Below are 56,413 nucleotides of genomic sequence, written 5' to 3'. Positions count from 1 at the left end.
GCTGAAGCTTGAGGAAACCAAGTTCCGCACGACGTTGAAGCGCGGCCTGTCGCTGCTCTCCGACGCCACGACGACGCTCGGCAAGGGCGACATGCTCGACGGCGAGACCGCGTTCAAGCTCTATGACACATACGGCTTCCCGCTCGACCTGACGCAGGACGCGCTGCGTGCCCGCGAAATCAACGTCGATCTCGCCGGCTTCACCGACGCCATGGAGCGCCAGAAGGCCGAAGCCCGTTCGCACTGGGCCGGCTCCGGCGACAAGGCCACGGAAACTATCTGGTTTGAGCTACGCGACAAGCACGGGGCCACCGAATTCCTCGGCTATGACACCGAGACGGCCGAAGGCGTGGTGCAGGCGATCGTCAAGGACGGCGTTGCCATTGGCGAAGCCGCCAAGGGCGACAAGGTGCAGATCGTCGTCAACCAGACGCCGTTCTATGGAGAGTCCGGCGGCCAGATGGGCGACGCTGGCGTCATTTCGTCCGATAATGCGAAGATCGAGATCATCGATACGCAGAAACGCGGCGAAGGCTTGTTCGTTCACACGGGCACTGTCGTCGAAGGCATGCTGAAGGCTGGTGATGCCGTTGCGCTGACCGTCGATCACGCGCGGCGTTCGCATATCCGCGCCAACCACTCGGCGACCCACCTGCTGCATGAGGCGCTGCGGGAGGTGCTCGGCACCCACGTTGCCCAGAAGGGCTCGCTGGTTACACCGGATCGCCTGCGCTTCGACGTTTCGCATCCAAAGCCGATGACGACGGAAGAGCTGAAGCTGGTCGAGGACATGGCCAACGAGATCATTCTGCAGAATTCGCCAGTCACGACCCGCCTGATGAGCGTCGACGACGCCCGCGCCGAGGGCGCGATGGCGCTGTTCGGCGAGAAATACGGTGATGAGGTTCGCGTGGTGTCCATGGGCCAGGGGCTGCATGGGGCGAAAACAGGCAAGCCTTACTCGATCGAACTCTGCGGCGGCACGCACGTGTCGGCCACCGGCGACATCGGTCTCGTGCGCATTCTCGGCGACAGTGCCGTCAGCTCCGGCGTTCGCCGTCTCGAAGCGGTGACCGGTGAAGCGGCGCGTGCCTATCTTGCCGAGCAGGACGAGCGCGTGAAGGCAATTGCCGGCGCGCTCAAGGTGCAGCCGGGCGAGGTTCTGTCGCGCGTCGAGGCGTTGATGGACGAGCGCCGTAAGCTCGAGAAGGAACTGGCCGACGCAAAGCGCAAGCTTGCGATGGGTGGCGGGCAGGGCGGCTCGGCGGACGCCGTTCGTGATGTCGCCGGTGTGAAGTTCCTTGGCAAGGCGATCTCGGGTGTCGATCCGAAGGACCTCAAGGGCCTCGCCGATGATGGCAAGGCAAGCCTTGGCTCCGGCATCGTGGCTTTGATCGGCGTTGGCGAAGATGGCAAGGCGAGTGCTGTGGTGGCCGTCACGCCTGACCTGACCGGCCGGTTCAGCGCCGTGGATCTCGTGCGCGTTGCCTCGGCTGCCCTTGGCGGCAAGGGTGGCGGCGGGCGTCCCGACATGGCGCAGGCCGGCGGCCCCGATGGCTCGAAGGCCGACGACGCGATCGAAGCCGTGGCACTTGCTCTGGCGAGCTAAGCTGCTGTCGAAGACGCGTTTGGAGGGGCGGGGGCTGGTCTCCCGCCACTGAATTAAAGGTGGATGCGCTAGAATTTTGGGGCGCGAAGCCTCGGCGACTTTGACCCATCGAGGACTTGGTCGCCAGGAGCTGGAACGCTGTAGCGCTGCAAGTGGGCTAGCTTCGATGGTTCCCCGGCTGGGGATTATAGAGAATCCAGGCGGCTCACATGCCGCCTGGGATAAAAATAGAAACAGGCGCTATTCCACCGTAAACGTTCCGGCCCCCTTGGAGTATTTCTTGGCTCCAAGCGAATTGATCGTTGCGCATTTTTCCTTGTCGAACTTCTCGCAAATCTTGTTGCCCTTGATGCTCCAAGTGCCCTTGTAGGTGGCCTTGTCGCCGTCGACAGTCGCTTCAATGGTTCCGTCTGGCTTGTAGGTTGTGACGCCGGATTGTGTCTTTGACTTCCAGTGGATTGGGTGGCCTACCAACTCGCTTTTCAGCTGCTCCCCCGTCAAGGTCGCGGCATACGCACCAGATGCGAAGGCTAGTATAATGAGGCCAGAAACCGTGATCGCTTTCATCGTTCACTCCCTCCATCTTAAGCCGCATCTGCCGTCTATCTATACTCCGTGACGGTCGCTCTCACTAGCGATCCAAGGCCCGTCGATCATCTCCCAAAGGCGTAGTGCGGCCTTGTCTGGCGTTCCAGAACCAGATGGGCTCGTGCAGATCACTTCAGACCGCTAGACCAATCCCGCCTTTTTCTTTTCGGGCCTGGCCGAGGTCCGCAGGATTTGTCAAATCGAGGTATGGTTGTCTGTAGCCGATCGATTTGCACGGGGTTCCAACATGAATGGCGAAACGGCATGGGCACTTTATGAAAACCGCCTGCGGCGGGTTTCTGCCTATATCCATGATCATCTCGATGAAGAGCTCGACATGGAAAAGCTTGCCGAGATCGCCTGCATGTCGAGCTATCATTGGCACAGGATCTATCGCGCGATCTATGGCGAGACGCTGGCGGCCACCGTCAAGCGGCTGCGTCGGCATCGCGCGGCGGGCGATATCGTCGGCACGGACCTTCGCGTCAGTGAGATTGCAAAGCGATCCGGCTATCCCAACCTCCAATCCTTCAATCGGATCTTCAAGTCGGTCTACGGCATGCCGCCGGCCCGTTACCGGAAGGAGGGAAGCCACGCAGCTTTCGCACCCTCACCTAACGGAAGGATACAAGCCATGTTCGACATCACCTTACGTAAGATTGCGCCGATCACTCTCGTCGGCGTGGCTCATACCGGTTCCTATATGCAGATCGGCAGATCGTTCGAGACGCTGTTCGGCACGCTCTATGCGCGCGGGCTGGCACAGCCCGAGATGCGCATGATCGGCGTATATCTCGATGATCCCGATATCGTGCCAGCGGACGAGCTGCGCTCGATCGCCTGTGTGACTGCCGATGATATCGCTGTATCCGAGCCGCCTTTGCAGCAGACGTCGGTGGAAGGCGGAGAATATGCGGTGCTCCGGCACAAGGGACCCTATGCGGACATGCACAAGGCCTACCAGTGGCTCTATGCCGAATGGCTTCCAAAATCCGGCCGGCAACTGCGCGATAGCGTGATGTTCGAGGAGTATCTCAACAATCCGCGCGAGGTGCCGCCGACCGAACTCCTGACGGAGATCTATATGCCGCTTGCCTGAGCTCAGGCGCTCTTCTGCATGGCCTGCATCGCTTCCTCGTCGATGGCGTGGGCACGCTTGTAGGCGGGGCGGTCGGTGACGCGGCCGACATAGTCGGCAAAGGCCTGGCGCTTCTCGATCGTACCGAATCCCAGGCCCCAGGCGACATGGGAGCCGACATAAACGTCGGCGGCCGTGAAGCGATTGCCGGCGATATAGGGCGAGGCGCTGACAGCCTTTTCCAACGTGTCCATGACGTCGGCATAGCTGCCGTACCCTGCCATGCGGCTCTTGTCCGGTGGTATGTGATAGCCGAGGGCATGGTTGGTCACCGCAGCCTCCAGCGGGCCGGCGGCGAAGAACATCCAGCGGTAATAATTGCCGCGCTCTTCGGGCCGCGGGGCAAGCCCTGTGTCCGCAAAGGTATCAGCGAGATAGGCGCAGATGGCGGCACATTCGGTGACGACGGTCTTGCCGTGCAGGATCGCCGGCACCTTTCCCATGGGGTTCACGGCCAGATATTCCGGTGCCTTGATGCTGCCGCCGAAGGTGAGCAGTTCCGTCGTGTAGGGAACGCCCGTTTCCTCGAGCATCCAGCGGGCAATGCGCCCGCGCGACATCGGGTTCGTGTAGAAAACCAATTCGTCTGCCATGCTGTCCTCCTCGTTGTTCCGGCACGCGATCGGTGCCGGCACTGGTAAACATAAGACGGGTCGGCGGGCTGGAAAGATGTCGGTCTACAAGGCCTTGCGATATTGGATGAAGCCGGAGCGTTCGGCGATGTGATCGTAAAGGCGTCGCGCGGTCGCGTTGGTCTCGTGTGTCATCCAGTAGAGGCGGCCGGCGCCGTTCTTCCTGGCGAGGTCGGCAACGGCCTCGATCAGCGCCGCGCCGGTCCCGAGACCGCGCTGCGTATCGTCGACATAGAGATCCTGCAGGTAGCAGGTCCACTTCGGCAGCCAGGTGGAGCGGTGGAAGATGGCGTGGACGATGCCGACCAGACGGTTGCCGTCGTCAAAAGCGCCGAGCGCATACATTTCCTCGACCGGGTCGTGGAAGCGGCCCCATGTCAGATCTGTGGTATCGGACGGAATGGCGACTTCATAGAAGCGCTGGTAACCGGCCCAGAGCGGCTCCCAGGCGGCTCGATCGGACGGCCGCAGCGGACGGATTTCAACGGTCATTTTATTGTTCCCCCTTGGTTGTCGTAGAAATGAAAACGGCGGGGAAGACCCCGCCGTATCGTTCGCATATCGCTGATGGCTTATGCCATCGCCTTCTGCAGGTTCTCGTCGATCTTGTCGAGGAAGGCGGTGGTGGAGAGCCACGGCTGATCGGGACCGATCAGGAGAGCCAGATCCTTGGTCATGAAGCCGGCTTCGACGGTGTCGACGCAGACCTTCTCAAGCGTCGCTGCGAACTTGGCCAGTTCCGCATTGTCGTCCAGCTTGGCGCGGTGTGCGAGGCCGCGGGTCCAGGCGAAGATCGAAGCGATCGAGTTCGTGGAGGTTTCCTGGCCCTTCTGGTGCTGGCGGTAGTGACGGGTAACCGTGCCGTGCGCGGCTTCGGCTTCGACTGTCTTGCCATCCGGCGTGAGCAGAACGGAAGTCATCAGGCCGAGCGAGCCGAAGCCCTGGGCAACGGTGTCGGACTGGACGTCGCCGTCGTAGTTCTTGCAGGCCCAGACATAACCGCCGGACCACTTCAGAGCGGATGCGACCATGTCGTCGATCAGGCGGTGCTCGTAGGTGATGCCGATTTCCTTGAACTGATCCTGGAATTCAGCCTCATAGACTTCCTGGAAGATGTCCTTGAAGCGGCCGTCATAGGCCTTGAGGATGGTGTTCTTGGTCGACAGGTAGACCGGCCACTTGCGCATCAGGCCGTACATCATCGAGGCGCGGGCGAATTCGCGGATCGACTCGTCGAGGTTGTACATGGCCATGGCCACGCCGGCGCCGGGAGCGTCGAAGACTTCCTTTTCGATGACCTGGCCGTCTTCACCGACGAACTTGATGGTCAGCTTGCCCTTGCCCGGGAATTTGAAGTCGGTGGCGCGGTACTGGTCGCCGAAAGCGTGACGGCCGACAACGATCGGCTTCGTCCAGCCCGGAACAAGGCGCGGAACGTTCTGGCAGATGATCGGCTCGCGGAAGATGACGCCGCCGAGGATGTTGCGGATCGTGCCGTTCGGGCTCTTCCACATCTGCTTGAGGTTGAATTCCTTGACGCGATCTTCGTCCGGCGTGATCGTCGCGCACTTGATGCCAACGCCGTGCTTCTTGATGGCGTTGGCGGCGTCGATCGTTACCTGGTCGTTGGTGGCGTCGCGGTTTTCGACGGAAAGGTCGAAATAGTCGATGTCGAGGTCGAGATACGGATGGATCAGCTTATCCTTGATGAGCTGCCAAATGATGCGAGTCATTTCATCGCCGTCGAGATCGGCGACGGGATTGGCGACCTTGATCTTCTTCATGTATCTGCCTCGTTAAAGCTTAGAAGGGACGGGCGTCCCGGGTGGGTGATATCAAATCCCGAGCGCTATAGCACTGTGAGCCCGGAGTGCAAAGCCGCAAGCGCTCAGGACCGGTGTGTTTTTGCGGGCATTGCCAAGCCAGTGAAAATGGCTAGTCTCCGCGCGAAACCATTGCCCCGGACATTTCATCATGAAGAAGATCTCGCTCCCGCTCGCCTTTCTCCTCGGCCTGTCCGCGCCTGCCTTTGCGGGCGACGCCACCGCGCCCGTCAAGGAAATCATGGATGCCACCATGAAGAACTGGTCGGGCACCGACGCCGACTGGATCGACATTTTCGACGACAGCCGTTTGACGCGGCTCTACAGCAAGGACTTCGTGACGAAGTACCAGGCCGCGGTGCAGAATCCGGCCGCCGACGAGGACGGCATTTCGCCGTTCGACTACGACGTGATCGTCAACGGCCAGGATGCCTGCCCGCTGCAGGATCTTGCTTACGCGCCCAAGCCGGCGGCGAACGGGACGACGGAAGTGGTCGTTACCTTCAAGAAGGCCACCTGCATGGACGACGGGTCGGACAAGCAGGCCGTCACCACGGTGCGGTTCGAGGTGATCGACGAGGCCGGCAAGCCAGTGATCGACGACGTAATCACGGCAGGGGATCCGGGTCAGCCGGATAACTCGCTCAAGAATACCATGGTGCAGATCGCCAAGGGCGAGTGACGGCCCGACTTGATTTGATTTCCTGACCGGTCAAGTTATCCAGTCAGGTTGGGACGCATATTCCTCTGCTTTTAGGGGCCTTGGCGCTTGCTTTCGGGTTTTGACTTCCGCGATTGGCTGCTTGCAAACGATCCGGCACTGTCGCGCTTGCGCGTCGCGTCGCGCGTCACGTTGACGATTGCGATGTCTTTTGGCGCGTTGCTGGCCATCAATTACCTGCTGGTTCCGCTTCCCACAGCGTCGTACGGGCTGGGGATCGTGCTCTCGATCGAAGGCGGCGTCGCCGTGCGCGACAAGGGCGGCACGCCACAGCTGATCACCCGCTTGCTGGGGTGCCTTGCGAGCATTGTCGTGGTGGGGATTGCCGCGAGCCTGGAGGCCTACCGTTACCTTTCCGACTGTGTCTTCCTGCTTGTGATCTTTCTTGCCGCGTCGGCGCGGGTGTTCGGTGCGCGGGGACATGCCGTCGGGATGTTCGCCTTCACCTCCTACTTCATGGGCGCCTATTTTCGGCCGCCGCTCGCCGAACTTCCATTGGTGGCGATCGGTCCCGTCGTTTCAGCCCTGATTGGGCATCTGGTGCGTTCAGTCGTGCTGGCGGACGATTGGCGACGCGACCTGCTGCGGTCGCTCGAAAGTGTGCGAGGGCGGATCAATCAGATCCTGTTCAAGATCGCTGCATTGTCGGCACATGGGCGGTTTCTGGAAACGGACCGGCAGGAACTGAACCAGCTTGAGGAGCGACTGAAGGAAGTCGTGATGATGGCGGAGAGTTTCATTCCGCGACCACCGAGCGGCGTCTTGGAAGCGGCGACCGAACCGGCGGGCGAACTTGCGATCCGTCTTTTCGACGCCCATCTCGCGGCAGAGACTGCGATCGTGCTCAGCGCCCAGAGCCTGCCGTCGTTCGAAATGGTTCATGCGATCATCGAAGGCGACGTGATACAGGCGCCAAAGGTTGCCGACGGTGCTCAAGCGGAAACCATTCAAGCGCTTGCACGCCTTGGTGAGGCACGTAGTGACCTCAACAGGACGATCGAGCTCGGATATGCCACCGGCTTTGCGGAGATCGCGGCGGTGACCGAGGCTGCCGCATCGTCGGAGAAGCCCGACTTTTCCCTGAGCAATCCCCTGATCCGTTCGGCGTTGCAGATTACCTTGGCGTCGGCGATTGCCATGACGCTTGGGCTGGCGCTTTCGCGCGAACGCTGGTTCTGGGCAGTGCTGGCCTCCTTTCTTGTGTTCACCAACACCAATTCACGCGGCGACACCGCGATGAAGGCGTTGCAGCGGTCGGTGGGCACGCTGTTCGGAATCTCGATCGGGTTGGGGCTTGCGACATTGCTCAACGAGCAGATGGCTGCTGCCCTCGTGGTCACCGGCATCTCGATCTTCCTGGCGTTCTACTTCCTGCAGACCTCCTACGCGACGATGACATTTTTCGTTTCGATCGCGCTCTGCCTGGTCTACGGGATGATCGGCTCCCTGACGGTCGATCTGCTCTTGTTGCGCATCGAAGAAACCGCTCTTGGTGCTGCAGCCGGAACCCTGGTGGCATTCCTGGTCTTTCCAGCGCGCACCCGCGGCGCGCTGGATGTGGTACTCGCCAAGTGGTATGCGGCGCTTCAGGAGATGCTCGCCGCAGCCTCGGCGGGTGAACCGTCAAACGCCCTGATCGTCCGGTCGCAGAAGCTCGACGCAGCCTACCGTGATCTGACGGCTGCCGCTCGGCCCCTGGGATCTACGTGGTCCATTGTCACCAAGCCGGGACATATCCGCCAAACGCTGGCAATTTTCCTGGCGGCAACCTACTGGGCAAGGATCATGGCGAAGAACCATGATGCGGCGGCTGCCGGGGCGGATGGTCAGGCGTTGATCGACGCCGATCTGGCCCGGATAACGACTGTCGCCAAGCGCGGGTCCGAATGCTTCTTCGTCGACAGCAGGAACCATAGCGGTGGGCGGCATTTGCCGCTGTCAAATGCGGGTGCGCGGCTCGGGGCCGAAATGATCGGGGTGACGCTCGATCGACTTTATCCCGACGCTTAAGTCTTGCCGTTTGGGGTGGTCTTGGCTATTCCCGCGCATAGCAAAAGGATCGAGACTTCATGGCAGGCACGAATAGCGAGCGGCAACTTCTGACGGAAGGTCCCGTCATCATTCTGGTCGAACCGCAGATGGGCGAGAACATCGGGATGGTGGCGCGCGCCATGGCGAATTTCGGGCTCTCCGAACTGAGGCTCGTCAACCCGCGCGACGGGTGGCCGAACGAGAAGGCGCAGGCCGCCGCCTCGAAGGCCGACCATGTGATCGAGGGCACGAAGGTCTTCGACACACTCGAGGAGGCGATCGCCGACCTGAACTTCGTCTACGCGACGACGGCGCGCGAGCGCGACGGCTTCAAGCCCGTGCGCTCGCCGGTCGTTGCTGCGCAAACGCTGCGGGCGCGTTTTGCAGCGGGTGAGGGCACCGGTATTCTCTTTGGGCGCGAGCGCTGGGGTCTCTCCAACGAGGAGGTGGCGCTGGCAGACGAGATCGTGACCTTCCCGGTCAATCCTGCCTTTGCCTCGCTCAACATCGCCCAGGCAGTGCTCCTGATGTCCTATGAGTGGATGAAATCGGGCATGGAGGATCTCGGCAGCGTTCCCTTCCAGGCGATGTCGCAGACACAATCCACGAAGGAACAGTTGCACGGGCTCTACGATCAGTTGGAAGAAGCCCTGGAAGCGCGCAATTATTTCCATCCGCCCGCGAAAAAGCCGAAAATGATCGACAATCTCCGCGCAGTCCTTTCCCGCCGCGCCTTCACGGAGCAGGAAATCAGCGTGATGCGCGGCGTTATTTCCTCCCTCGACCGTTTCTCGCGGCAATATCCGCGCGGGAGCCGGGCGCCCGCAGATGTCAAGGAACGCCAGAGCGATGACAACAGCGACGAATGAGCTGAAACCCGTTCTGGTTTTCGATTCAGGGATCGGCGGGCTGACGGTGCTGCGCGAGGCGCGGGTACTGATGCCTGAGCGCGGTTTCATCTATGTTGCCGACGACGCCGGGTTTCCCTATGGCGGCTGGGAAGAGCAGGCGCTGAAAGAGCGCGTCATCGAACTCTTCGCACGGCTGCTCAAGGAGCATGATCCGGAGGTCTGCATCATCGCCTGCAATACGGCGTTCACGCTGGTTGGCGCCGACCTGAGGGCAGCCTTCCCACAGATGACCTTTGTCGGCACGGTGCCTGCGATCAAGCCTGCGGCCGAACGGACGCGTACGGGTCTGGTTTCGGTGCTGGCGACGCCGGGAACGGTCAAGCGCGCCTATACGCGTGATCTGATCCAGTCTTTTGCCCAGCAGTGCCACGTGCGTCTTGTCGGGTCGGAAAATCTGGCACGCATGGCGGAGGCCTATATCCGCGGCGAAACGGTTTCGGACGAAGCTGTGCTTACGGAGATCGACGCCTGCTTCGTGGAGCAGGATAGCCGGAAGACCGATATCGTCGTGCTCGCCTGCACGCACTATCCCTTCATGGCAAATGTCTTCCGGCGTCTTGCGCCTTGGCCTGTCGACTGGCTCGACCCGGCGGAGGCGATTGCCCGGCGTGCGCGGAGCCTCGTGCCGCAGGTTGCCGACGCCGTTCATCCGGACAATTTCGACTATGCCGTCTTCACGTCAGGAAACCCGGATTTTCCAACGAAGCGGCTGATGCAGGGGTTCGGCCTGAGCACCCGCTGACGGGGCGATTTGCGCTTTCTTTCGACGGACTGATCACGCAAGCTTGCCGACGGGGAATCGCCTGCCGTTGTCACTGGTGGGCGAACAAAGGGATGCGTGATGCCGCTTCAAAGACTTGTGATGTTGATCTTCTTCCTGCAGCCGATCGCGTTCGGCAGCTGGTTGCCACGCATCCCCGATATTCAGACGAGGCTTGGTCTCGGACCGGCCGATCTCGCCATCGCTTTGCTCGGCATGCCGGTCGGCATCCTCCTGACGCTGCCCTTCGCCGGCCGGTTCGTATCCCGGATCGGCGGGCGCGCCACGGTCATCTATGGCTTTGCGGTGTTTCTGGCCGTCGTTGCCCTTCCGGCCTTTGCGGACAGCATCGTGACGTTGTTCGCGGCCCTGGCTGTCGTCGGTGTCGCGCTCTCGACGCTTGAACTCGGCCTCAATGTGGAGGCCGATCGCGCCGAGAAGATCACCGGCCTGGTGATCATGAGCCGATGCCATGGTTTCTGGAGCCTCGGCATCATGGCGGGCAGCCTGATTGGCGCTGGCGCGGTGGCTCTCCAATTGCCGGCACAATGGTCCATCGCGGTCGTTGCATTGCTGGTGCTGCCGGTGGCGCTTGCCGCAAGCGTTCGCCTGCCGGCGGATGCTACGGCCCCGGCTGCAGTCTCCGAGGGGGCTCGCGCGCCGTTCAAGCTGCCGAGCGTTGCGCTTCTCGGAATCTGCGCCTTCACCTTCGGGATCACGATGACGGAAGGGGCGATCGCCGACTGGTCGGCGGTCTACCTGAAAGAGGTTCTGTTGGCCGGCGGAGCCGTGACGGGTCTCGGCTATTCCATCTTTGCCTGCCTTGTCGCCGCAGGGCGGTTCGGTGGCGACCATATGAAAGCGCGGTTCGGCGCGGTTGCCATCGCCCGGGTTTGCGGTTGCGCAGCGTTGCTTGGCTTGCTGATCGTCCTGCTCGCTCCAAACACGTTGACGGCGCTCGTAGGTTTTGCGGCGATAGGCTTTGGGGTGTCGGTGGGCTTCCCGCTGGCGGTCACCGCAGCGGCAAGCCTGACGGACCGGCCTGCGGCGGCCAGCGTCGCTATTCTGTCGTTCATGGCGCTTCTCGGCTTCCTGATCGGTCCGCCGCTGATCGGCTTTGCCGGTGAGCTCTGGGGATTGAGGGTTGGCTTGGCGGTTCTTCTTGTGCCGCTGGCTGTGAGCCTCGCATTTACCCGGATGCTTGCTCCGAGCGCGGAAAAAGGGCAGGCGGATATTCTTGCGGATAAAGCGGCGTAAGCGCTTGCTGATTGGCTGTGGGTTTTGTCGAAGAGCGGGAGCATCATTCGGCGAATCTGTTAGAGAGTGATGTTGCTATCGTAAGGGGAATTGGACTTGCAGGTTGGTATCGATATGGGAACGGCGTCCGGCGGAAATCCGGCCACGCTCGATATCGAGGAGCTTCTGGCGACCCGTCTGCTCGTACAGGGCAACTCCGGCTCCGGAAAATCGCACCTTCTGCGCCGTCTGCTTGAGCAATCCGCTCAGTGGGTGCAACAGATCATCATCGACCCCGAGGGCGATTTCGTCACGCTGAGCGACAAGTTCGGGCACGTCGTCATCGATGGTGAGCGGACCGAGGCCGAGCTTGCCGGCATTGCCAACCGCATTCGCCAGCATCGTGTTTCCTGCGTGTTGACGCTGGAAGGCCTCGACATCGAGCAGCAGATGCGCGCGGCGGCGGCCTTCCTCAACGGCATGTTCGATGCCGATCGTGAGTACTGGTATCCTGTACTCGTCGTTGTCGACGAGGCGCAGATGTTTGCGCCGTCCGTCGGTGGCGATGTGTCCGAGGACGCCCGCAAGATGTCGCTTGGCGCGATGACCAACCTGATGTGCCGTGGGCGTAAGCGCGGACTGGCAGGCGTCATCGCTACGCAGCGGCTTGCCAAGCTCGCCAAGAACGTTGCGGCGGAAGCCTCCAACTTCCTGATGGGGCGTACCTTCCTCGATATCGACATGGCCCGCGCCGCCGACCTTCTCGGTATGGACCGACGCCAGGCCGAAATGTTCCGCGATCTCAAGCGCGGCAATTTCGTCGCCCTTGGACCGGCTCTTTCACGCCGCCCGTTGCCGATCCAGATCGGCATGGTCGAGACGTCGGCGCGCTCGTCGAGCCCGAAGCTCATGCCGTTGCCGGATGCGCCGCACGACGTCGAAGACCTGATTTTCACGCCCGATCCGGAAGAGTTCCAGCGCCCGCTCGTGCGGCGCGCGGCGCCTGCGCCTCGACCGACCACCGATATTCTGGCGGAGCTGTCACGGTCCGCGCCCGCTGCGGTGTCCCAGCCTTCAGAGCCACGTGTGAGCCAACCGGAGTTTTCCGCCGAAGAGCGCGAGGAGCGGCTTGCGGCTGTTCTCAACGAAATCCTTGATGACCCGGGTTCGGCTTTCCGTACGGATTCCGTGCTTTATCAGGAGTTTCTCGTGCGCGTGCGCATGCGCCGCGTTCCCGGCCCGCCGATGTCGATGGCGGAGTTCCGGCGTCGCGTCGCGATCTCCCGGTCGGGTGTCGATGCCGCCACGGCGGAGACCGAAGCCTGGGCGACGGCGCTTTCCCTGTCCTCAGGCGTGACCGATGACCTGCAGGGCGTCTTCCTGATGCTGGCAAAGGCTGCTGTCTGCGGCGAGCCGTGCCCTTCGGACGCGCGGATTGCCCGTGCCTACGGCACGCACTCGGCGCGTCGCGCGAGGCGTCTGCTGGGTTATTTCGAGGAGCAGGGCACGGTCGTCGTCCATACGGATTTTTCCGGCAAGCGGATCGTCGCGTTCCCAGACATGAACTGCCAGACCGCGCCGGGCGATGCGAATGCCCCTGATAGCGACGACCTGCGTCCCGCCGCTGAATAGTATCTTCCAGACCGCTATATCTGAGGTGAGGGGTGTGGACGACACCTCCCCGATGCGGGTCACTCGCGTTACGCGCGAAAAAAGCTGACTTTGTCATATGTGCTTCATGCCGGCGGGGGATAAGGCGCGCGCACCCTCCGGGGTGGTGCGTATTGTCAAAGGAGATTTAGCCATGCAGACCAAACTTCGTTATCACTTGCCGCAGGTCATTGCCGCCGTCTTGCTTGCAACCGTCGCGATCCAGCCGAGCCGCGCTGACGATGCTGCCGGCAAGCTTCTCGAGCGCGCCGCAAGCGGCGAGTTGAGCGCACCTGCAGGCGCACGCCGCCTCTCCGGCGACATTACCGAAGCGTTCCGCGGCGCGATCGTCGATGGTCGTCCGAAGAATGTGATCCTGCTCATCGGCGACGGCATGGGCGATTCCGAGATCACCATCGCGCGCAACTATGCCGTTGGCGCCGGCCAGTATTTCAAGGGTATCGACGCCCTGCCGATCACCGGCCAGTACACGCATTACTCGCTCGACAAGAAGACCGGCAAGCCGACCTACGTCACGGACTCGGCTGCCTCAGGCACGGCTTGGGCAACAGGCGTGAAGAGCTATAATGGCGCGATCGGCGTCGATATTCATGAGGCAGCGCACGAGACGCTGCTGGAGAAGGCAAAGGCTGCCGGCCTCGGGACCGGGAACGTCTCGACGGCGGAATTGCAGGATGCAACGCCAGCCGTGCAGATCGCTCACGTGACGCAGCGCAAGTGCTACGGCCCGGAAGCCACTTCCGAGAAGTGCGCCAGCAATGCGCTTGAAAACGGCGGCAAGGGCTCGATCACCGAGCAGCTGCTGAATGCGCGTGCCGACGTAACGCTCGGTGGCGGCGCCAAGAGCTTCGGCGAAACCGCGAAGGCGGGCGAATGGAAGAGCAAGACCCTGCGCCAGCAGGCCGAAGAGCGTGGCTACAAGCTCGTCTCCAATCTGGACGAACTGCAGGCTGTGAAGCAGGCCAACAACGATGCGCCGGTGCTCGGTCTCTTCGCGGATGGCAACATGCCTGTTCGCTGGGAAGGTCCGAAGGCGAGCCACTACGGCAACGTCGAGAAGGAGCCAGTCGTCTGCAAGCCGAACGAGAAGCGTACAGCCGCTACGCCGACGCTGGCTCAGATGACCGCCAAGGCGATCGAACTGTTGCGCACCAATGAGAAGGGCTTCTTCCTGCAGGTCGAAGGCGCTTCGATCGACAAGCAGGACCATGCCGCCAACCCATGCGGCCAGATCGGCGAGACGGTCGATCTCGACGAAGCCGTGCAGGAAGCGCTGAAGTTCGCGCAGGAAGCCGGCGATACGCTGGTGATCGTTACGGCAGACCACGCCCATGCCAGCCAGATCGTCGATGCCGATACGAAGGCACCGGGCCTGACGGAAGCGCTGATGACCAAGGATGGCGCGGTCATGGCCGTCAGCTACGGCAACTCGGATGACGAGAACGACCAGGGCCACACCGGCGCGCAGCTGCGCATTGCCGCCTATGGCCCGCGCGCGGCCAATGTGAGCGGTCTTACGGATCAGACCGATCTGTTCTACACCATCAGCGATGCACTGGGCCTGAAGACCGAAACGGTCGGCATGAAGTAAGCCGGACGCGGCTCGAAAATCGAGCGGCTTTGGGATGGTCGGCGTGGAACGTCATTGACATTCCAGCGACTTACCCCTAAAGACCGCGCCAGCACGGGGCAGCGATGTCCCGTGTTTCATTTGACATGTCCCGTGGATCTTTCCAGTTCGCGTAACCGGAAAATCCTGTCGGGCCTCCCAAAAGGGGCCAAAGGAGGGCGTGTTTCCTTCGAGCGGTTTGGTAACAAGCCGCCGTAACACTCTGAAAGGAAATACGATGAGCAAGCGCGAATCGTCCAAGTACAAAATTGACCGCCGTATGGGCGAAAACATCTGGGGCCGTCCTAAGTCCCCGGTGAACCGTCGCGAATACGGCCCGGGCCAGCACGGCCAGCGTCGCAAGGGCAAGCTTTCGGACTTCGGTGTGCAGCTGCGCGCCAAGCAGAAGCTCAAGGGTTACTACGGTGACCTGCGCGAGAAGCAGTTCCGCGCGATCTTCGCTGAAGCCGACCGCCGCAAGGGCGACACTTCGGAAAACCTCATCGGTCTTCTGGAATCCCGCCTGGACGCGATCGTCTACCGCGCCAAGTTCGTTCCGACCGTTTTCGCTGCTCGCCAGTTCGTCAACCACGGCCACGTGACTGTGAACGGCGTTCGCGTCAACATCGGTTCTTACCGTTGCAAGGCTGGCGACGTCATCGAAGTTCGTCAGAAGTCGAAGCAGCTCGTTTCGGTTCTCGAATCGGTGTCCCTGGCTGAACGTGATGTTCCTGAGTACATCGAAGTCGACCATAACAAGATGGTTGCTACCTTCGCTCGTGTACCGGCTCTCAGCGACGTTCCGTACGCTGTTGTCATGGAACCGCACCTGGTGGTCGAATTCTATTCGCGTTAATCAGCGCGAGGCGTTTTCGCATACGGAAAAGCCGCCTCTCGGGGCGGCTTTTTTGTTATCTGGAGAGAGGGAAAGATGTTGGATCTGCAAGCCGTCCTCGACAGTATCTACAAGGAGCTCACGCCACGGATCGGCGAGGGCAAGGTTGCCGACTACATTCCGGAGCTCGCCAAGGTCGATCCTGGTCAGTTCGGACTGGCGGTCGTCACCGTTGACGGCAAGGTCTATTCCGTCGGCGATGCGGCCGTGCCCTTCTCGATCCAGAGTGTTTCCAAGGTATTCATGCTGACGCTGGCGCTCGGCAAAGTCGGCGAGGGGCTGTGGAAGCGGGTCGGCCGGGAACCATCCGGCTCGGCATTCAATTCGATCGTCCAGCTCGAGCACGAGGCGGGCATTCCGCGCAATCCCTTCATCAATGCCGGTGCGATTGCCGTTACCGATGTTGTGCTCGCCGGCCATGCGCCGCGCGAGGCTATCGGTGAACTTCTGCGATTTGTCCGCTACCTTGCCGATGACGAGTCGGTGACGATCGATGACCGGGTAGCACGTTCGGAGACGCAGACCGGCTACCGGAACTTCGCTCTGGCGAATTTCATGCGCTCCTATCGCAATCTCGACCACCCTGTTGATCACGTGCTCGGGGTGTATTTTCACCAATGCGCCTTGTCGATGTCGTGCGTCCAGCTGGCACGGGCAGGGTTGTTTCTCGCCGCGCGCGGCAGCAACCCGGTGACTGGCCATTCCGTCGTGTCGCCGAAGCGAGCGCGACGTATCAATGCACTGATGCTCACCTGTGGTCACTATGACGGTTCGGGCGACTTCGCCTACCACGTCGGCCTGCCCGGAAAGAGCGGCGTCGGCGGCGGCATCTTCGCGGTCGCGCCCGGGATTGCCTCGATCGCTGTCTGGTCGCCGGGGTTGAACAAGGTCGGAAACTCGCAGCTCGGTGCCGTTGCGCTGGAGATGCTGGCCGCTCGCACAGGCTGGTCGGTTTTCGGCGATTGATGCTGTGTTGCCTGCCAGCTTTCTGCTAGAGCAGATCCAGCCTTTGAATGGATGAGAAGATGAACATCGCAGCCGAGATTGTCGACGAGTTTGAAGCGGCGGAAGCCGAAGACGGCACCGCGCACGCGCTCTTTGCCGATGCTCCGCGCTCCGTCTCGTTCAACAAGCTGCGCAAGCGCCTGCTGCGCCAGGTTCGGCAGGCGTTCGAAGACTTCGCCATGCTCAAGGGGCAGAAGCGGTGGCTGATCGGTGTCTCCGGCGGCAAGGATTCCTATGGCCTGCTGGCGTTGCTGCTCGACCTGCAATGGCGCGGTCTGCTCCCAGTCGAGCTGGTGGCCTGCAACCTCGACCAGGGACAGCCGAACTTTCCGAAGCACATCCTGCCGGAATATCTCACGCGGATCGGCGTCAAGCACCGTATCGAATACCGCGATACCTATTCGATCGTGAAGGAAAAGGTGCCGGCGGGCGGCACCTATTGCTCGCTCTGTTCGCGCCTGCGTCGCGGCAACCTCTACCGCATCGCGCGGGAAGAAGGATGTGATGCCCTGGTGCTCGGCCATCACCGCGAAGACATCCTCGAGACGTTCTTCATGAATTTCTTCCATGGCGGCCGCCTTGCCTCCATGCCTGCGAAGCTGCTGAACGATGAGGGCAACCTCATGGTCCTTAGGCCGCTTGCTTATTGCGCCGAAGACGATATGGCGAAGTTTGCGGCTGCCATGCAGTTTCCCATCATTCCGTGCGACCTCTGCGGGTCACAGGATGGCCTGCAGCGCAATGCCATGAAGGACATGCTCGCCGACATCGAGAGGCGCATGCCCGGACGCAAGGACACGATGCTGCGGGCGCTTGCGCATGTGAACCCGTCCCACCTGCTTGATCCAAAGCTCTTCGACTTCGCGGGCCTCATGGCCGCAGACACCGCGCCGCACGCCGAGTAACCCGGCGCGCCCACGCAAAAGGAAACACCCATGGCTTCCAGAATAGATGTCACGACGCTCGCCGATCTTCTCCGGCAGGCGGCGGCAAAGGAGATATTGCCGCGCTTTCGGCGGCTGGGCACGGACGATGTTCGCGCCAAGAGCGAGGCGACGGATCTCGTGACCGAAGCCGACGAACAGGCCGAGCGGATGATCAAGGCGGAAGTCGCGCGCCTCTGGCCGGATGCGACCTTTATCGGCGAGGAATCTGTCGCTGCCGATCCGGCTTTGCTTGGCCGGCTCGAAGGCGCTGAACTCGCGATCGTTGTCGATCCCGTCGACGGGACTTTCAATTTTGCTTCGGGCATTCCGGCCTTTGGTGTCATGGCCAGCGTCGTTGCGAATGGCGAGACGATCGCCGGTGTCATCTACGACCCTATGGGCGACGATTGGGTGATTTCGGAGAAGGGCAGTGGTGCCTGGCTGAAGCGGCCGAGCGGTGAGACCGAGCGGTTGTCTGTCGGCAAGCCGGTGGCGCTCGATCAGATGGTGGGGATGGCCTCAACCGGCTTTCTTCCGAAGAACCGGCGTGCCGAAATTCTCGCCAATCTCGCCAAGGTGCGCTTTCTCGCCAACTATCGCTGCGCAGCGCACGAGCACCGCGCACTGGCCGGCGGCCACGTGCACTACCTGATGTACAACAAGCTCATGCCGTGGGATCACCTGGCAGGGACACTGATCTGCCAGGAGGCGGGTGGCTACGCAGCGCGTTTCGACGGCTCTGCCTATCTGCCGCATCACATCGACGGCGGACTGCTGATTACGCCCGACAAGGACAGCTGGGAACTGTTGCGCCGCGAGGTGTTCACTCTCTGAAGAGACGGAGCGGGCCACCCGCTCGCGCTTTTCTGACACACCTTATGCGGAGAGAAATCTCCGCATGGCGCGTCGGTGCTTACCGGAAACGCGGCATTTTCGGTGGCGCGTTGGCAGCGATTTCGTGCGGGGGAGCGTGGTGGCCGAGCAGCTTCAAAAGCTTGCGTTCCTCAGCCGGACCGATCCCGAACTTCTTGCAGTGCGCCGCGACATCGTGGTGGTCGCGCGGGCCAGCGATCTTGACTTGACGATTGTTGGTTGAGTGCATGATCGTTTCCTCCTCCATAGGAAACGCGCCTTGGGAAAATTGGTTGCCTCGGCCCGTTTCCTTATCCCATGAAGCCAGGAGCGTCATGGGTGCCTACGGAAATCACCTGGTTGCGTTTCCGTGTTTCTCGTATCGCTTTGCGGCATGGTTGATGAGATCGAGGGAATTCATCAGGTCGACCATGTCGCAGGCCTCTTGCCAGACCATGCCCTTGATCGGCATGCCGTCCAGCTCCGCCGGGAGCATCGTCTGTCCATCCACGACCTGCCATTGGTCGTTCTCTTCACGCCGCAAATTGTAACGCCGCATTGCCATTTCTCCGAATGACAGCCCTCTTCTTTACTATTTTAGATTATAATAAAATAAAAGTGATAAAAACAACAAGTCACCGATTAGCGACGTTGGCGCCGCGTATTGGCAGTTTATCCACTGACTGGTCGCCAGATAAAGTTAGCCCGCCGAAACGGCGGGCTGTTATCTCAGAAGTGTGCGTTGCCGGGATCCAGCTGTGGGTCATCCCCCGGATGGGTGAAGAGTTTGCCGCCCTCGGCCCATAGCGTGGCCACGATGGTGATCGCGCCGAACAGGGCGAAACCTCCGAAGAGTGGCTGTAGGGTGCCATTGAATAGCTGGCCCACCGCACCGCCAAGAATGGCGCCGAACGTGGTCGAGACGAAGCCGGTGATCGCTGTGGCCGTTCCAGCGAGGTTGCCCATGGGCTCAAGGCTGATCGCGGTGAAATTGGTCGCGATGACGGCAAACATCATCAGCAGGATCGTAAAGAGCGTGTAGGCGAAGGTGAAGCTTGGCGTGCCGCCGAGCGCCTTGGCAAATCCGATGGCCGAGATGATCGTGAAGAGGATCATCGCGACGTGCGAGATGCGACGCATCCCGAACTTGCGCACGAAATAGCCATTGGCAAAGTTGGCAACCGCGATGCCGCCTGCGGTGGCAGCGAATGCGATGGGCAACCAATCGCCAAGGCCATAGACCTCGCCGAAGACCTGCTGCACGGAGATGACATAGGCGCTGATAACGCCTGTGAACATGGTGAGGCCAATCATGTAGCCGCAGGTGATCTTGTTGGTCAGGACGGTCTTGAAGCCATCGACGACGGAGCCGACGGACAAGGGAATGCGCTCTTCCTTCGGCAAGGATTCCTTGAGGCGCAGCAAGGCCCAGACGAAGAGAATGGCACCAACAATGCCGAGCAGGATGAAGATCCAGTGCCAGTTGGCATAGGTGATGATGAGCTGGCCGACAGACGGCGCGACGATCGGCACGATCATGAAGACGATCATGACATAGGACATCACTCGCGCCATTTCGCGACCGCCGAAACAGTCACGCACGATGGCCATGGTGGTGATGCGGATTGCAGCACCACCGAGGCCCTGCACGAAGCGCATGACGAGCAGCATTTCGAAGCTGCCGGTGGCCGCTGCTGCAAACATGGCAAGGACATAGACAGCCATGCCGCCGAGCAGAATATTGCGGCGGCCGAAGGTGTCGGACAGGCTGCCGAAGATGATCTGCGATATGCCGAAGCCGAGGAAAAACACGCCGATCACAAGCTGGGTGTCGTTCGAATTCACGACGCCCAGAGAGTGCCCGATGGCGGGCAGGGACGGGAGCATACTGTCGATGGCCATCGCGACGCTGGCGGTCATGATGGCGATCGTGATCACGAACTCGAAGAATCCCATGCCTATGCGGCTGGATCCCTGGTTTTCCGTGTGCGGTTTATGTGGCGGAGTCATTATAGCTATCCTGAAATGTGAAAAGGCACCGGCGGTCAAACGGCCGGGTTATGCGGATGAAACAGACGGCCCTTCTCGGCGATAAGCACGAAGACGAGGCCGATGATCGACACGGTGAAATAGCCTGCCACCATGGGCAGGGCCGTGCCGTTGAATGCCTGCCCGATACCGGCACCGATCAGGGCGCCGCCTACGGTGCTCATGAAGCCGAGGACGGAGGAGGCGGTGCCTGCGACGTGGCCGAGCGGTTCCATCGCCAGCGAGTTGAAGTTCGATCCGATCCAGCCGAACTGGAACATCGCCAGGCCGAAGAACCCGATGAAGAAGGGGAACGGCATCGGATGCGGGCCGATCAGAAGCGCCAGCAGCCAGATGGTGTTGATGGTGATGAACCCGACGAGCGCGCCGTGCGACAGCCGGCGCATCCCGAACTTGCCCACGAGGCGAGAATTCAGGAACGACGACATCGACATGAAGATCGCAACGCCGGCGAAGGCGAAGGGGAAATAGACGCCGAGGTCATAGATGCCGACATAGATCTGCTGCGCGGAGTTGATGAAGCCGAACAGCGAACCGAAGATGAAGGTGCTGGCGATCGTGTAGCAAAGCGCGATGCGGTTCGTCAGAACCAGCTTGAAGCCGGCAATCACCGAACGGGCCGTGAACGGTCGGATATTCGACGGATGCAGCGTTTCGGGCAGACGCAGGTAAGCCCAGATCGAGATCAGCGCTGCCATGACAGCGATGAATACGAAGATCAGATGCCAGCTGCCGAAGAACATTATGATCTGGCCGCTGCCCGGCGCGATGACGGGTACGATCATGAACACCATCATGATGAGGGACATCACTTCGGCCATCTGGCGGCCGCCATAGATATCGCGAACGATCGAGATCGTGATGACGCGCGTGGCGGCGGAGCCGATGCCCTGGACGAAGCGGAGCGCAAGCAATCCGGCAAAGGAGGGGACCAGCGCGATTCCGAGGGCGGAACAGATATAGATCACAAGGCCGATCAGCAGAGGCACTCTGCGGCCGAACCGGTCAGACAAAGGGCCGTAGAAGAGCTGCGCAAGCCCGAAGCCCAGAAGGTAGGCGGAGACGACGAACTGGCGGTGGTTCTCGCTCTCGACGCCCAGGCTTGCACCGATCTGCTGGAGCGCAGGCAGCATGATGTCGATGGCAAGGGAGTTGACCGCCATCAGGAAGGCGGCGAGCGCGATGAACTCACCTTTGCGCATGGGCAGCCGGCCCGCGTGCAAGGCTTGTGATGATTCTGTCACAATGAAATTCCCATAAACAGGTCAAGGCGCTGTTCAGCACAGCGCCTCGAACTCGAAATACAGATTTGGAAACCGGGCGGCTGCCCGGTGACCGGTCAGGTCAGGCGGCGCCGCGAACGGTGACGCCGTTTTCCTGCAGGTGCTGCTGCAATTCACCGGCCTGAAACATTTCCCGGACGATGTCACAGCCGCCGATGAACTCACCCTTCACGTAGAGCTGGGGAATTGTCGGCCAATTCGAATAATCCTTGATTCCCTGGCGGATTTCGGAATCTGCGAGCACGTTGATGCCCTTGTAGTCGACACCGATGTAATCGAGGATCTGGACGACCTGACCGGAGAAACCGCACTGCGGAAACTGCGGCGTGCCCTTCATGAAAAGGACGACGTCGTTGGTCTTGATTTCGTTGTCGATGAATTCATTGATACCGCTCATGGGACCTAATCCTTTCAACAGGCGGGTTAAAGGCCCACCGTTTCAATCGTTAAGCTTAGATAGCATGTGGCGTGCGGAATTCCAGCAGCGTGGACAAAAAAAGGGAACGCGCTTGTGCGCTGCGTCCGCCAATGTTGCCGATCCGTTACGGGTGAGCGGATGCGGCGCATTCCAAGGACCCGATTTCGCGGCGCTGCGTGGCAGCTAACCGCTTGCTCTCTACTAATTTTTCAGGCGCAGGGGGTATCCCCCGCATTCCGCCATATTTTGCCGCGATTGCAGCGCAGCAAACGCCGGCTGCGACGAGCGGCCCAGAAAGAAGATAATGGACGTCATTTCAAAGAGGGAGGTTTTGCACTTCCCGGGATTCGAACCGCTTGATGGTGCTGCTCATCGGGCGCGTTACGAGAGATCCGCCAAGCAGAGCGCTGCCGTGTGGAACTACAAGGTGGAGACCGGCGGTCTCACTATCACGGACCGTGACGCGGCCTTCGATGTCATAACCTCCGGCGAGCATTGGGTGACGCAAAGTCGCATTCATATGTTCCCGCACGACGCTCTGGTGCGACACCTTCGGTCCAGAAGCGTTCCGGGGCAGTTTTTCGCCGGCTTCAGAAGTGCTGCGAGGATCATCGCCGATGGCGGCATGTATCAGTATTTTCGCCATGCCTGGCGGTTCGGCCTGTTTTTCATCTTTCCGTTTCTGCTGATGGTTCTCGGGATGTCGCTCAGTGCGACGATCGCTTTCACTCCGCTGGGTTTCGAGCTTCCGGCGGTGCATTTGCTCTGGAGTGGTGCGCTGGCTGCGGCATTCTTTGTGTTCGCTTTTCTTCCTTTCGCCGAGCGGTTCTACACGTTGCACCTCTTTGCCGACTGGGAGATGGCCGTCGCGCTGGGGCGGATGGATCGACCGGAGTTCACTCGCTGGCTGGAGGAGTGCGCTGCCGCTGCGCGCGAGGTGCTGATGAGACCAGCGGAGGAATATGTCATCTCCTCTCACAGCATGGGGAGCAGTGTCGCCGCGCATGTCATCGGCATGCTCCTCGAACGAGAGCCCGAGCTGTTCGCCCGCAAGCGCGTGGTCTTCGCGACGCTAGGATCGGCGATCCTGCAATGTGCGTTGCTGCGACCGGCCGGTGTCTTGCGCAAGCGCGTCGGCCTGATCGCCCGCTGTCCAGATATATTCTGGTTTGACGTTCATTGTCTCACCGATGCAATCCACTTCTACAAGGTGCCGGTCGTGGCTGCCTGCGGACACCGGGGCGCCAATGCCGCCAAGATGGTCTTCATTCGGGTGAAACAGATGCTGTCACGCCAGCACTACGAGAAGATCCGCAAGGATTTCCTGCGTGTTCACCGCCAGTATGTGCTTGGGCCCGACATCAAGGCGCCGTTCGATTTCACGCTGATGACGGCCGGTCCTTTGCCCGCATCCGTCTTTGCCGCGACGGGCTACAAGGAGATACCTGTCGTTGCGCCAGGCCGCAAAGCCGGGTGATGGAACTTTCTGCCTCCCTTAAGCGTTGAAGGTGTTTAGGGAGGAATCCATATGGCAAATGACATATCTAGCGGATCATCACGGGGTAAGTGGATTGCTGTCGCAGTGGTTGCGATAATCGTGATCTTGGCCGCAATTTATTGGCCGAGATCGGGAACACACACCGCCACGGCGCCGGCCACACCTGCTCCAACGGCGACAGCGCCGGCTGACACGGCACCCGCGGCACCGCCGGCAGCGGCTCCTGCTGCTCCGCCGGCTGCGGAACCACCTGCAGCGGCCCCGGCAGCGCCCGCCGCGCCAGCTCCGCCCGCTCCTGCGAGCCCGGCTGCGCCCGCGCCAGCGAACCCGCAATAATCGAAAACCCGGATCGGCTACGGCCGATCCGGGTCAACGATTTGCATTTCGTGAGTGTGGAATAGGTAGCGGCTCAATCCGGCGCTGATGTCTGCAGCGCCAGGGCATGCAGTATGCCGCCCATATTCCCCTTGAGTGCTTCGTAGACCATCTGGTGCTGCTGCACGCGGCTCTTGCCGCGAAATGCTTCAGCGACGACCTCTGCTGCATAGTGATCGCCGTCGCCGGCGAGGTCACGAATGGTCACCTTCGCGCCGGGGATGCCGGCCTTGATCATGTCTTCGATATCGCCGGGTTTCATAGGCATGATCGATACTCCTTGCGCATTATTCCGCGGCGGCCAGTGTGCCGCGACCTTCCATGTAATCAGGGAACCATGATTCATGGGCGTCGCGCAATTGCTGAATTGGCAGCGAGAGCAGATCATCAACGATCAGATTTTCGCCTTCGACCGTGCCGAGGCGACGGAAGGGCACACCAGCGCCTTCCGCGTTGGCGCAGATGAAGTCTGCGACATCGGCAGGTACGGTCAGCACGTAGCGGGCCTGATCTTCGCCGAAGAGCAGCGCATGCGGCGCGCCCTTGCTTTCGCCAAGGCTCACCTTCAATCCCTTGCCTGAGGCCATGGCCATTTCCGCAAGCGCTATAGCGAGACCGCCAGACGAGATGTCGTGGCATGCGGTCGCCTGACCATTGCGAATAACGGAGCGAACGAATTCGCCGTTACGACGCTCGGCGAAGAGATCGACTTCCGGCGCCGGGCCATCGGTGCTGCCGACGATGTCGCGCAGATAGACCGAGGAGCCGAGATGGCTGCCGTCCGAACCGATCATGATGATCTTGTCACCGACCGATGCACTGCCGATGCGCGCCATCTTCTTCCAGTCGCCCAGCAGGCCAACGCCGGCAATCGTCGGTGTCGGCAGGATGGCGACGCCATTGGTCTCGTTGTAGAGGGACACGTTGCCTGAGACGATCGGGAAGTCGAGCGCACGGCAGGCTTCGCCGATACCTTTAACTGCGAGGACGAACTGGCCCATGATTTCGGGCTTTTCGGGGTTGCCGAAGTTCAGGTTGTCGGTCGCGGCCAGCGGCTCGGCACCGGTTGCCGTGATGTTGCGCCAGCATTCGGCGACCGCCTGCTTGCCGCCTTCGAATGGATCGGCTTCGACATAGCGCGGTGTGACATCAGACGAGAACGCCAGTGCCTTCGTCGGATGGTTTTCGACGCGGACCACGCCGGCGTCGCCGCCCGGCAGCTGCAACGAGTTGCCCTGGATCAGGGTGTCGTACTGTTCGTAAACCCAGCGGCGGCTTGACTGGTTGGGCGAACCGACGAGATCAAGCAGCGCCTGACCGTAATCGGCGGGCTCCGCCACGAGGTTGGCGGGCAGGGCCGCGCGCTTGTCGGCTTCGCGCCACGGGCGATCATATTCGGGAGCCTGGTCGCCCAGATCCTTGATCGGCAGGTTGGCGACTTCCTGGCCCTGATGCACGACGCGGAAGCGCAGGTCGTCGGTCGTCTTGCCGACGATCGCGAAATCGAGGCCCCACTTGACGAAGATCGCCTTGGCGACGGCTTCCTTTTCCGGCTCGAGAACCATGAGCATGCGCTCCTGGCTTTCGGACAGCATCATTTCATATGCCGTCATGTGGTCTTCGCGAACAGGAACCGTATCGAGATCGAGCAGGATACCGAGGTCGCCCTTCGCGCCCATTTCGACGGCAGAGCAGGTAAGGCCGGCGGCGCCCATGTCCTGAATGGCAATGACTGCGCCGGTCTGCATCAGCTCAAGGCAGGCTTCGAGCAGGCACTTTTCGGTGAAGGGGTCGCCGACCTGAACCGTTGGGCGCTTTTCTTCGATCGATTCGTCAAATTCTGCCGATGCCATCGTTGCGCCGCCGACGCCGTCACGGCCGGTCTTGGCACCGAGATAGACGACGGGAAGACCGACACCCTTGGCTTCCGAGAGGAAGATGGCGTTCGACTTGGCAAGCCCTGCCGCAAAAGCGTTGACGAGGATGTTGCCGTTGTAGCGCGCGTCGAACTCGACTTCACCGCCAACCGTCGGCACGCCGAAGGAGTTGCCATAGCCGCCGACGCCGGAAACGACGCCGGAGACGAGGTGGCGGGTTTTCGGATGATCTGGTTCACCGAAGCGTAGCGCGTTCATCGCCGCGATCGGGCGGGCGCCCATGGTGAAGACGTCGCGGAGAATGCCGCCGACGCCGGTCGCCGCACCCTGATAGGGCTCGATGTAGGATGGGTGATTGTGGCTTTCCATCTTGAAGACCACGCAGTCGCCATCGTCGATATCGACGACGCCGGCATTTTCGCCGGGGCCCTGGATGACGCGTGGGCCCTTGGTCGGCAGGGTGCGAAGCCACTTCTTCGAGGATTTGTAGGAGCAGTGCTCGTTCCACATCGCCGAGAAGATCCCCAACTCGGTGAAGGTCGGCTCGCGGCCGATCAGATCCAGTATCCGCTGATATTCGTCCGGCTTCAGGCCGTGGGCGGCGATCAGTTCGGGAGTGATCGGGCGGGTATTGGAAATGGTCATGAGCTCTCGGAAGTCCCTGCCGTTGCGCGATTGCGGTGTCTTTAGCCTAAGTGAATGAAACGCGCGACAGGAAAATGCCCGCTGTTAACAGACAGCGGGCCTCAACGACCGATAAAATGGCGCGCTAGAACTTGTAGCCGACCTGGAGACCGGCGCGGGTCATCCCGTTATTCGGTCCGTCGCATAGATTTGCATGCGAGGAATGGGCGACCTGAGCCACGACATTCCAATGCTGCGTGATGTTGTAGCCGGCGCCCAGATATTCGTGGAACAGCAAGCGACAGCCGAGTGCCGGGCCGTCGTCATTGCTATCGAGCTCGCCGTTGTGCCAGACACCACCGAAGCCGGCTTCAGCGAAGATCTTCTCATTGAAATTGACCGTCCAGGCGAAGCCCGCGAAAACCTGGGTTGCTTCGCCCTGGGTGCCGATCGAGGTGCCGAGGTTCACACGAGGGCGGGCAAGCTGCTGCTTCCAGTCTGTTGCAGCGCTATGTCCGAACGGATCGAAAAACACCGTTACCTCAGGAAAGATACCGTCCTCGCGCTCATCGCCTCCCTGGATCGATGTCGATGCGCCAAAACGCAGTTCGTCGAAGATCTTTTCGTCAGCGCGTGCTGAAACCGAAAGCAGCGCGGCATTCGCAGCTATCGCGGCGACAATGACCCTTGCTGAAACCAGCAGAAATCCGCGACCATTCCCTGCCATGCGACATCCTCATCATAGCGCAAATCACTTCGTGCTTGTGATTGGTACCATTCAAGGAGAGTCGGTAAAGCCGGTTATCGCTAATAATCCGATATTTTACCGGTTGCTGCCGATCTGCAACAATTTCAGACCTCGCCGTCGTAACCGGCGCCGCCGCTTTCAAGCAGGCGTCGCAATGTCATCAATCCTGCAACCATTTCATCGCGCTTCTTCGGAGACGAGAAGCTGACGCGGACACGGTGATAGGCCTTTTCGGCGCGTGCCGCCTTGAACTCGTCCTCGTCGTCGATGAGGACACCTTCACGGTAGGCGGCATTCTTGAACGTACCCGAAAGCCAAGGGTCGGGCAGCTTAAGCCATATGAATGGCACATGCGGATGAGAGGTGAAATCGAATCCGTGAAGCTCTTCGCGGACGAGTTGCTCGCGCGCCCTGAGCTCAGCGATACAGGTCCGGCGGATCTCATGGGCTTGCCCGCTTTCCACCAGCCGGGCGCAGGCTTCCGCGAGGATGAAAGGCAGGCCGCCGGTGATCATCTTGTGCGTGACCTTTATGCGTTGCGCAAAGTGCGGCGGGCAGGCGACCCAGCCACCGCGGATGCCAGCCGCGACGGCCTTAGAGAGACCGCTGATGAGGAAGGTTCTATCCGGGGCCAGGGATGCGAGCAGGGGATTTTCATCGCCGGTCATCCCACCATAGAGGTCGTCCTCGATCAGCCAGACGCCGTGACGCCGGGCGATTTCGGCTACCCGCTGCCGGCGTTCGAATGGCATCGTGGCAAGCGTCGGATTGTGGGCTGTCGGCATCAGGAAGGCTAGCTTCGGGTGCTGCTGCAGGCACAGGCGCTCAAAGTCGTCAGGATTGACGCCGTTCTCGTCGGACTCGACGGTGATCGTCCGGCGGCCCAGAATCCGGGCGCTGCGGCTGACCTGCGTATAGGTCAGGGTTTCAAAGACGATCTTGTCACCGGGTGATGACACCGCTGATATGACGGCAATTGCGGCGGCATGGGCTCCAAGCGTTGGAACGATATTTTCCGCCTCAGGCATCCAGCCGTTGCGCGCAAGCCAGCTGCGCCCGGCATCATACCAGTTCTTGGGGAAGACCCGCGAATAGGACGATATTTCGGAGAGGTGCTCTTGGCCGATCTCTCCGAGGATCTGGCCAATGATCTTTCCTTGGCCGAGATCGGGGGCCGCCGTTGTGTCGAAACGTATCTTGCCGAGCGGCGCGTCGACTGTTCTTGTGCCGCCGAGCGATAAGGTCAACGGATCCGGCTGATTGCTTGCAGCCGTTTCGGCCCGGTCGAGCACATAGGTGCCGCGTCCGACCTCTCCCGCGACGAGACCGCGCTCATGGACCAGGGCATAGGCACGGCCGATTGTGCCGATTGTTACCCCTATGTCATATGCAAGGTTTCGTTGTGGCGGCAATTTACTGCCGGCGGGTAGGGCGCCGCTGGCAATTGCAGTTTCAATGCTGTCCGCTAGCCGCAGGTAAACTGGGCCGGAACCGCGTGAAAGATCAGGGAGCCAATTTGTCATGATGACAATTTCCTAGATTGTCACCCTTTGTCTGTCAAGGTTATGAGCGAATGTATGCAATGACCGACTGGAGAATAGCATGTCTGCCGTGCCTGAATGCACCGAATCCGTTGATTTGCCCTCACCGGGCGTGGCCACGCGGCCATTGACTGGGGTGGTCACTCATCTTGGCTGGATCTGGAAGCAAATCTGGCGCTGGCACGAGAAGCGCGAGAGCCGCAGGGTGTTGAGAAACCTCACGGACGCGGAACTGCTGGATATCGGCATTACACGCAAGCAAGCGTGTGACGAGGCGAGCAGATCGTTCTTCTGGGATTGACTAGCTGCAGGCTTTCCCGCCCGACGCCCAACGCGTGACGTCGTGGACGATGCGCGGTCCCGTCGGCGAATCCATCATGGGACCGAATGCGTCAAGCTTGGAGGGATTGCCCTCTGCCTGGACGACGAGGAGCGGACGGCTCTCGGGGCTTCCCTTGTGCACGACAAGGATGCGCGGGCGTCCCGAGAAGGAGTTGAGTTCCGGCGCCAGCTTGTAGGCGGCAAAGGCCGGATCAGCTGACTTGAACCAGCAGGCGTTCGCTCCGAGCGCTACCCGTTCCATTGTCGACAATGCGCTGCGATCGGGCCCGGTTGGTGTGGGCTTTGACTGGCAGGACGCGACCAGCGCGGCCGTCGTGGCGATGGTCAGGACATAGGTGACGGTAAGGCGAGGGCGCATCGATCTTGCTCCAGTGGACCGGATGAATGGCCTCTTAAGCGTTGAAGGTTAAGCGGCGATTACATCGAGCGCAGAAGCGAACAATCCACGGCCATCGGAACCACCATGAGCGGCCTCAATGAGGTTTTCTGGATGCGGCATCATGCCGAGAACGTTACCCTGCTCGTTCATGACACCGGCGATGTCGTTGAGCGAGCCGTTCGGGTTGGTTCCTTCGGCATAACGGAAGACCACCTGGCCATTGCCCTCGATCTTGGCGATCGTGTCGGCGTCGGCGAAGTAGTTGCCGTCATGATGGGCAATCGGGCTACGGATGATCTGACCCTTGGCATAGGCACGGGTGAAATCGGTTTCCGCGTTGACCACTTCAAGCTTGACTTCGCGGCAGACGAATTTCAGCGAGGCGTTGCGCATCAGCGCGCCGGGAAGCAGGCCGGCTTCGACGAGGATCTGGAAGCCATTGCAGACACCCAGCACCTTCACGCCCTTGTTCGCCTTCTCGATGATCGCCTGCATGACCGGCATGCGGGCGGCAATGGCGCCGCAACGCAGATAGTCGCCATAAGAGAAGCCGCCTGGGATGACGATCAGGTCAACGTCCGGGATATCCGTCTCCGTCTGCCAGATTGTCACCGGCGCCTGACCGGAGATCTTGGTGAGGGCGGCGATCATGTCGCGATCGCGATTGAGGCCCGGAAGTTGAACGACGGCTGATTTCATGGGACTAGTCCAAACCTTGCTTTAGCTTCTGCCGGTTGTCTAAACGCGGACGACAATTGACGAGCCACGGCCATCAAGCGCCTGTCCGGCAGCGCGACCTCAATCCTGCACGTCGCTCTGCATCGTCTGCATATGGTCGTGGCAGCAGATCCACACTCGTCGGTTCACGTCGCCCCTTGCGGGGAGGACTGCCGCTTCCCTTGTTCGGGACTACAGCGGCAACTCCTAGTTCGGATCAGCGATCACGTATCGCGATATATCACTCAGTCGAGCGAAATCGTATAGTTCTCGATGACGGTATTTGCGAGGAGCTTGTCGCACATCGCCTTCAGGTCGCCTTCGGCCTTCGCCTTGTCGCTGCCTTCAAGCTCTACGTCGAAGACCTTGCCCTGGCGGACATGGCCCACGCCGTCGAAGCCCAACGCGCCAAGCGCGCCTTCGATGGCCTTGCCCTGTGGATCGAGAACGCCGTTCTTCAGCGTGACGGTTACACGAGCCTTGATCACTTTGTCTTCCCTGTCTTGCTTGACCGAATGTCTTATTTCACGAGGACCGGGCCGGTGCCGCGCACAGGCTCGTTCTCGTTGATGATGCCGAGGCGCCGCGCGACTTCCGAGTAGGCCTCGAGGAGGCCGCCCAGGTCGCGACGAAACCGATCCTTGTCCATCTTTTCATGGGTGTCGATGTCCCACAAACGGCAGGAGTCCGGCGAAATCTCGTCGGCGAGAATGATGCGCATCATGTCGCCTTCGTAGAGGCGGCCGCATTCGATCTTGAAATCCACGAGCTGGATGCCGACGCCGAGGAACAGGCCGGTCATGAAGTCGTTGACGCGGATGGCAAGCGCCATGATGTCATCGAGCTCGGCGGGATTTGCCCAGCCGAATGCCGTGATGTGCTCCTCGGAGACCATCGGGTCGTCGAGGGCATCGGACTTGTAATAGAATTCGATGATCGAGCGCGGCAGGACCACGCCTTCTTCGATACCCAGGCGCTTGGCAAGCGAACCGGCGGCGACGTTGCGCACGACGATTTCGAGCGGGATCATCTCGACTTCCCGGATCAACTGCTCACGCATGTTGAGGCGGCGGATGAAGTGCGTCGGGATGCCGATCTTGTTCAGATGGTTGAAGATGAACTCGCAAATGCGGTTGTTCAGCACGCCCTTGCCGTCAATGACTTCATGCTTCTTCTTGTTGAAGGCAGTGGCATCGTCCTTGAAGAACTGGATCAGCGTACCCGGTTCAGGTCCCTCATACAGAATCTTTGCCTTGCCCTCGTAAATACGGCGGCGACGGTTCATTTCGATTATTCTCTATCGTTGGCGCTCTTGGGATAGCGCGAGTGGATCGATCTCGTGGCGTCCCCATAAAGGAAAAGCGAGGGTTTCACAATGCGCCTGTCACTCCTTCCCCGGATTCGAGGCTATCCGGGATGCCGCCGAGAGAATCGGAGGGTTCTCCTACATAAGCATTCTACAGTGTTTTCGGGGATTGCGCGACGAAAGGTGCTTAGAGCGATCTATTCACAGGCTTTTGTTGGAAAGCTGTGCATCGATCGGCGCTCGTTGCTTGCGGTGAACTCTTTGCGTGCCGCCGTCGGCATGGCGCCATGAAGCCGCACGGATGAAGGAGGGGATCTGGTCGCCTGGCATCGGGCGAGCCAGCGCATAGCCCTGCAGCATGTCGCAGCCGAGATCGCCAAGGATGCGCACGTGATCCATCGTCTCGACGCCTTCAGCGGTCACAAGGATGTTCAGTGATCGGCCGATCTCGATGATCGACCGCACCAGTTTGCGCTGATCCGACGATTGCGGCAGCATCCGGATCAGCTCGCGATCGATCTTGAGCGTCTTGGGGCTCAGCTTCAGGAGACTGACGATCGATGCATGGCCGGTTCCGAAATCATCGATTTCGATATCGATGCCCAGCCGGCGCAATTGCCTGAGGTTTGCGATGACGGCATCGTCGCAATCGTCGAGGGAAATCGACTCCAGCAGCTCGAAGGAGACGGTGCCCGGCTGAATTTTCAATGCACGCAGCTTCTTGCCGAGATTGGGATCGTCCAACCGGCGTGAGGAAACGTTGACGGCGATTTTCGGGATGGTGATGCCATCCTTTTCCCACAGCTTCCGATCAGCGAGCGCCTGCTCAAGAATGAGGGCATCGATTGCCGCGACGACATTGATGTCTTCGGCGGTCGAAAGGAAGCGGTCTGGCGTCAGCAACCCATGTTCGCGGTGCTGCCAGCGTGCAAGCGTTTCGACGCCGGCGATGTCGAGTGTTCGTGCGTGAAACTGTGGCTGATAAACGGGCACGAACTCGCCGCGCTCCAGTCCGATCAGGATGTCGTCGGCAAGGCGCTTGCTGGCGATGATGCGGCGGCGGGCATCGGTCGAGAAAAACTCATGCCGGTTTCTGCCGGCGCTCTTTGCCCGGTAAAGAGCAATATCGGCATTCAGGAGCAGCTGCTTGGCATCCAGCGACGGGCCGCTGCCCGTTGCTATGCCTATGCTGGCGCCGAAGCGGCAGTCATGGTTCTCGTAGCGGATGGGCCGGCAGAGTTCGGCAATGATGCGCTCGGCAAGGTTGGAGATCTTCTTGGGCGTGACGTTGATCGTGCAGAGGACGACGAACTCATCGCCGCCGATGCGCGCCACGAAATCGGAGGCACGAACGCTCTGGCGGAGAACGGTCGCGGCGTGTTTCAACATGGCGTCGCCGGCGCGGTGACCAAGCGTATCGTTGATCTGCTTGAAGCGGTCGAGATCGATGTGGAGGACGGCAAGCGTCAGTTCGCCGGTACGGCAAACCTGCGCGCGCTCTTCGAGCATGCGATCGAGGTAACGGCGGTTCGGCAGGCCGGTCAGATAGTCATGCAAAGCGAGATGTTCGATGCTCTCCTTGGCGGCTTCCAGTTCCTGGTTGCGCGCTTCCGCGAGGTCTTTTGCCCTCTGCAGTTCCGCGTTCAGGCGAACCTCTTCGGTAACGTCCCAGTTGGCGCCGATCAGCCGCTGGCAGCCATCGCCATCGGTGAAGAACGCGCCTTTTGCGCGGATGACCCGCTCCGCGCCGTCGTGCCGGATAATGCGAAACTCGTGGTGGAAGTCGGAGCTGGTTTCGACAGCCGCCGCAATCGTGTCGCTGACACGCTGGCTGTCATCGGGGTGGATCAGGCTCATCCATGTTTCATTCACCGTGGTGCGTTCAGTGATGCTGATGCCGTAGATCGCCAGCAGGCGATCATCCCACTCGACAGTGCCTCCGGCGATATCGGCTTCGAACACGCCAATGTCGGAAATATCCAGAGCCAGGTCGAGACGGCGCGACATATGGGCGAGGCGTTCTTCCGCCTCCTTGCGCGCCGTAATGTCGGTATCGGTGCCAACCACGCGGGTAGGGGTTCCGTCAGCGTCCCATTCGACGACGGCGCCGCGGCACTCGATCCATATCCAGCGCCCGTCCCGATGCCGTTCCCTGTATTCGAAAATCTGATAGGCGGGATCGCCCGCGTTCTGTCCATCAACGGCCTTGATGACGAAGGCGCGATCGTCAGGGTGGATCAACGAGATCCACGCCTCGTAGTCGCCATCGGCATCCTCTTCAGGCGCCATGCCGCGCATGGTTTTCCATGTATCGGAATAGAAGCGGGTGCCGAGACGGTGGTTGTGGTCCCATACCCCAAGGGCAGAGCCGACAAGCGCATAATTCCAGCGGCTTTCGCGCTCGGACAGATCGACAGCGCCCTGACGCAAAGCCTCAGGCAGTAGGATATCTTCGACTTCGTCTCGTGGCCGGAGGCGTTGTACCGGATTTGTCTGCTTCAATTTTTGCACCCGCTCCCTCGCGTGTGCTTAGTCTGCTTCCGTTGGATTAAATTGCTCTTAATAACGAGAATCCCAATATGATAAACTTATCAACCTGTTGGGGTGCCGACGTTACGGCACGGTATCCGGTCGTGTTAGCGCTTTGTTTCCGTTCATTCTTTGCGATTTTTCGGCGAGTGGCCAAGAGTTTCGCCAGCTGGGCGATCATGCGCTCGTCGCTCGCCAATTCTATTTCGGCTGACAGTTCGCCGCGATCTGCTGATCGAGAATGATCGCCGTCATGGTGTCTGTGTACCTCTCCCGGAGGGACCCGAGATAGCGTGTCCTCTCGGAGGGGGCATCTCCGCGATCGCGGACGAGGTTCTCAAGTATCGTACGCTGATCCGTGCATTTGCCGAAAGCACCTGGGACCAATTCGGAAACGTCCCTGCAGAGCTTTTGGCCGTAGTATGTCGCGCTCTTCGTAAGACAGGACTGATAGTCAAGCCTGGCGTCGTCGATCCGCTTTGTCATTGCCGCGAAGTCTTCGCCAAGGGCGATAGTTGGAGCAAGGAAGATTGCGACGGCGATCGATTTTTTCATGGCTACCTCCGATAAGAGATGCTCAAAATGAGGGGTTGAGAAAGGCCCATTTTACTCGTTGCTCCCGATCGACTGGCGGCGCGCGTGTCGACACTCCATGGTGATCGCCGCAAACCCGGTTAGTGCTGCGTGAGGTTAGCCAGATGTTCCATCCGCATGCGGAATTGCGTGTCGAAATCCCAGGTCCGTGCAAAATTCAGTGCGTTTTCAGTACGGGTGGCGATTGACATCCGGTCGGCGTTGATCGCTGTCAGCTTGTCTGCCATCGCAGTCGCATTACCGAGGGGAACGCTCCATCCGGCGTTCGATTCTGTCAGCAACGGCGACCACATCTTGTTATCGTAGCCCATGATCGGCACGCCGCAGCCGAGCGTCTCGAGATACGTGCAGGACGGATCGGATTGTCGGTGGCAACTGAGAAATACGTCGGCGGATGTGCGGGTGAGCGGCACAAGCTCGGTTTCGAAGTCGATCGGGCTGTTCAGGAACACGTGTCGCTCGAGACCGTATGCTTTGATATCGGCGGCGATGTCGCCGTACAGACTTCCGGTGCCATAGATCGTAAGGGTGAAGTCGATGCCGCGTTCGGCGAGCAACTTTGCGATCGGAATTAGGTCTTGGGCGCCCTTCAAGGGCTCGAGGCGACCTGAGTGGATAAGCCGTAGCGTGCGGCCGCTCAGCAGATGCTCGCGCCGTGCATCCATTTCGCCTGGCGTGGCAAACATGGACGGTCTCATCCGATTATCGAGATAAAGCATCCTGCTCGACCCCACCTTGCTATACGCCGCGTAGGCCGGATAACCATTCGCCTGCAGACCACGGGCGGCACTGAAGGCACGGCGCCGCTTGAGTTCCTGCGCCGTCGTCCAGGCCATCGCATAGATTTTTTTCGCAAGACTTCGCGTTTTGTCCAGCGAGATAATCTGCAATCTCGTCTCGTAGATATATTCTATACTATAGGCGACCGTGCTTTTGGCTTCGCGAATGACCTGAGGGGACATAAGGTCCAGGTAGGAGTCCCCCGACAGCAAGGCTAGATCGTAGTCCGCAAAATGCTCTGCCGATGCCCGCTCCTGGGTATCGAGTATCTTGATCTGAAAATCCAAGTTGCTCCGGTCGAACTTGTCGCCGAATGGGATTTCGGTCGCCCCGCGACGGATGAAGCAGGTGATCGGTCCTTCCCAGTGCTGCACATGCAAAGCCATGCCGCTGACGAATTTTTTGTCCAGGATAAGGCCGCCGTTTTCGGTTTCGATCACCGGTGCAGATACGAACAGGGCAAGCTTCTTCGGCATGTAAATGTTCTCTTTCGTAATCGAAATTTCGGCCATTACTTTGCGAAGTATGTGAAATGCCGCGGAACGAAAAATATCACAGCAGTACAGAGAGCCACAACAGCGCCAATCCTAGGCGCTATTGGCAAAACTGATTAGCTATTGGGCCATTTCTAAGTCGAGCGAAGTATGCCCGCCGCCTTGCTTGCGGCGGTGAAAGAATATGGGGAATGTTTATGGATCCGCGTACAGGCGGATTACGGCTTCAGGCGGCTCATGAACTGAGCGAAGACCATCGTGCCTTCGGGCCAGGGGCCATGGCCCGATTCAGTGTTGATGTGGCCGGATTCGCCCGCATCGATCAGCAGTGATCCCCAGCTTGCGGCAATGTCGTCGGCGTGTTCATAGGTGCCGAATGGATCGTTCCGGCTTGCGACGGTCAACGCAGGAAACGGAAGCGGATCGCGTGGGTAAGGACCGAAGGTCATCAGGTGTTTCGGGCGAATGCCGGGGTTGGCGACGTCCGGCGGCGCAACAAAAAATGCGCCCGCGATCTTCTTCTGAAATTGCGGGATTGCATGGATGACGGAGGGCACGCCGAGAGAATGGGCGACCAGCACCACGGGGCGCGTCGAGGCGTTTACTTCCTCTGCGATGCGGGCAGCCCAATCGTCGCGGACCGGCTTTGACCATTCCGCCTGCTCGACACGGCGGGCGGTGCTGAGCTTTGCCTCCCAGCGACTTTGCCAGTGGTCGGGACCGGAATTCGTGTAGCCCGGTATGATGAGGATATCGGCTTCGGAAGTTTTCATAGTGCCGCCGATGTGAGAAAGCTTGACCGCATTGTCAAGGGAAAGCGGGACAAGGGCGGCGAATTTTGTTATGTTGCCGGTGTTGCCGGTCGCGTCCTGATGTCGGCTTCCGCCGATGCCCTTCGCCGCCGGCCAGCTTGGCTGAGGAGGAGAAAGCCATGACGGCATTTCATGTCATGTCCGGCGCGAGCGATGTGTATGCGCGCCCGGTCGTCAACAAGATCACTGTTGCAGATGTCTTTGACGCGTTTCGGCGCGGGTTAGATGATTTTCGGGAAAAGCCGTCGCATTATGTCTTTCTGTGTCTCATGTATCCCATCGCCGGCATATTCCTGGCCTTGGCAACATCGAGCGCCAACCTGCTGCCGATGATCTTTCCCCTCGTATCGGGCTTCGCGCTGATCGGTCCGCTTGCGGCAATTGGTCTCTACGAAATTAGTCGCCGCCGGGAGACCGGTATGGATACGTCGTGGACGCATGCGTTGGAGGTTACCAAGTCTCCCGCGTTTCCGTCGATCGTGACCGGCGGCCTGATGCTCTTCGCCTTCTTCGTGGTCTGGCTGGTGGCCGCGCAGACGCTCTATGCCAACGTCTTCGGGGATGTGTTTCCGCGGTCAGTCTCGGCCTTCACATCGCAGGTGCTCGGCACGCCGCAGGGCATGCAGCTGATCATCTGGGGTAACCTCATCGGTCTGGGCTTTGCGATCATCGTCCTGTCGACCACGGTTGTGACGTTCCCCATCCTGCTTGATCGAGACATCGGTCTCGTGGCCGCGATGGAAACCTCGCTGCGCGCAACGGTCGCCAATCCTATCCCGGTCTTCTGCTGGGGTCTTATTGTCGCCGTATCGCTGCTGATCGGCACAATCCCGGTCTTCGTCGGGTTGGCACTGGTCATTCCGATCCTTGGCCACGCAACGTGGCATCTCTACCGGAAGCTGGTCGCACCGCCTGTCGTCTGACCAGACGAGCAGTTGCCCGGAACATAGCGCCTCCCTTCGAGTTTCTCATGCAGGGCTTTGAGGGAGGCATCCATGGTGGCGACGCAGCACATTTTTGCACGCTTTGCGACGAAAACGTCTGTCTGGGCGGGTAAGCCAGTTACGTTTGTTCTCGCTGTTGTTCTGGTGCTCCTATGGGCCGGCACAGGCCCATGCTTCGACTATTCCGAGACCTGGCAGCTGGTGATCAACACCGGCACCACGATTATCACGTTTCTGATGGTTTTTGTCCTGCAGAACGCGCAGACGCGCGATACGCGCGCCATCCAGGCCAAGCTGGATGAGCTTATCCTGACCAGCCATGCAGAAAATCGCTTCATCGGGATCGAGAATCTGGATGAGGAGGACCTGAAACACCTCGACCGGATCGTGGCGAAGGCAGCTGAAAGCCAGCGTCAAGAAATGCAGGACAGGGCGCCGAGCCCGGCAAAGACAACGAGGGCAGCCGCGACGGCCCGCAAGGCAATTGCTGATGCAAAGGAACGAAAGCAGAAACGGAAAGCGGCGCCACGAAGGGCGCCGCCTCAAAGCCGATGAGGATGATCAGGCGTTGCCGAACACGCGCTTGAAGATCGTGTCGACGTGCTTGGTGTGATAGCCGAGGTCGAACTTCTCGCGAATTTCCTCTTCGGAGAGAGCTGCGCGCACTTCCGCGTCACCCAGCAGCTCTTCCAGGAAGTCCTTGCCCTGTTCCCACACCTTCATGGCGTTGCGCTGGACCAGACGGTAGGCGTCCTCGCGCGAGGTACCGGCCTGGGTAAGGGCCAGAAGCACGCGCTGGCTCATCACGAGGCCACGGAACTTGTTCATGTTGGCAAGCATGTTCTCGGGATAGATCACCAGTTTTTCGATGACGCCCGCGAGGCGGTTCAGCGCGAAATCCAGGGTAATCGTCGTGTCGGGGCCGATGGCGCGCTCGACACTGGAGTGGCTGATATCGCGCTCATGCCAAAGAGCGACGTTCTCGAGCGCCGGCGTGACCGACATACGGACGAGACGGGCGAGGCCGGTCAGGTTTTCGGTCAGGACAGGGTTGCGCTTGTGCGGCATGGCGGAAGAGCCTTTCTGGCCCGGAGAGAAGAACTCTTCGGCTTCCAGAACCTCGGTGCGCTGCATGTGGCGGATTTCGATCGCGACATTTTCGATCGACGAGGCGATGACGCCGAGGGTCGCGAAGAACATCGCGTGCCGGTCGCGCGGGATGACCTGCGTCGACACGGGTTCGGGAACGAGGCCGAGCTGGGCGCAGACATGCTCCTCGACCGACGGGTCGATATTGGCGAAGGTTCCGACCGCACCCGAAATGGCGCCTGTGGCGACTTCCGCACGAGCGTTGACGAGACGGGCGCGGTTGCGCTCCATCTCGGCGTAGAAACGCGCGAAGGTCAGGCCCATGGTCGTCGGCTCGGCATGGATGCCGTGGCTGCGACCGATGCGGACGGTGTCCTTGTGTTCGAATGCACGCTTCTTCAGCGCGGCGAGAACGCGATCCATATCGGCAAGCAGAAGATCGGCTGCGCGCACCAACTGAATGTTAAGCGTTGTGTCGAGGACGTCCGACGAGGTCATGCCCTGGTGGATGAAGCGGCTGTCGGCGCCGACGAACTCTGCCAGGTGCGTCAGGAAGGCGATGACGTCGTGCTTGGTGACGGCTTCGATTTCGTCGATACGGTTGACGTCGAAGTTTGCCTGGCCGCCTTTTTCCCAGATCGTCTTGGCGGCGGATTTAGGTATGACGCCGATTTCGGCAAGCGCATCGCAGGCGTGTGCTTCAATCTCGAACCAGATACGAAACTTGGTTTCGGGCGACCAGATGGCGACCATTTCTGGCCGGGAGTAGCGCGGGATCATGGCTTCCTGCTTTCGTTATAAAGGAATGCTGGCGCCCCTGTAGCAAAGACGGGCGGCAATCTCAACGCATGCGTTTCGCAAGGGCGAAACTAGTGACAAGCAGGCATAGGAGTCCGAGCGGCAGGAATAGCCGCAAGCCGAGGACCGCGAACTGATAGACTGCGGCCGCACCGGTGAAAACAAACTGGAACGCCCACGTGACCGTCCCTGCCGGCGCGTGCCAGCGCGAGTAGAACATTCGGTAGTCCATGGCGAACAGAAATGCCGTCATCAGGATCGTGCCGGTGGCAAGCACCACGAAGAACGCAGCGAAACGCGTCTCGAGCGGTCGTCGATGAGCAAAGAAGCGACCCAAAGGGATCATGAACGGCCAGGCTAGCAAGGCGCCGAGGAAATACATGATGGCGAGATCGCTAGCATGGCTCGTCGTCAGTCCGTTGCGCAGATAGAGCGCGGCCATGGCCGAGACCAGCATTTGGATAGCCCACAAAACCGCGCCTGCGAACAGGTCAGGGTAGGGCGGCCATGCTGCTTTGAGCCGCTCTGCGATCAACGGCGTGCCATTGTCATTTGGAATGACCTTCCGCCGCGGCGCGCAGGGCGCTGATCGCGGACTTGTATGCATCGACCGAGCCGCCCTTGAAGATCGCCGATCCGGCGACAAGTACGTTCGCGCCCGCCTTGCCAATCACGGGTGCGGTCTCGACCGTCACCCCACCATCGACTTCAAGATCGATCGGCCTGTCGCCGATCAGTGACTTTGCCGCAGCAATCTTGTCGGCCATGGCAGGAATGAACTTCTGGCCGCCGAAGCCAGGATTGACGGACATGATCAGGATCAGGTCGATGTCGTCGAGTACATTTTCAATAGCCGAGAGCGGCGTTGCCGGATTGATGGTAACCCCAACCTTCTTGCCGAGGCTGCGAACAGTCTGCAGCGAACGGTGCAGATGTGGGCCTGCTTCCGCGTGAACGGTGATCCGGTCGCAGCCCGCCTTGGCAAAGGCTTCGAGGTAGGGATCGACGGGTGCGATCATCAGGTGGCAATCGAAGACCGCGTCGGTATAGGAGCGCAGCGACTTGATGACATCAGGACCGAAGGAAATGTTCGGAACGAAGTGACCGTCCATGACATCGAGGTGAATCCAGTCGGCGCCAGCAGCCGTGACGTCGCGAACTTCCTGGCCAAGCTTGGCGAAGTCAGCCGCGAGGACGGATGGCGCTATGCGGATTGGCTGGGTCATTGGTCTCTCTCCATCTGTAGTTTTGGCGCGGTCTCGCCGCTATTGCTTCTGCCCATTCGGCTGCACGAATGCACCGGAACGCCATTGAAGCAATTGATAGGGATTGTCCGCCAGTTCATGCCCGGCGTTGAAGGTTATCGGACCGACGACCGTGTCGAAAGAAACGCCGCCAAGGTGCTGGGCGACGGGCCGCTCATCGGCCGCCGCATCCTGCACGGCCTTGGTCGCGATTTCGACGGCGGCATAGGCGGGAAGCACATAGCCCTCGGGCTCGACACCGTCGGTGCGCAAGGCACCAACGGTGGCTTCGGCACCGGGCCGCGTCGCGTATTCAGGCAGCGCTACGGCAAAAACGCCATCGGCAAGGGCAAGGGGTTGGTCCGCTGCCCGCATCGCGTCGCCTCCCAGCAGGTCGAGCTGGATCTTCTCGGCCTTGGCGTCGCGCGCGATGATCGATACATCGCTCCGGTCGCCCCCGACGAAGACCTTCGTTACGCCGGCCTTTTTCAGACGGCGAACGAGGGCGATCTGCTGGTCCTGGCCCGGGCGATAGGTATCCGTGAAAACCGGCTTGAGGCCCTTTTCTTCAAGGGCGTTGCGGACTGCCTCGGTCAACTCTCGGCCGTGTATGGTGCCATCTTCGATCAAGGCAATCGGTGCGGATGACCAGTCTCTCAGGATCACCTCGATGATCTTGGCGGCTTCGGCGCCGTCGGGCGGGGCCATCCGGAAGAGTGGCCAGCTATTTTTCAGCGCGTCTTCCATCAGAATCCGGGACCTGACGGACACTGCTATTGCCGGAATGTTGGCATCTTTCAGCTTGGGAAGCGCCCCTTCGAGGGTCTCGCTGCAAAGGAAGCCGATGGCTACCTGTACCTTTGCGGCTATGAGCGCATCCGCGACGGCAGCACCGCTGTTTTCTTCGCAGCTCTCGCCGATCTTGACGATCGTATTGCCGTCCTGCTGCGCCTTTGCGCTGGCACCGGCGAAGATCTGTGCGCCCAGCAAAGCAAAATTGCCTTCCTGTGGCGCAACCACGCCAATGGTAACGCCCGTTGCATGGCATTCTCCAGCTGCAAGAAGCAGCACTGGAAGAATTCCTAAGCCACGCAAGATATTCATAAAAGACGCACGCCCCTGCCGTTTGTTCTGCTCTTTTATCCGTCCTCGACGGATCGTCAAAGAAAAACGCACAATTTGGCGCCTTTTCGCATGGTGTTTGTAGAAAAGGTAACCGATCGCCCCCATAGTAGAGGGGAATACGTGCCGGTATCACCGGATGGAGAACGCTTTTGTTGAACAGGCAACCAATCGATCCACGCCTCTACAGGGATGCGATGAGCCGCTTTGGCGGTCATGTGCAGCTTGTGACGACCGCTGTTGGCGACATGCGCCGTGGCGTCACCATCACCGCGGCCTGTTCCGTGTCGGATAGCCCCGCGACCGTTCTCGTCTGCCTCAACAACAGCAATCCCAAGAACGAGATCTTCTTCCGCAGCGGTATTTTTGCGCTGAACACCCTGGGTGCACATCACAAGGCTTTGGCCGATGCATTTTCCGGCCGCACGCAACTCGACAACGACGAGCGTTTCGCCACGGGAGTATTCGATACGCTGGTGACCGGCGCTCCGGTCTTGCAGGATGCGCTTGCGTCGTTCGATTGCCGGGTGACGGAAATCAAGGAAATGACCACGCATCATATCATCTTCGGCGAGGTCATGGCCGTTCGTTTCGACCATGCGAAACCGGCGCTTCTCTATATGAACCGCGACTATCACACGCTATAACTTCCTGAAAAAGGGAGGAGATATGTCGCAACCCCACCGGCCGCTGCCGTCATCGATCGACGAGACAATCTCGATGCTCGGCGATCACGACTATCTCGCGGGACGATCGCTCGCGACGGTCATTTTTCTTGCCCTGAAGATGAAGCGGCCGCTCTTTCTTGAAGGCGAGGCGGGTGTCGGCAAGACAGAGATCGCAAAAGTACTCGCCAAGGCGCTCGACCGGCCGCTGATCCGGTTGCAGTGCTACGAAGGTCTCGACGTCTCCTCCGCCGTTTATGAATGGAATTACCCCGCACAGATGCTCGAGATCCGGCTCGCCGAAGCGTCGGGCCTGACGGATCGGGACAGGATCGAATCCGACATCTTTTCCGAACACTATCTGATCCGGCGCCCGGTGTTGCAGGCGCTTTCATCCGAGCCGGGAAAGGCGCCCGTCTTCCTAATCGACGAGCTGGACAGGACGGACGAGGCGTTCGAGGCGTTTCTGCTTGAGGTTCTCTCGGACTTCCAGGTGACAATCCCTGAGCTGGGGACGATCAAGGCCAGCGAGCCGCCGATCGTCATCATCACCACCAACAGGACGCGCGAGGTGCATGATGCGCTGAAGCGGCGCTGTCTCTACCACTGGGTCGACTATCCCGATGCGACGCAGGAACTGGAGATCATCAGCCGGAAGGTGCCTGATTGCAACGCGGCGCTGTCACGTCAGATCGTTGCCTATGTGCAGAAGTTGCGAACGCTCGATCTGTTCAAGAATCCCGGCGTTGCCGAAACAATCGACTGGGCGACGGCATTGACCGAGCTCGACCGGTTGGCGCTCGATCCGGAAACGATCTCCGACACGATCGGGACGCTGCTGAAATACCAGGACGATATATCGAGGATCCAGGGTGGCGAGGGCGCGAAAGTGCTCGAAGACATCAGGAACGAGCTGCACGTGGCGGGGTAGCGATATGCAGGCGGCAAACGGAACGGATGGCATTGTCGTCCCGCCGCAAGCCGCGGGTGATGGACGATTTGCCGACAACATCGTCTATTTCGGCCGGACGTTGCGAAAGGCGGGGCTGAAGGTCGGTCCGGGCGCGATTGCGGACGCCATCGAAGCCGTGGAGGTCATCGGAATGGGGTCACGCGAGGAGTTCCATGCCGCACTCTTTGCGGTCTTCGTGAAGCGGCATGAGGACAAGCCGGTCTTCGACGAGGCGTTTCGCCTGTTCTGGCGCTCGCGCAACCTCGTCGAAAAGATGATCGCGATGATGTCGCCCCGCGCGCCGGATACACGATCGAAGGACAAGGCGAAGCCGGGTGAGAGCCGTGCCACCGATGCGCTGCTCGGGGAGCGGGAAGACAAAAAACCTCCGCGCGAGGAGCCTGATATCGAGATCGATGCGCGGTTCACGATGTCCGGCAGCGAAGTCTTTCGACGCATGGATTTTGCCCAGATGTCGGCGTCCGAGATTGCCTTGGCGAAAAAGGCGCTCGCAGGACTTCAACTGCCTGTCGACAGAGTGAGAACGCGTCGCTTCAAGCCATCGCACATCCACGCTCACGTCGATCCCCGGGCCACGATGCGCGGCGCGCTTCGCAATGGTGGTGCGCTGATCCTGCCGCGCTACCGGCAGATCAAAGAGATCCAGCCTCCGCTCGTGGTGCTTGCGGATATTTCCGGCTCGATGAGCCAATATACGCGGATATTCCTGCACTTCCTTCATGTGCTCACGGAAAAGAGGCGGCGGGTTCATACATTCCTTTTCGGCACCCGGCTTACCAATGTCAGCCGCCAGATGCGCCACAAGGATCCCGACGAGGCGATGGATGAATGCGCCGCCGCCGTGAAGGACTGGTCCGGCGGGACACGCATCGGGGAGACGCTGAAGGAGTTCAATCGGCTCTGGGCGCGGCGCGTTTTAGGGCAGGGAGCCGTCGTGCTGCTGATCACGGACGGTCTGGAGCGCGAGGGAACCGAACTGCTTGGGACGGAGATGGACCGGCTGCACCGATCCTGCCGGCGGCTGATCTGGCTCAACCCGCTGCTGCGCTTCGATGGCTTCGAGCCACGTGCGCGCGGCGTGCGTGCGATGCTGCCTCATGTTGACGAGTTTCGGCCGGTCCATAATCTCTCATCGCTGTCCGACCTTGCCGCTGCACTGGGACGGGCGAGACCAGGCATGTATGATCCGCGACGATATCTCGAGAGACTGAAAGGCGGTGCATGATGGAAGCTTCACTGGGGCTCGACCCGCTGGCGACGGCGCAGGCATGGAAGGCCGACGGGCGAGACGTTGCAATCGCGACTGTCATCGAAACCTGGGGCTCGGCACCCCGGCCGGTCGGCAGCCATCTGGTCATCGACCGAGACGGAAATTTCGAGGGATCCGTGTCCGGAGGCTGCGTCGAAGGCGCGGTCATTGCCGACGCGCTTGACGTGATTGCGGACGGTCGGGCGAAGATACTCGATTTTGGTGTCGCCGATGAAACCGCGTGGCGCGTCGGTCTTTCCTGCGGGGGCCGGATCCGGGTTTACGTTGAAAGGCTGGATTGATGGACGCTGGCAACCTCGCGCGGCTGAATGACGCTCGCCACGCGCGACGGGCGGTTGCGCTGATTACCGATCTGGCCACCGGCGGCGATACGATTGCGCTCGAAGGAGACGACGTTGCGGCAGCGCTGCGCCCTGCGGTCGAGGCTGCCTTTCGCTCCGGAAAGTCGGGTCTGGTCGAGCTCGAGGGGCGAAGTTACTTCGTCAACGTTCACTTGCCGCCTGCCCACATCGTCATCATTGGTGCGGTTCATATCAGCCAGGTCCTGGCGCAGATGGCGAGCCTTGTGGGCTTCGACGTGAGGATCATCGATCCGAGGACGGCATTTGCGACGCCCGAGCGCTTTGCCGGTGTCGACCTGACCGCCGACTGGCCTGTCGATGTGCTGCAGCAACGGCCGCTCGACGCGTATACGGCACTCGTTGCAGTCACGCATGATCCGAAGATTGATGACCTGCCGATTGTCGAGGCGCTGCGCGCCGGCTGCTTCTACGTCGGCGCGCTCGGTAGCCGCAAGACCCACGCCGCGCGCCTGGAACGGCTGCGCAATGGCGGAATGGGCGACGCCGATCTCGCACGGATCCACGCCCCGATCGGGCTTGCCATCGGTGCTGCGAGCCCGGCAGAAATCGCGGTCGCCATTCTTGCCGAGATTGTTCAGTCGCTGCGGTCGCGGGACGTGACGTCACCGAAGGGTGACGTGCCATGAAGTTCGGCGAATTCCCTGTCAAAGAGGCTGAAGATGTGGTGCTTGCGCATGCGGTCAAGCTTGCGGACGGCAGTCTTCCCAAGGGACACCGGCTCCAGCGCGCCGATATCGAGAGGCTTCGTGCGGCTAACGTCGCTTCGGTGATCGCTGCCCGGCTCGATGCCGGCGATATTGGCGAGGACGAGGCCGCGCGCCGGCTTGGTGGCGCCATTTCAGCTGACCATCTGCGTTTTTCCGAGGCCGCGACCGGTCGCGTCAACGCCTATGCCACCGTCGACGGCCTATTCGTCGCCGACAAATCCGCGATCGATCGTGTAAACAGGGTCGATCCGGGCATTACCCTTGCTTGTCTCGCTGACCATGTGCCGGTGCGAAAAGACGATATGGTTGCGACATTCAAGATCATTCCGCTGGCTGTGCCCGGCGAAAAGGTCGAGACCGCATGTGCGTTTCTGCGAGCGGCCACCGTGTTCGAGGTCAAGCCGTATGCCGCTCATTCGGTGTGGCTGGTGGCGACCGAGTTGCCGTCGCTGAAACCGTCGGTGATGGACAAGACCGCCCGCATCCTGTCCCGACGGCTGCTGCCTTCCGGTAGCCGCATCGTGCGGGAGGAGCGCGTCGCGCATGGTGTGACGGCCGTTGCCGCGGCGATCCGCAAGGCTGCCGAGGCACCGACGAGCGGGCCACGGATGATTGTCGTCTTCGGTGCTTCCGCCGTCATCGACGGGGATGATGTGATCCCTGAGGCCATTCGACGTGCGGGTGGAGAGGTTATTCAAGTTGGTATGCCGGTCGATCCCGGCAACCTGCTTGTCCTCGGTCGGCTTGGGGATATTCCGGTCATCGGCGCACCCGGCTGCGCGCGCAGCCCAAGGGAAAATGGCTTCGACTGGGTGCTGGATCGCATTCTCGCCGGGGAACAGCCGAGCGCCTTCGATATCAGCGGCATGGGCGTGGGAGGGCTTCTGATGGAGATAGAATCGCGCCCGCGCCTGCGCGATACGGATGATCACCGGAGCGATGCCGTTCATGTCGCCGCCGCCATCCTCGCCGCGGGGCAGGCAAGCCGGATGGGAGCAGGCGGTGCGCACAAGCTGCTGGCCGAGTTCAATGGGATCCCGCTGGTGCGGCGCTGCGCGCTGGCCGCGATCGAGAGCGGTGCCGCATCGGTTAGCGTGGTCACGGGACATCGGCATGCCGAGATAGAGGCGGCACTTTCCGGGCTGGATCTGACATTCGTTCACAATCCTGATTTCGCCGCCGGCATGGCGTCGTCGCTGATCGCGGGCGTCATGTTCGATGCAGCGCGAAGTGCCGATGGCATACTGGTGATGCTGGCCGATATGCCTGACGTATCGACCGCGGACCTCGACACACTGATTGGCGCCTTCCGGCAGGCCAAGGGGCAGGCCGTGGTGCGTGCAGTCTCGGGCGGGAAGCGCGGAAATCCGGTCATTCTGCCGCGGCAGCTTTATGACGCCGTCCTGAGGCTCGAAGGTGACGTTGGCGCCCGTCATATTATCGAAACAGCTGGCATTCAGGTGATCGACGTCGAGATCGGCAACAATGCGCATCTGGACGTCGATACGCCGGAAGCGGTCGTCGCGGCTGGCGGTGTTTTGAAGGAGTAGGCAATGGACGCAGCGGCAATCGAAGAGATGTTTCAGGGGTTGGGGCCTGTGACGATCAAGCGGATGTTTGGCGGCAAGGGGATCTATCATCTCGGCCGCATCGTCGCGGTGGAAGTTCGGGACGAAATGCTGCTGAAGGCCGACGAAAAGAGCGCGCCGGAGTTTGCCGCTGCCGGTGCGACGCAATGGGCCTATGAGGGAAAGAAGGGAAATCCCGTGAAGATGCCCTATTGGTCCATCCCCGAGGACGCCTACGATGATCCTGATCTTATGGCGAAATGGGTGCGTCTTGCCTACGAGGCGGCGTTGCGCGCTGAGTAGCGCGTCGGGGGCGGAGACCGCGCTTAAAGAAACTGGTCGGTGCTGAGGTGCGAAATCGCCGCCTGGGCGAAGGCTGAGAGCGGCTGGGGCAGGTCGTCCCGGGTGAACCAGCCGAATGCGGACAGCTTGTCCGGTTCAGTCAGCTGTGGCTCGCCGTCCACCTCCGCTGCAATGTAGAGCAGCGATATCCAGTGCTGTCCTTCGGCTTCGATGATCAGTTCGGTGGGGCCGAGCAGATCGACGCGGCCGATGCCGAGGCCGGTCTCTTCCTCTGCCTCGCGTCGGGCAGCCAGCTCGGCGGGCTCCATATGGTCGACCTTGCCGCCGACGATGCTCCAATGGCCGGCTTCCGGTGCGCGCATTCGCTTGTAGAGCAGGATCTTGCGGTCACGCAAAATCACCAGGCCTACGCCGAGGCCTGGGAAATCTAGACCAGGATGAGCCATGGCAGATCAGATCTTGGCGTTAGCCGTGATCAGCATGAAGGCAGGGATTTCATCGCCGAAACCGACCGGCGTCGGTCCGTCATCGTGGTCGCGGTAGCGACGACGCTCGCGGTTATCGTCATTTGCCGGGTAGGGACGATTGTTGCGCGCGTTGTTGTGCGGCTTGTTGTTTTCTGCTTTGCGCTCTTGCTTCACGCTTTCGACCCTTGCTGGTGCTGCTGCTTCGATCGTCTCGACGTCATTATCCTCGACGGCGATATCAGATTTATGACCCGAACGGCTCTTGCCGCGGCCACGGTCCTTATCCCGCTCACGACCCTTGCGGCGGGAGCGATCGTCATCGCGGCTGGGCTCAGCCGGCGGCAACGCGGAAAGATCGCCATTGTGCCACTCGACCTTTTCGCCGATCAGCTTTTCGATCGCGTCGGTGTGCTTCTGCTCACGGCTGGTGACGATGGTGAAAGCAGCGCCTGCACGGCCTGCGCGGCCTGTACGGCCGATGCGATGCACGTAGTCCTCTGAGTGGATCGGTACATCGAAATTGAAGACATGGCTGACATCGGGGATGTCGAGACCACGAGCGGCGACGTCGGAAGCGACGAGAAGCTGAAGCTGACCGTCCCGGAAATTCTGCAGCATCGTCGTGCGCGAACGCTGGTCCATATCGCCGTGCAACGCACCGACGGAGAAGCCGTGACGCTCCAGCGAACGGAACAGGTCGGCAACGTCCTTCTTGCGGTTGCAGAAGATAATCGCGTTCTTGAGTTCTTCCTGCGAGCGGACGAGGTCGCGCAGAGTCGCCCGCTTTTCGTAATCCTTGCTGTGAGATGCAACGAAACGCTGGGTGATGGTCTTGGATGCGGAAGCGGGCTTGGCTACTTCGACGCGTTCCGGATTCTGCAGGAAGCGATCGGCCAGCTTCTGGATTTCCGGCGGCATCGTGGCCGAGAAGAACAGCGTCTGGCGCGTGAACGGGATCATCTTGGCGATGCGCTCGATATCGGGAATGAAGCCCATGTCGAGCATGCGGTCCGCTTCGTCGATGACGAAAATTTCGACGCCGCTCATCAGCAGCTTGCCGCGCTCGAAATGGTCGAGCAGGCGGCCGGGAGTGCAGATCAGAACGTCCGCGCCGCGTTCCAGCTTGCGGTCCTGCTCTTCGAAGGATACGCCGCCGATCAGCAACGCAACGTTCAGGCGGTGGTTCTTGCCGTATTTCTCGAAGTTTTCCGCGACCTGGGCTGCAAGCTCGCGGGTCGGTTCGAGGATCAGCGTACGCGGCATGCGAGCGCGGGCGCGGCCTTTTTCCAGGAGCGACAGCATCGGCAGAACGAAGGATGCAGTCTTGCCGGTGCCCGTCTGAGCGATGCCGCAGATATCGCGGCGCTGGAGCGCAAACGGAATTGCGCCAGCCTGGATCGGGGTTGGCGTCGTGTAGCCCGCGTCGGTGACAGCGGAAAGCACTTTTTGGCTCAGGCCAAGATCAGCAAATGTCGTCAAAGGGAAAACTGTTTCCGTTCCGGTTCGGCCACACTCAGGTTGAGTCGGCGTGATTGCATGCCGCAATGCAGCGCCACATAGGCTGAAACTGTAAGGAAGTCAAGGAATAGGGGCGTTGCGCCAGGCGCAGGGGTAAATGTGTGGTTAGTACAATTGGTTATTTTATATAGCTGGCAAGTTTCATGCCGGCGTTCATGAAGTATATGGGATCGACGGCACGACCGTCCTGGCGAACTTCATAGTGCAGATGGGTGCCGGTCGAACGGCCGGTACTGCCGGCAAGGCCGATGACATCCGAGCGGTCCACGGTATCGCCGATCTTGACCAAAATTTCCGACATATGACCGTATCGGGTGGAGATGCCGTTGCCGTGGTCGACCTCGACCATGTTTCCGTAGCCGCCGGTCCAACCCGCGGCGATCACCTTGCCTGGAGCGCTCGGACGAACCTTTTCACCCGGCGCAAACCGAAAATCGATGCCGGAGTGCAAGGCGAGGCGCCCAATGAAGGGATCGCGCCTGTTGCCGAAGGGGCTGGTGATCTCCTTGCCGATCGCCGGATTGCTGAACGGCAGCGACGTGGCGGTGCTGCGCATGGTTTCGAGGCGGGTCAGGGCACCGTCGAGTTGTGCCAGCGAATTGTCGAAATCGTCGTCGCTCTCCGGCGCGACATAGGGGCCTCCGACCGCCGAGTCATCCTGCTTCGCAAGGCTGGCGGTTTCAGCTGGAACCGGAATACCGAAGCGGGTCAGGACACGAGAGATCGCATTGGCCGCGTCGCCGGCATTAGCGGTCAACTGCTCGACCCGATCGCGCTGCTGTTGTTCGATCCCTTTCAGCGAGAGTGTCATCTTGGAGAAGACACGGTCGGCACGGTCGCCCATGGTTTCGCGCGCCGGAACATAGGCAAGTGTGGTGTTGTCAGGCACAACGTCCGTAGGTTCGCCATTGCCGGCCAACTGGCTTTCGATTGCCTGTGCAGCACCCGAAAGCGCTGCGCGCTTGTCCTTGGGGTCAGGCGCATAAGATTGCGCTGGGATCGCACCCTTTTCGCTCAGACCGGAGCTTTCTGCCCGATCGAACAGCGAGCCCAGCTTGCCGTGACGCGACGTTAGCGCCATCTGCTGTTCGAGCAGTTTGTCGACCTTGTCTTCTACGACCTGTTGATCGAGTAGTTGGCGCGACGTGACGCGATCGACCTGGGCACGCAGGGAGGCGATCCGGTCTTCGTAATCATGCTGCATGCGCGCCTGGCGCGCCATCGTCGCTCCGATAAGGTCATCACGCAGAACCAGGTATGATGTCGCAAGCAGGTAGCCGATCGCGAATACGCCGATGAAGCAGAAGGCAAGCCCTGCCATCCAGGGCCTTACGGTGAGGTGCCGAACTCGGTCGCCGCTCGCGAGGATCAGGATATGTTCCTGTTTTCGCTTGCCGAATACGCGACTTTGCTGTGCGTGCGTCACGGAGAATCTCCCAGTTGACGGTCCGTGCCTCAATTGGTTCGACTACACACTGTTAAGGTTAATAAATGCCTTATTTTTACCCGCAATCACGCGTGACTGGTCGAGGTGAGCGATCGATAAAATGAAGGCGTCAGCCCCGCTTCTGCCCGGGCGATGTCATTGAACGGGGGCTTCAGCGGACCGCGGAAATTAGCGCGGACGAGATCGTGGAAGGTCTTCGACGGATCGCGCTTTTCTCGCGCGCACAGGAAGCGAAACCATTTGGCGCCGATCGCGACGTGGCCTTTTTCGTCGTTGTAGATCACATCCAGAACGGCGGCGCTTTCTAGGTCTCCCGTCTCGCGCATCTTGGCCTGCAGGGAGGGCGTTACGTCCAACCCGCGTGCTTCCAGGATGAGCGGTACGACGGCCAAGCGCGCCGTCAAGTCGTTGCGGGTCGCGTGCGCGGCCTGCCATAAGCCATCATGGGCCGGCACGTCACCATAGTCCGCAGCAAGGTCGTTCAGCCGCGCACGCACCATTCTGAAATGCTTGGCCTCTTCGTAGGCGACCTGCATCCACCCGTCGAAGAACGAGTGTGGCACCGGCTCGGTGGCAAATCTGGCAACGATATCAAGCGCGAGGTCGATGGCGTTAAGCTCGATATGCGCGATGGCGTGGAGGAGCGCGATCCGGCCCTTGAGTGTGTGAATGGATCGCTTCTTGACCTGCGTAGGCGGCGTGAGTACCGGCTTGTCCGGCCGTCCCGGTCGGTCGGGCAGGGCGGCATCAAGCGGAGACCGCAGGGACAGCCTGCGGGCGAACCAGCGCGTTGCCGTCTCTTGTGCCAGCTGCGTCTTGTGATCGAGATCGGGAGAGCGGATGGCGAGGATCGCGCCGCCGCGAAGCGAAGGAATTGCGGTGTTCATCCGGCAAGGCTCTTAACCGCCGCCAGAACGGCTTCTGCGTGTCCCGGAACCTTGACCTTTTGCCAGATGGTGGCGATCGTTCCGTCTGCGCGGATCAGGAAGGTGGTGCGCTCCACGCCCATGAAAATGCGGCCGTACATGCTTTTCTTTTTCCAGACGCCGTAGGCTTCGAGGGTGGTCTTCTCTTCGTCGGCAGCGAGAATGACAGACAGGTTGTGCTTCTTGATGAAGCGATCGTGGCACTGGGCGGAATCAGGCGACATTCCGACAATTGTGGCGCCGGCTTTTGCGAACTGCTCCGCGAGTGCCGTGAAGGCAATCGATTCGGCGGTGCAACCCGACGTGTCATCTTTCGGGTAAAAGAAAAGAACCAGCGGTTTTCCTTTGAAATCGGAGAGCTTTATGCGTCCGCCGCCGTCACGAGGGAGATCGAATTCAGGCGCGCTTGAACCGATACCGAGATCCGCCATGGGGAAACCTTTCTTTTGCCGGGTTTATGGATGACAGGTGATTTGCCAGATATATATTGGACGAACATGCGTCCAGCCAGTCTGGTCCAATCACAAGCTATGGAGTTAGGCGAGGCGCATGTCGGCGATCCGCGGCGAGAAGATTACATTTCGCAAAAAAGATATCGTCGCACTGCACGAACTTCCCTCCGCGCGGGCCGAAGATCCAATCATCGTGCACTGCCCGACGGAGCGCTCCCGTATGCGCCGCACGACGGGCATGGCCGGTGCCTGCCTCGGTGTGCTTATCTTCATTCTCGGCGCAATATTCTTCACGGTCGAAAGCGGCGTCTTCGATGAACCGCTATCGCGGCAAGCGCAGATCGCCCTGAACTCGGCAATCGGCCCGCGCTATCGCGCCGAAGTCGGCTCGACGGTCGTTCGCTTCACGTCAGGCATGCGGCTGGCGCTAGAGGCCCGCAACGTCAACATGATCGATGAGCAAAGCGGCCAGCATCTTTCGACGACAGGCGCGATGCGGATGGCGCTCGACCCGTTGCAGCTTCTTCGTGGACGCATTGCCATCGCGCAGGTGGAGGCGGACGATATCGTGCTGGACACGGCGCTTCTGCCGTCCGGCAAGCCGCTCAAACTGGAAGATCTTCGCATTGACGAGATTCCTTCGGCAATGGAAGCCGCTTTCGATCAGCTCGACGTCATAGACAGCTTTGTCGAGCGCGGTGGTACGCGCTCCGTGAAGCTCGAGGGGATCAACATCAAGCTCGCCGACACGGCAAACGGACCATTGGCCATCGCGGTCGATAGCCTTGTATTCTCCCGTAACAAGCAGGGTGCGCTGCAGCTCGACGGTGAGATCGCAATCAACGGTAAGAAAGCGACCCTGGCCGTTGAGACCAACAAATCCGATGGCCGTACCTCCAGCCTGACGGGGAAGGTTACCAACGCCGATCTCGCGCCATTCACGCTGAAGCGCAATTCTCTCGGCCAGATCCGGCAGGGTATCGACGGGTTTGCCGATCTTTCGGTTTCGGCTGTTCGAAACGCTGAGAGCTCGAAGCCGTCGCTCACAGCGGCCATCGATCTCAAGCCGGGCCAGCTCTATATGGATGGTGACGATCAGGAGCTCAGCGGCGGTCGCATCAATCTTACCTACGACTTCGATAAGCAGACGTTGGAAATCGCGCATTCTCAGGTGCAGTTCGGAGGGACTACGGTTCCGCTCAACGGCGCCTTGATCGACCTCGACAAGATCGACCCTGCCGCCGGCAAGGGCTTCGGGATCGATCTTCTGGTGAGCGGCGGGACGGCGGCGCCTGTCGCTTCCGGCGAACAACCGCTCGCTTTCGACATACAGGCAACCGGCCGATACTTTGTGGCTACCAAAGAGCTGCAATTTCCCCACATGACAGCATCTAGCCCGGCTGGCTCGCTCTACGGCTCATTGCATGTACGCTTCAGCGACGTGTCACCGGAGATCAGTTTCGTCGGCCAGTCGCAGCAGCTGCAAACGACGGCCGTCAAGCAGCTGTGGCCTTTCTGGATGGCGCCGAAGGCGCGTGACTGGGTGCAGCGCAATCTGTTCGGCGGTACGGTCACCGATGCGTCGATTTCCGTTTTCATCCCCTTTGGCCGTCTGGATGCAGCCATCGGCAAGGGATTGAAACTGGATGAAAAGCAGATCCAGGTTGCCTTCGACATCGCCGGAACACGCATGAACGTGACCGGAGACATCCCGCCGATCCGCGACACCGTCGCTCATTTCGATCTGGCCGGACCGAGGGCCACGATCTCTATCAAGAGCGGCAAGTCGTTCTTCCCATCCGGGCGTTCCGTTGATGTGGGTGAGGGAACTTTCATTCTTCCGTCGACCTATGACAAGCCGCTGATGGCCGAGATCAATCTCCCCGTATCAGGCGCGGCCGACGCTATCGGCGAGCTTCTGACCTACAAGCCTATCCAGGTCCTGCAGCGCGCCGGCTTTGTGCCTGAGGACCTCAAGGGCAAGGTCTCGGCGACCGTCCAGGCCCGGATTGGATTGATATCCTCGCAAAATCCGCCACCGGCAGTATGGAAGGCATCGCTGCAACTGCAGAACGTCGACGTCATGAAGCCGATATCAGGCAGGAAGATCACTAGCCTTGATGGCGTGCTGACTGCCGATCCGAAGCAGGTGAGCTTGGTTGGAAAGGGGAATGTCGACGGCGTGCCGGCGAGTATCGATTTGACCGAACCAACCGACAAATCATCCGATGTCCAGCAGCAGCGGATCATTACGGCGACGCTGAATAACGACCAGCGGGAGAAGATGCTTCCTGGCGTCTCGGATATTATCGACGGCAGCATCACCGTTGAACTCAGCCGGATCGATAGTGACCGGCAGGCTGTGACGATGGACCTTTCGAAGGCGCGCCTGGATCTGCCCTGGATCGGCTGGTCGAAAGGAAGTGGTATCGGCGCGAACGCTACCTTCGAGGTGTCCGGGCCCGACGACAACCTGCAGATCAAGAACTTTTCCCTGAAGGGGGATGGGTTCGGCGCCAACGGTGCGCTCGTTGTCAACAAGGGCAATCTTGTCAAAGCGGACTTCGACAGCGTCAGGCTGTCGTCGCTCGACGATTTTGCCGTTTCCCTGAAGCGCTCCAAGGGAAGCGTGGATGTTGTCGTGTCCGGCAACAGCGCGGATTTGCGCCCGATCATCGCCCGGCTGAAATCCGGAAGCCGCGACGGCACCGACGACAAGGGCAGTACAGCAGTCTCGCTGCGCGCCAACCTCGATGCCGTCGTCGGTTTCAACGATGAGAAGCTCCGGAGTGTGCAGGGAACGTACTCCGCCCAAGGCAGTCGTGTTCAATCGCTCAATCTTTCCGGCGTGACCAACAGTGGCGAGGCCGTGGTCGCCAAGACCCGTGATGGCGGCGTGATCAATGTCACCAGCGGAGACGCGGGTGCCGTTTCCCGCTTTGCCGACCTTTATCAGCATATGAAGGGCGGCCTGCTGAACGTGGCGATCCGGCTCGGTGCCGGCAGCGACTGGGCGGGCTCCGTCGACGTCAGGCGCTTTTCGCTCGTCAACGAACAGCGCCTGCATTCGATCGTCTCAACGCCCGTCGGGCAGGAGCAGCGAAGCCTGAACTCCGCCGTGAAGCGGGACATCGATACGACGGCCCAGCGCTTCCAGCGCGGTTTCGCACGTGTCTTTTCCCAGGACGGTGTTGTCAGAGTTGAGAACGGTGTTGCGCGTGGTGATCAGGTGGGCGCGGTGTTTCAGGGGACGCTTCGCGATCAGCGGGGTAACATGGACATGACGGGGACGTTCATGCCTGCCTACGGTCTCAACCGCCTGTTTGCGGAACTGCCGCTGATCGGTATCATTCTCGGAAACGGGACGGATCGCGGCTTGATCGGCATCACCTTCAAGCTGACGGGAAAGCTGGAAGCGCCCAACCTCGTCGTCAATCCGCTGTCGATCATCGCCCCCGGCGTGTTCCGCAACATCTTCGAGTTTCAATGAAAAAAGCCGGCGCAAAGGCCGGCTTTCTCTATTGTTTAGATTCGAGTTCTTAGGCCGCGCGGCGGATGAGAATGTGCTTCTTCTTGCCGAGCGAGAGCTTGATGACTCCGTCTGACGTCATCTCGCCGCTGCCAATCAGCTTGCGTTCGTCGCTGACAGCCTGGTCGTTGATGCGAACGGCTCCGCCCTGGACGTGACGGCGGGCTTCGCCGTTCGAAGTGGCAAGGCCGGCGCGAACAATGAGCGACAGCAGGCCGATACCGGCGTCGAGCTCGGAAGCGGGAACCTCGACCGA

The 56,413-nt window shown here is 60.5% G+C and carries 57 protein-coding genes (2 of these 57 only partly in view); 25 read left to right on the top strand and 32 right to left on the bottom strand.

Annotation, left to right across the window (positions count from 1 at the left end; genetic code table 11):
* On the top strand, positions 1 to 1,609 hold the 3' portion of the coding sequence (alaS, locus tag A6U87_RS24365) for an alanine--tRNA ligase (RefSeq protein WP_065693901.1). The gene continues 1,052 nt to the left of window position 1, outside the view; the window shows 1,609 of its 2,661 coding nt (coding positions 1,053-2,661); its start codon lies beyond the left edge, outside the window; its stop codon occupies positions 1,607 to 1,609.
* Between the two features lie 240 nt (positions 1,610 to 1,849).
* On the opposite strand, the gene A6U87_RS24360 is transcribed toward alaS, so the two are convergent.
* On the bottom strand, positions 1,850 to 2,176 hold the full coding sequence (locus tag A6U87_RS24360; protein ID WP_065693900.1) for a hypothetical protein: 327 nt from the start codon (positions 2,174 to 2,176) through the stop codon (positions 1,850 to 1,852).
* Between the two features lie 268 nt (positions 2,177 to 2,444).
* Between A6U87_RS24360 and A6U87_RS24355 the strand changes: the two genes are divergently transcribed.
* Complete coding sequence (locus A6U87_RS24355) at positions 2,445 to 3,296, top strand: GyrI-like domain-containing protein (RefSeq protein ID WP_065693899.1); 852 nt, start codon at positions 2,445 to 2,447, stop codon at positions 3,294 to 3,296.
* Positions 3,297 to 3,298: 2 nt separating this feature from the next.
* Here the strand turns inward: A6U87_RS24355 and A6U87_RS24350 are convergent, their stop codons facing one another.
* From A6U87_RS24350 to A6U87_RS24340, 3 genes are all read right to left on the bottom strand, one after another.
* Positions 3,299 to 3,928 (bottom strand): glutathione S-transferase family protein, encoded by a 630-nt coding sequence (locus tag A6U87_RS24350; protein ID WP_065693898.1) that lies wholly within the window; start codon positions 3,926 to 3,928, stop codon positions 3,299 to 3,301.
* Positions 3,929 to 4,012: 84 nt separating this feature from the next.
* A complete protein-coding gene (locus tag A6U87_RS24345) occupies positions 4,013 to 4,459 on the bottom strand; it encodes a GNAT family N-acetyltransferase (protein ID WP_065693897.1) in 447 nt (148 codons plus the stop codon).
* An 80-nt stretch (positions 4,460 to 4,539) separates the two neighbouring features.
* Positions 4,540 to 5,751, bottom strand: a complete 1,212-nt coding sequence (locus A6U87_RS24340; protein ID WP_018902180.1) for an NADP-dependent isocitrate dehydrogenase — start codon at positions 5,749 to 5,751, stop codon at positions 4,540 to 4,542.
* Positions 5,752 to 5,941: 190 nt separating this feature from the next.
* Here A6U87_RS24340 and A6U87_RS24335 point away from each other — a divergent pair, with 190 nt between their 5' ends.
* The 11 genes from A6U87_RS24335 (at position 5,942) to A6U87_RS24285 (ending at position 18,389) form a co-directional block, all read left to right on the top strand.
* A complete protein-coding gene (locus tag A6U87_RS24335) occupies positions 5,942 to 6,472 on the top strand; it encodes a hypothetical protein (protein WP_065693896.1) in 531 nt (176 codons plus the stop codon).
* Between the two features lie 87 nt (positions 6,473 to 6,559).
* On the top strand, positions 6,560 to 8,521 hold the full coding sequence (locus A6U87_RS24330; RefSeq protein WP_065693895.1) for an FUSC family protein: 1,962 nt from the start codon (positions 6,560 to 6,562) through the stop codon (positions 8,519 to 8,521).
* Between the two features lie 59 nt (positions 8,522 to 8,580).
* Positions 8,581 to 9,411, top strand: a complete 831-nt coding sequence (locus A6U87_RS24325) for an RNA methyltransferase (protein ID WP_065693894.1) — start codon at positions 8,581 to 8,583, stop codon at positions 9,409 to 9,411.
* Positions 9,392 to 10,195, top strand: a complete 804-nt coding sequence (gene murI, locus A6U87_RS24320) for a glutamate racemase (RefSeq protein WP_065693893.1) — start codon at positions 9,392 to 9,394, stop codon at positions 10,193 to 10,195. Before A6U87_RS24325 ends, murI begins: the two co-directional genes overlap by 20 nt.
* A gap of 99 nt (positions 10,196 to 10,294) precedes the next feature.
* Entirely contained in the window at positions 10,295 to 11,470 is a 1,176-nt protein-coding gene (locus A6U87_RS24315) for an MFS transporter (protein WP_065693892.1), read from the top strand.
* A 96-nt stretch (positions 11,471 to 11,566) separates the two neighbouring features.
* Positions 11,567 to 13,081, top strand: a complete 1,515-nt coding sequence (locus tag A6U87_RS24310) for an ATP-binding protein (protein ID WP_065693891.1) — start codon at positions 11,567 to 11,569, stop codon at positions 13,079 to 13,081.
* 172 nt (positions 13,082 to 13,253) lie between these two features.
* Entirely contained in the window at positions 13,254 to 14,711 is a 1,458-nt protein-coding gene (gene phoA / locus A6U87_RS24305) for an alkaline phosphatase (RefSeq protein WP_065693890.1), read from the top strand.
* 256 nt (positions 14,712 to 14,967) lie between these two features.
* On the top strand, positions 14,968 to 15,585 hold the full coding sequence (rpsD, locus tag A6U87_RS24300; RefSeq protein ID WP_065693889.1) for a 30S ribosomal protein S4: 618 nt from the start codon (positions 14,968 to 14,970) through the stop codon (positions 15,583 to 15,585).
* Between the two features lie 75 nt (positions 15,586 to 15,660).
* Positions 15,661 to 16,590, top strand: coding sequence for a glutaminase (locus tag A6U87_RS24295; protein WP_065693888.1), 930 nt, complete (start codon positions 15,661 to 15,663; stop codon positions 16,588 to 16,590).
* Between the two features lie 59 nt (positions 16,591 to 16,649).
* Positions 16,650 to 17,534 (top strand): tRNA 2-thiocytidine(32) synthetase TtcA, encoded by an 885-nt coding sequence (gene ttcA, locus A6U87_RS24290; protein WP_065694096.1) that lies wholly within the window; start codon positions 16,650 to 16,652, stop codon positions 17,532 to 17,534.
* Between the two features lie 30 nt (positions 17,535 to 17,564).
* The gene (locus tag A6U87_RS24285) at positions 17,565 to 18,389 is read left to right on the top strand and encodes an inositol monophosphatase family protein (RefSeq protein WP_065693887.1); all 825 of its coding nucleotides are present in this window, start codon (positions 17,565 to 17,567) and stop codon (positions 18,387 to 18,389) included.
* A gap of 79 nt (positions 18,390 to 18,468) precedes the next feature.
* Here A6U87_RS24285 and A6U87_RS24280 read toward each other — a convergent pair whose 3' ends face one another.
* The 5 genes from A6U87_RS24280 to grxD form a co-directional block, all read right to left on the bottom strand.
* Positions 18,469 to 18,657 (bottom strand): hypothetical protein, encoded by a 189-nt coding sequence (locus tag A6U87_RS24280; protein WP_065694095.1) that lies wholly within the window; start codon positions 18,655 to 18,657, stop codon positions 18,469 to 18,471.
* A gap of 102 nt (positions 18,658 to 18,759) precedes the next feature.
* The gene (locus tag A6U87_RS24275; RefSeq protein ID WP_065693886.1) at positions 18,760 to 18,966 is read right to left on the bottom strand and encodes a hypothetical protein; all 207 of its coding nucleotides are present in this window, start codon (positions 18,964 to 18,966) and stop codon (positions 18,760 to 18,762) included.
* 170 nt (positions 18,967 to 19,136) lie between these two features.
* Positions 19,137 to 20,417, bottom strand: a complete 1,281-nt coding sequence (locus A6U87_RS24270) for a multidrug effflux MFS transporter (protein ID WP_065693885.1) — start codon at positions 20,415 to 20,417, stop codon at positions 19,137 to 19,139.
* Between the two features lie 35 nt (positions 20,418 to 20,452).
* A complete protein-coding gene (locus A6U87_RS24265) occupies positions 20,453 to 21,658 on the bottom strand; it encodes a multidrug effflux MFS transporter (RefSeq protein ID WP_065693884.1) in 1,206 nt (401 codons plus the stop codon).
* A 142-nt stretch (positions 21,659 to 21,800) separates the two neighbouring features.
* The gene (grxD, locus tag A6U87_RS24260) at positions 21,801 to 22,136 is read right to left on the bottom strand and encodes a Grx4 family monothiol glutaredoxin (RefSeq protein ID WP_065693883.1); all 336 of its coding nucleotides are present in this window, start codon (positions 22,134 to 22,136) and stop codon (positions 21,801 to 21,803) included.
* Positions 22,137 to 22,461: 325 nt separating this feature from the next.
* Here grxD and A6U87_RS24255 point away from each other — a divergent pair, with 325 nt between their 5' ends.
* Positions 22,462 to 23,634: a hypothetical protein gene (locus A6U87_RS24255; RefSeq protein WP_065693882.1), complete on the top strand. Its 1,173-nt coding sequence runs from the start codon at positions 22,462 to 22,464 to the stop codon at positions 23,632 to 23,634.
* A 67-nt stretch (positions 23,635 to 23,701) separates the two neighbouring features.
* On the opposite strand, the gene A6U87_RS29810 is transcribed toward A6U87_RS24255, so the two are convergent.
* The 5 genes from A6U87_RS29810 to A6U87_RS24235 form a co-directional block, all read right to left on the bottom strand.
* The gene (locus A6U87_RS29810; protein WP_158007297.1) at positions 23,702 to 24,028 is read right to left on the bottom strand and encodes a hypothetical protein; all 327 of its coding nucleotides are present in this window, start codon (positions 24,026 to 24,028) and stop codon (positions 23,702 to 23,704) included.
* 36 nt (positions 24,029 to 24,064) lie between these two features.
* Complete coding sequence (locus tag A6U87_RS24250; RefSeq protein ID WP_007789538.1) at positions 24,065 to 24,298, bottom strand: BolA/IbaG family iron-sulfur metabolism protein; 234 nt, start codon at positions 24,296 to 24,298, stop codon at positions 24,065 to 24,067.
* A 19-nt stretch (positions 24,299 to 24,317) separates the two neighbouring features.
* Positions 24,318 to 26,552 (bottom strand): phosphoribosylformylglycinamidine synthase subunit PurL, encoded by a 2,235-nt coding sequence (gene purL, locus A6U87_RS24245; protein ID WP_065693881.1) that lies wholly within the window; start codon positions 26,550 to 26,552, stop codon positions 24,318 to 24,320.
* A gap of 124 nt (positions 26,553 to 26,676) precedes the next feature.
* Entirely contained in the window at positions 26,677 to 27,258 is a 582-nt protein-coding gene (locus A6U87_RS24240; RefSeq protein WP_065693880.1) for an acyloxyacyl hydrolase, read from the bottom strand.
* Positions 27,259 to 27,383: 125 nt separating this feature from the next.
* Positions 27,384 to 28,802, bottom strand: coding sequence for a PLP-dependent aminotransferase family protein (locus tag A6U87_RS24235; protein WP_065693879.1), 1,419 nt, complete (start codon positions 28,800 to 28,802; stop codon positions 27,384 to 27,386).
* Positions 28,803 to 28,881: 79 nt separating this feature from the next.
* Between A6U87_RS24235 and A6U87_RS24230 the strand changes: the two genes are divergently transcribed.
* Positions 28,882 to 29,121 carry a DUF1127 domain-containing protein gene (locus A6U87_RS24230; protein ID WP_065693878.1) on the top strand — a complete coding sequence of 80 codons (240 nt, stop codon included), beginning with the start codon at positions 28,882 to 28,884 and terminating at the stop codon, positions 29,119 to 29,121.
* Here the strand turns inward: A6U87_RS24230 and A6U87_RS24225 are convergent, their stop codons facing one another.
* From A6U87_RS24225 to A6U87_RS24185, 8 genes are all read right to left on the bottom strand, one after another.
* The gene (locus tag A6U87_RS24225) at positions 29,122 to 29,520 is read right to left on the bottom strand and encodes a hypothetical protein (RefSeq protein WP_065693877.1); all 399 of its coding nucleotides are present in this window, start codon (positions 29,518 to 29,520) and stop codon (positions 29,122 to 29,124) included. It lies immediately after the preceding gene.
* A 48-nt stretch (positions 29,521 to 29,568) separates the two neighbouring features.
* Entirely contained in the window at positions 29,569 to 30,240 is a 672-nt protein-coding gene (purQ, locus tag A6U87_RS24220; protein ID WP_065693876.1) for a phosphoribosylformylglycinamidine synthase subunit PurQ, read from the bottom strand.
* Between the two features lie 263 nt (positions 30,241 to 30,503).
* Positions 30,504 to 30,746 carry a phosphoribosylformylglycinamidine synthase subunit PurS gene (gene purS, locus A6U87_RS24215; protein WP_065693875.1) on the bottom strand — a complete coding sequence of 81 codons (243 nt, stop codon included), beginning with the start codon at positions 30,744 to 30,746 and terminating at the stop codon, positions 30,504 to 30,506.
* Between the two features lie 32 nt (positions 30,747 to 30,778).
* A complete protein-coding gene (gene purC, locus A6U87_RS24210; protein WP_065693874.1) occupies positions 30,779 to 31,543 on the bottom strand; it encodes a phosphoribosylaminoimidazolesuccinocarboxamide synthase in 765 nt (254 codons plus the stop codon).
* Between the two features lie 222 nt (positions 31,544 to 31,765).
* Positions 31,766 to 34,012 (bottom strand): bifunctional diguanylate cyclase/phosphodiesterase, encoded by a 2,247-nt coding sequence (locus A6U87_RS24205; RefSeq protein ID WP_244499569.1) that lies wholly within the window; start codon positions 34,010 to 34,012, stop codon positions 31,766 to 31,768.
* Between the two features lie 282 nt (positions 34,013 to 34,294).
* Positions 34,295 to 34,648 (bottom strand): hypothetical protein, encoded by a 354-nt coding sequence (locus A6U87_RS24195; RefSeq protein WP_065693871.1) that lies wholly within the window; start codon positions 34,646 to 34,648, stop codon positions 34,295 to 34,297.
* A 119-nt stretch (positions 34,649 to 34,767) separates the two neighbouring features.
* Positions 34,768 to 35,943: a glycosyltransferase gene (locus tag A6U87_RS24190; protein WP_158007296.1), complete on the bottom strand. Its 1,176-nt coding sequence runs from the start codon at positions 35,941 to 35,943 to the stop codon at positions 34,768 to 34,770.
* 236 nt (positions 35,944 to 36,179) lie between these two features.
* Complete coding sequence (locus tag A6U87_RS24185; RefSeq protein WP_065693869.1) at positions 36,180 to 36,734, bottom strand: alpha/beta hydrolase; 555 nt, start codon at positions 36,732 to 36,734, stop codon at positions 36,180 to 36,182.
* A 158-nt stretch (positions 36,735 to 36,892) separates the two neighbouring features.
* Here A6U87_RS24185 and A6U87_RS24180 point away from each other — a divergent pair, with 158 nt between their 5' ends.
* The gene (locus tag A6U87_RS24180) at positions 36,893 to 37,696 is read left to right on the top strand and encodes a DUF2189 domain-containing protein (protein ID WP_065693868.1); all 804 of its coding nucleotides are present in this window, start codon (positions 36,893 to 36,895) and stop codon (positions 37,694 to 37,696) included.
* 72 nt (positions 37,697 to 37,768) lie between these two features.
* Positions 37,769 to 38,272, top strand: coding sequence for a low affinity iron permease family protein (locus A6U87_RS24175; protein ID WP_065693867.1), 504 nt, complete (start codon positions 37,769 to 37,771; stop codon positions 38,270 to 38,272).
* A gap of 6 nt (positions 38,273 to 38,278) precedes the next feature.
* Here the strand turns inward: A6U87_RS24175 and purB are convergent, their stop codons facing one another.
* The 4 genes from purB to A6U87_RS24155 all read right to left on the bottom strand — a co-directional run bounded on the left by purB (position 38,279) and on the right by A6U87_RS24155 (position 41,952).
* Positions 38,279 to 39,586 (bottom strand): adenylosuccinate lyase, encoded by a 1,308-nt coding sequence (purB, locus tag A6U87_RS24170; RefSeq protein WP_065693866.1) that lies wholly within the window; start codon positions 39,584 to 39,586, stop codon positions 38,279 to 38,281.
* A gap of 61 nt (positions 39,587 to 39,647) precedes the next feature.
* Positions 39,648 to 40,139 (bottom strand): hypothetical protein, encoded by a 492-nt coding sequence (locus A6U87_RS24165; RefSeq protein ID WP_065693865.1) that lies wholly within the window; start codon positions 40,137 to 40,139, stop codon positions 39,648 to 39,650.
* A gap of 13 nt (positions 40,140 to 40,152) precedes the next feature.
* On the bottom strand, positions 40,153 to 40,830 hold the full coding sequence (rpe, locus tag A6U87_RS24160; RefSeq protein WP_065693864.1) for a ribulose-phosphate 3-epimerase: 678 nt from the start codon (positions 40,828 to 40,830) through the stop codon (positions 40,153 to 40,155).
* Between the two features lie 39 nt (positions 40,831 to 40,869).
* Positions 40,870 to 41,952, bottom strand: a complete 1,083-nt coding sequence (locus A6U87_RS24155) for a branched-chain amino acid ABC transporter substrate-binding protein (protein WP_065693863.1) — start codon at positions 41,950 to 41,952, stop codon at positions 40,870 to 40,872.
* Between the two features lie 170 nt (positions 41,953 to 42,122).
* On the opposite strand from A6U87_RS24155, the gene A6U87_RS24150 reads away from it, so the two are divergent.
* Genes A6U87_RS24150 through A6U87_RS24120 form a run of 7 tightly spaced genes read left to right on the top strand, consistent with a single transcriptional unit; the run spans position 42,123 to position 47,818 of the window.
* A complete protein-coding gene (locus A6U87_RS24150) occupies positions 42,123 to 42,617 on the top strand; it encodes a flavin reductase (protein WP_065693862.1) in 495 nt (164 codons plus the stop codon).
* A 22-nt stretch (positions 42,618 to 42,639) separates the two neighbouring features.
* A complete protein-coding gene (locus tag A6U87_RS24145; RefSeq protein WP_065693861.1) occupies positions 42,640 to 43,566 on the top strand; it encodes a MoxR family ATPase in 927 nt (308 codons plus the stop codon).
* A 4-nt stretch (positions 43,567 to 43,570) separates the two neighbouring features.
* Positions 43,571 to 44,833 carry a VWA domain-containing protein gene (locus A6U87_RS24140; RefSeq protein WP_065693860.1) on the top strand — a complete coding sequence of 421 codons (1,263 nt, stop codon included), beginning with the start codon at positions 43,571 to 43,573 and terminating at the stop codon, positions 44,831 to 44,833.
* Complete coding sequence (locus A6U87_RS24135) at positions 44,830 to 45,159, top strand: XdhC family protein (protein ID WP_083199670.1); 330 nt, start codon at positions 44,830 to 44,832, stop codon at positions 45,157 to 45,159. The genes A6U87_RS24140 and A6U87_RS24135 overlap by 4 nt, the downstream gene beginning before the upstream one ends.
* Positions 45,159 to 45,866, top strand: a complete 708-nt coding sequence (locus A6U87_RS24130) for an XdhC family protein (protein WP_065693859.1) — start codon at positions 45,159 to 45,161, stop codon at positions 45,864 to 45,866. The genes A6U87_RS24135 and A6U87_RS24130 overlap by 1 nt, the downstream gene beginning before the upstream one ends.
* Positions 45,863 to 47,497: an NTP transferase domain-containing protein gene (locus tag A6U87_RS24125; RefSeq protein ID WP_065693858.1), complete on the top strand. Its 1,635-nt coding sequence runs from the start codon at positions 45,863 to 45,865 to the stop codon at positions 47,495 to 47,497. Before A6U87_RS24130 ends, A6U87_RS24125 begins: the two co-directional genes overlap by 4 nt.
* 3 nt (positions 47,498 to 47,500) lie before the next feature.
* On the top strand, positions 47,501 to 47,818 hold the full coding sequence (locus tag A6U87_RS24120) for a TfoX/Sxy family protein (RefSeq protein WP_065693857.1): 318 nt from the start codon (positions 47,501 to 47,503) through the stop codon (positions 47,816 to 47,818).
* A gap of 23 nt (positions 47,819 to 47,841) precedes the next feature.
* Here the strand turns inward: A6U87_RS24120 and A6U87_RS24115 are convergent, their stop codons facing one another.
* The 5 genes from A6U87_RS24115 to A6U87_RS24095 form a co-directional block, all read right to left on the bottom strand.
* Positions 47,842 to 48,264 (bottom strand): NUDIX domain-containing protein, encoded by a 423-nt coding sequence (locus A6U87_RS24115; RefSeq protein ID WP_065693856.1) that lies wholly within the window; start codon positions 48,262 to 48,264, stop codon positions 47,842 to 47,844.
* Between the two features lie 6 nt (positions 48,265 to 48,270).
* Positions 48,271 to 49,764, bottom strand: coding sequence for a DEAD/DEAH box helicase (locus A6U87_RS24110; RefSeq protein WP_065693855.1), 1,494 nt, complete (start codon positions 49,762 to 49,764; stop codon positions 48,271 to 48,273).
* Positions 49,765 to 49,921: 157 nt separating this feature from the next.
* Complete coding sequence (locus A6U87_RS24105) at positions 49,922 to 51,229, bottom strand: M23 family metallopeptidase (RefSeq protein ID WP_065693854.1); 1,308 nt, start codon at positions 51,227 to 51,229, stop codon at positions 49,922 to 49,924.
* Between the two features lie 86 nt (positions 51,230 to 51,315).
* The gene (locus tag A6U87_RS24100) at positions 51,316 to 52,137 is read right to left on the bottom strand and encodes a ferritin-like domain-containing protein (protein ID WP_065693853.1); all 822 of its coding nucleotides are present in this window, start codon (positions 52,135 to 52,137) and stop codon (positions 51,316 to 51,318) included.
* On the bottom strand, positions 52,134 to 52,607 hold the full coding sequence (locus tag A6U87_RS24095) for a peroxiredoxin (protein WP_065693852.1): 474 nt from the start codon (positions 52,605 to 52,607) through the stop codon (positions 52,134 to 52,136). Before A6U87_RS24095 ends, A6U87_RS24100 begins: the two co-directional genes overlap by 4 nt.
* 118 nt (positions 52,608 to 52,725) lie before the next feature.
* Between A6U87_RS24095 and A6U87_RS24090 the strand changes: the two genes are divergently transcribed.
* Positions 52,726 to 56,118 (top strand): DUF3971 domain-containing protein, encoded by a 3,393-nt coding sequence (locus tag A6U87_RS24090; RefSeq protein WP_065693851.1) that lies wholly within the window; start codon positions 52,726 to 52,728, stop codon positions 56,116 to 56,118.
* Between the two features lie 49 nt (positions 56,119 to 56,167).
* Here A6U87_RS24090 and tyrS read toward each other — a convergent pair whose 3' ends face one another.
* Positions 56,168 to 56,413 carry the final stretch of a tyrosine--tRNA ligase gene (gene tyrS, locus A6U87_RS24085; RefSeq protein ID WP_065693850.1) on the bottom strand. Its footprint extends 1,011 nt past the window's final position, so the window shows 246 of its 1,257 coding nt (coding positions 1,012-1,257); its start codon lies beyond the right edge, outside the window; its stop codon occupies positions 56,168 to 56,170.

The sequence above is a fragment of the Rhizobium sp. AC44/96 genome (genome assembly GCF_001692185.1).
Taxonomy (GTDB): domain Bacteria; phylum Pseudomonadota; class Alphaproteobacteria; order Rhizobiales; family Rhizobiaceae; genus Rhizobium.
Note: the sequence above shows the minus strand (reverse complement) of the source record. Positions and strands in the feature narration are given on the sequence as shown.

Coding starts and splice junctions, on each gene's coding strand:
- A6U87_RS24185 (WP_065693869.1), bottom strand. CDS start 36,734: ATGAAAACTTCCGAAGCCGATATCCTCATCATACCGGGCTACACGAAT.
- A6U87_RS24280 (WP_065694095.1), bottom strand. CDS start 18,657: ATGCACTCAACCAACAATCGTCAAGTCAAGATCGCTGGCCCGCGCGAC.
- A6U87_RS24265 (WP_065693884.1), bottom strand. CDS start 21,658: ATGCGCAAAGGTGAGTTCATCGCGCTCGCCGCCTTCCTGATGGCGGTC.
- A6U87_RS24285 (WP_065693887.1), top strand. CDS start 17,565: ATGGCTTCCAGAATAGATGTCACGACGCTCGCCGATCTTCTCCGGCAG.
- A6U87_RS24360 (WP_065693900.1), bottom strand. CDS start 2,176: ATGAAAGCGATCACGGTTTCTGGCCTCATTATACTAGCCTTCGCATCT.
- A6U87_RS24125 (WP_065693858.1), top strand. CDS start 45,863: ATGAAGTTCGGCGAATTCCCTGTCAAAGAGGCTGAAGATGTGGTGCTT.
- A6U87_RS24270 (WP_065693885.1), bottom strand. CDS start 20,417: ATGACTCCGCCACATAAACCGCACACGGAAAACCAGGGATCCAGCCGC.
- A6U87_RS24225 (WP_065693877.1), bottom strand. CDS start 29,520: ATGCGCCCTCGCCTTACCGTCACCTATGTCCTGACCATCGCCACGACG.
- A6U87_RS24355 (WP_065693899.1), top strand. CDS start 2,445: ATGAATGGCGAAACGGCATGGGCACTTTATGAAAACCGCCTGCGGCGG.
- A6U87_RS24325 (WP_065693894.1), top strand. CDS start 8,581: ATGGCAGGCACGAATAGCGAGCGGCAACTTCTGACGGAAGGTCCCGTC.
- A6U87_RS24240 (WP_065693880.1), bottom strand. CDS start 27,258: ATGGCAGGGAATGGTCGCGGATTTCTGCTGGTTTCAGCAAGGGTCATT.
- A6U87_RS24175 (WP_065693867.1), top strand. CDS start 37,769: ATGGTGGCGACGCAGCACATTTTTGCACGCTTTGCGACGAAAACGTCT.
- A6U87_RS24100 (WP_065693853.1), bottom strand. CDS start 52,137: ATGAACACCGCAATTCCTTCGCTTCGCGGCGGCGCGATCCTCGCCATC.
- A6U87_RS24250 (WP_007789538.1), bottom strand. CDS start 24,298: ATGCCTATGAAACCCGGCGATATCGAAGACATGATCAAGGCCGGCATC.
- A6U87_RS24255 (WP_065693882.1), top strand. CDS start 22,462: ATGGACGTCATTTCAAAGAGGGAGGTTTTGCACTTCCCGGGATTCGAA.
- A6U87_RS24130 (WP_065693859.1), top strand. CDS start 45,159: ATGGACGCTGGCAACCTCGCGCGGCTGAATGACGCTCGCCACGCGCGA.
- A6U87_RS24190 (WP_158007296.1), bottom strand. CDS start 35,943: ATGCCGAAGAAGCTTGCCCTGTTCGTATCTGCACCGGTGATCGAAACC.
- purC (WP_065693874.1), bottom strand. CDS start 31,543: ATGAACCGTCGCCGCCGTATTTACGAGGGCAAGGCAAAGATTCTGTAT.
- A6U87_RS24120 (WP_065693857.1), top strand. CDS start 47,501: ATGGACGCAGCGGCAATCGAAGAGATGTTTCAGGGGTTGGGGCCTGTG.
- rpe (WP_065693864.1), bottom strand. CDS start 40,830: ATGACCCAGCCAATCCGCATAGCGCCATCCGTCCTCGCGGCTGACTTC.
- A6U87_RS24350 (WP_065693898.1), bottom strand. CDS start 3,928: ATGGCAGACGAATTGGTTTTCTACACGAACCCGATGTCGCGCGGGCGC.
- A6U87_RS24115 (WP_065693856.1), bottom strand. CDS start 48,264: ATGGCTCATCCTGGTCTAGATTTCCCAGGCCTCGGCGTAGGCCTGGTG.
- phoA (WP_065693890.1), top strand. CDS start 13,254: ATGCAGACCAAACTTCGTTATCACTTGCCGCAGGTCATTGCCGCCGTC.
- purQ (WP_065693876.1), bottom strand. CDS start 30,240: ATGAAATCAGCCGTCGTTCAACTTCCGGGCCTCAATCGCGATCGCGAC.
- ttcA (WP_065694096.1), top strand. CDS start 16,650: ATGAACATCGCAGCCGAGATTGTCGACGAGTTTGAAGCGGCGGAAGCC.
- murI (WP_065693893.1), top strand. CDS start 9,392: ATGACAACAGCGACGAATGAGCTGAAACCCGTTCTGGTTTTCGATTCA.
- A6U87_RS24295 (WP_065693888.1), top strand. CDS start 15,661: ATGTTGGATCTGCAAGCCGTCCTCGACAGTATCTACAAGGAGCTCACG.
- A6U87_RS24195 (WP_065693871.1), bottom strand. CDS start 34,648: ATGAAAAAATCGATCGCCGTCGCAATCTTCCTTGCTCCAACTATCGCC.
- A6U87_RS24180 (WP_065693868.1), top strand. CDS start 36,893: ATGACGGCATTTCATGTCATGTCCGGCGCGAGCGATGTGTATGCGCGC.
- A6U87_RS24155 (WP_065693863.1), bottom strand. CDS start 41,952: ATGAATATCTTGCGTGGCTTAGGAATTCTTCCAGTGCTGCTTCTTGCA.
- A6U87_RS24315 (WP_065693892.1), top strand. CDS start 10,295: ATGCCGCTTCAAAGACTTGTGATGTTGATCTTCTTCCTGCAGCCGATC.
- A6U87_RS24135 (WP_083199670.1), top strand. CDS start 44,830: ATGATGGAAGCTTCACTGGGGCTCGACCCGCTGGCGACGGCGCAGGCA.
- A6U87_RS24275 (WP_065693886.1), bottom strand. CDS start 18,966: ATGCGGCGTTACAATTTGCGGCGTGAAGAGAACGACCAATGGCAGGTC.
- A6U87_RS24095 (WP_065693852.1), bottom strand. CDS start 52,607: ATGGCGGATCTCGGTATCGGTTCAAGCGCGCCTGAATTCGATCTCCCT.
- A6U87_RS24140 (WP_065693860.1), top strand. CDS start 43,571: ATGCAGGCGGCAAACGGAACGGATGGCATTGTCGTCCCGCCGCAAGCC.
- grxD (WP_065693883.1), bottom strand. CDS start 22,136: ATGAGCGGTATCAATGAATTCATCGACAACGAAATCAAGACCAACGAC.
- A6U87_RS24230 (WP_065693878.1), top strand. CDS start 28,882: ATGTCTGCCGTGCCTGAATGCACCGAATCCGTTGATTTGCCCTCACCG.
- A6U87_RS24235 (WP_065693879.1), bottom strand. CDS start 28,802: ATGACAAATTGGCTCCCTGATCTTTCACGCGGTTCCGGCCCAGTTTAC.
- A6U87_RS24145 (WP_065693861.1), top strand. CDS start 42,640: ATGTCGCAACCCCACCGGCCGCTGCCGTCATCGATCGACGAGACAATC.
- A6U87_RS24345 (WP_065693897.1), bottom strand. CDS start 4,459: ATGACCGTTGAAATCCGTCCGCTGCGGCCGTCCGATCGAGCCGCCTGG.
- A6U87_RS24340 (WP_018902180.1), bottom strand. CDS start 5,751: ATGAAGAAGATCAAGGTCGCCAATCCCGTCGCCGATCTCGACGGCGAT.
- purB (WP_065693866.1), bottom strand. CDS start 39,586: ATGATCCCGCGCTACTCCCGGCCAGAAATGGTCGCCATCTGGTCGCCC.
- rpsD (WP_065693889.1), top strand. CDS start 14,968: ATGAGCAAGCGCGAATCGTCCAAGTACAAAATTGACCGCCGTATGGGC.
- purL (WP_065693881.1), bottom strand. CDS start 26,552: ATGACCATTTCCAATACCCGCCCGATCACTCCCGAACTGATCGCCGCC.
- A6U87_RS24335 (WP_065693896.1), top strand. CDS start 5,942: ATGAAGAAGATCTCGCTCCCGCTCGCCTTTCTCCTCGGCCTGTCCGCG.
- A6U87_RS24090 (WP_065693851.1), top strand. CDS start 52,726: ATGTCGGCGATCCGCGGCGAGAAGATTACATTTCGCAAAAAAGATATC.